Source organism: Enterococcus sp. AZ079, from assembly GCF_050547255.1.
Lineage (GTDB): Bacteria > Bacillota > Bacilli > Lactobacillales > Enterococcaceae > Enterococcus_D > Enterococcus_D casseliflavus.
The window spans coordinates 413187-470857 of the sequence record NZ_CP172955.1; the positions used below are offsets into that span (position 1 = coordinate 413187).

The window sequence follows — 57671 nt, forward strand, 5'->3', positions numbered from 1 at the left end:
ATTGTTTGATGTCGATTATTACCAAGATTTCATTGAGATCCAAAGTGAAACAGCGATTCGTCATATTGCGACGCAATACCCGTATGACACGTTCAATGACGATGATCTGACGTTGCGAGGCAATACCAATGAAGTTTCTGAAGAACTGGCAAAAGAATTGCAAGAACGATTGGCTGTTGCTGGGGTCGAAGTCATAGAGACCCGCTTAAATCACCTCGCGTATGCGACTGAGATCGCTAGTGCGATGTTGCAGCGCCAACAAGCTAAAGCAATTTTATCAGCACGGCAAATCATTGTTGAAGGGGCCGTCTCCATGACACAAATGGCGTTAGAACAAATCGAAGACGGACAGGACATCAATTTCACAGATGACCGCAAAGTCCAACTGATCAATAATTTATTGGTGTCGATCATTACCGATAAAGGCACGCAGCCGGTGATCAATACGGGCGATGTCAAAGAGAAAGGAGTGTAGCATTTGAAGAAACTTTACATCAAACAGAAGGTTTTCAGCATTGGCGAAAAATTTACCGTCACCGATGATTTACAAAACCCTCGCTATTATGTCGAAGGCAGTTTTTTTAAGATCCCGAAAAGTTTTACGATCTTCAATGAGCAGCAGCGACCGATCGCGGAGATCACCAAAAAAGTGTTCAGTTTATTACCGAAATTTTTTGTGGAAGTCCACGGCCAAGAAGCGATCGTTTTAGAAAAACATTTCACATTTTTTAAAGCCCGCTATTCCATCAGTGCAGAAGGCATCGATGTGGACGGCAATTGGTGGGATATGGATTTTGTGGTCAACCGCAACGGCAAACGGATCGCAGAGATCCACAAAAAATGGATCTCTTGGGGCGATACCTATGAAGTTGTGATCTATGAAGAAGATCTAGATGACCTGATCATTGCATTAGTGGTAGCCATCGATCGCGTCAAAGCAGATGATGCCGCAGCGTCAAGTTCAGCAAGTAGTTAGAAAAAAAGGAGCGATGTGCATGTTATACGGTTCGATTGAAGCAGGCGGCACAAAATTTGTGTGCGCCATTGGCGATGAAGAAATGACAATCAAGGAAAGAGTGAGCTTTCCGACAACGACACCTGAGGAAACAATGCCTTTAGTCATTGGTTTCTTCAAACAATACCAAGCAGATTTAGCAGGGATTGGGATTGGCTCATTTGGGCCCATCGATATCCATCGCGATTCTGCCACTTATGGGTACATTACCTCGACCCCGAAATTGGCATGGCAAAATTTTGATTTCATCGGTACCATGAAAAAAGAATTTCCGATCCCGATTTCTTGGACAACAGATGTCAATGCGGCCGCCTATGGTGAGTATGTCTTTGGCAGTGGCAAAGGATTGAGTAGTGTCGTTTATTACACGATCGGTACAGGTGTTGGCGGCGGTGCCTTACAAGAAGGGCGCTTTATCGAAGGCTTTAGTCATCCAGAAATGGGGCATATGCTGGTCGTCCCTCATCCAAAAGATGACTTTGCTGGCAGCTGTCCATTTCATGGCAACTGTTTAGAAGGGATGGCTGCTGGACCCGCCATCGAAAAACGCTTAGGGAAAAAAGGTCAAGAGGTTGCAGAAGATGATCCTTATTGGGAAATCGAAGCCTCCTATATTGCTCAATGTGCCTACAATACAACCTTGATGTTTTCTCCAGATGTGATCATTTTTGGTGGTGGTGTGATGAAACAACGCCATATGCTGCAAAACGTCCACGACGCATTTGCAAAATTGGTCAATGGGTATGTTGAAACACCTGAGTTAAGCAAATATATCGTGACCCCAGCATTAGAAGACAACGCTGGAACCCTCGGTTGTTTGGCATTGGCTCGAGAAGCGGTCTTACATTCATAAACGAAAAAGGGATCATACTCTTCGGGTATGATCTTTTTTACAGCGTATCAGTGGCGCTTTTGGCGACTTTTTGTATACTTAAGCTGAGGTGGAAAAGAATGAAATTAGCTGTTCGAAAAAGAAAAATCGGGAATATTCCGGTCTTAGAAGTCGTACCTGAAGAAATGATTTATGAGCCGCTGCCATTGATTATTTACTATCATGGCTGGCAGACGAGTAAAGAATTAGTGTTGACACAAGGCAGAAAGTTGGCTAGAGAAGGTTTTCGGGTGGTCTTGCCAGATGCAGCCAATCATGGGGAGCGCAAGACCCAGCTATCGGAGATTCCTTCTTTAACTTTTTGGCAAAGTATCCAAACCAATCTATTTGAGTTTTCTTACTTAGTCGATTTTTTTGAAAACCTTGGTTTGGTCAACGGTCAGATCGCAGTTGGTGGAGTCTCTATGGGAGGGATGACCACGTGCGGTTTATTGTGTCAGCATCCAGAAATCACAGCGGCAGCTTGTATCATGGGTTCTCCTTCCATGTTGAAATACCGTGACCGCATCCAAATGCACGCTGGCGCTGCTGGGTTCTTTGTACCCGAGGATTATGGTCAGCTTTTAAGCTGGATGGATGCTTACGACCTGTCTTCTCAACCAGAGAAATTGGGACAGCGTCCTCTTTTGTTTTGGCATGGTACCCAAGACGAGAAAATTCCTTATGGTGATGTGGAAGCCTTTGTGGCAGAAAATCCAGAAGCAAATTTGCAGTTTATCTCGCGAGAAGAACGCCATCTGGTACGTGGAGAAACGATGGATCAAGTCACAGCTTTTTTCGTGGCAGAGCTCAATCAAACCAATCCATGACACGGTTTGCGCAAGGAAAAAGATTGTGTGAAAAGGTACAAGCATAAAACTCGTTTTTTGTCACGTGATAACCTATACTGTAGGGTGCAAAAAAAGGAGGAATTGGTTTGACATACCGCGTTTTATTATTTTATAAATACACAACAATTGAAGATCCGGAAAGCTTCGCCAAGGAGCATTTAGCATTTGGAAAAGAAATTGGCATCAAGGGCCGTATTTTAGTAGCCAATGAAGGGATCAATGGCACACTTTCTGGAACGGTTGAAGCAACGGATCGCTATATGGAAAAAATGGAAGCTGATCCCCGTTTTAAAGGGATTTTTTATAAGATTGACGAAGTAGAAGAACATGCGTTTAAAAAGCTATTCGTTCGTCCGCGTAAAGAATTGGTTTCATTGAACCTTGAAGACGACATCGATCCATTAGAAATGACTGGAAAATATTTAGATCCTAAAGCGTTCAAAGAAGCGTTGTTAGATGAAGATACCGTGGTGATCGATGCCCGTAACGATTATGAATATGATTTAGGCCATTTCCGAGGAGCCGTTCGTCCCGATATCCGCAGCTTCCGTGAGTTGCCGCAATGGATCATCGATAATAAAGAAAAATTCATGGATAAAAAAGTCGTTACTTATTGTACTGGTGGTATCCGTTGTGAAAAATTCTCAGGCTGGCTGCTGCGAGAAGGCTTTGAAGATGTGGCCCAACTCCATGGCGGTATCTTTGCTTATGGGAATGACCCAGAAGTTCAAGGTGAGCTTTGGGATGGAAAAATGTACGTCTTTGATGAACGCATCAGTGTGGAAATCAATCATGTAGATAAAAAAGTCATCGGCCGCGACTGGTTTGATGGGACACCTTGCGAGCGCTATGTAAACTGTGCCAACCCAGAATGCAATCGCCAATTCTTAACTTCTGAGGAAAATCAGGCTGCCCATTTAGGTGCCTGCAGCTATGATTGTGCCATCCACGAACACAACCGTTACGTGGAGCAACATGGAATCACAGAAGCAGAAAAAGCTGAACGGTTAAAAAACTTTGCAACAAAAAATGAAACAGTCACTGCCTAAACCGACAACTGTTTCACAGGAAATGAAGGATTAAAAGAGTCGCACGTGAGTCCGAAAACTGGCTTAGCTCAGTCAGTTTTTCCACCTTCCGTGCGGCTTTTTGAATGGACAGAATTGGAAACGATTGTTTTTTAATTATCTGAAAAATCTAACTATTCCAATTGTTCTTTTTTCTTTCCTATCGAGAAAAAACGCAAGGCTCTCGCATATTTAACGATTTTAGAGTAAACTATACCTAATTGTGGAAGAGGAAAGAGGAATTCAGATGAAAATTGTTATTGCTGGTGCAGGTGCTATGGGCAGCCGTTTTGCTATTATGCTAAAAAGAGGCGGAAATGACGTCACGTTAATCGACGGCTGGCCTGCGCATATCGAAGCGATCCGTGAACACGGATTACGAGCGAACTTAAACGGTGAAGAGATCGCAGTCCCTTTTTCGATCTATTCGCAAAATGAGATCCCAATGACTGTACAAGCAGACTTGATCCTGGTCTTTACTAAAGCGATGCAACTGGATCAAATGATGCAAACGATCAAACCGATGATCGGAGAGCAAACGAAAGTCTTATGCTTATTAAACGGGATCGGTCATGAGGACACGATTGAAAAATATGTCAGCACGGATAAAATCTTTTTAGGAAATACCATTTGGACGGCGGACTTGATTGGTCCTGGTAATGTTCGCTTGTTTGGGGATGGTTCTGTAGAACTGCAAAACATCGAACCGGGGAAAGAAGAAGATGCCCGTCAATTGGCGGCAGTCTTGGCTGATGCTGGGTTGAATGCGTCTTATTCTGAGAACATCCGTTACTCCATCTATCGCAAAGCCTGTGTCAACGGCACCCTAAATGGCTTGTGTTCGATTTTAAATGTGAATATTGCCCAATTCGGACAAACCTCAACGGCGCGTGCGATGGTCCAAACGATCGTGGAAGAATTTGCGGCAGTTGCTGCCCATGAATCTGTTGAACTGGATGTATCCGAAGTAGTCCACCATATTGAAGAAACCTATGATCCAGAAGGCATCGGAATGCACTATCCATCCATGTATCAAGATTTGATCAATAATCATCGCAAAACCGAGATCGATTATATCAATGGCGCAATCTCGCGAAAAGGCCGCAAGTACCAAGTGCCAACGCCTTATTGTGACTTTTTGACTCAAATGATCCATGCTAAGGAAGATATTTTAGCAGCAGAATAACCTAAGTAAATCTATTCTAAAAATGCAAAAACGGCGTATCCTTTTAGGGTTCGCCGTTTTTTTGTCCATTTATTGAAAATGTGTTGCTGTAGAGTGCATTCAAAGTTGACGCTATTGAGCAGGCAGATCCGCCATAAACCGTTCGCTACCTTGAAATACCGCTAATTGATTGACACCAAAGGAACGCAATAGATCGCTCATCGCTGCAAAATCTAACCGATAGTCACTGGCTTTATGGGCATCAGAGCCGAGGGTGAACAATTTACCACCGACACTTTGATACAGCGGGATAGCATATTGATAAAGGTGGGCATTTTGATAGGGGCCAAAGCTCTTCGCGTTGATTTCCATCGCTAAGTCACGGGCAACGATTTTTTTGAAGATCGTCGTTAACTCTGTTTCAAAATGGGCGGCCAATTCCTCAGCTGTAAATTGGAAACGACGCAAGCCATAATCAAAGTGGGTCACGATGTGCCCGTCAGAAAACGAGTCCAACACGTGGGCCATTTGGTCAAAGTATTGTTTGGCGACTGCAAATTTGTCCTTGTTCAACACGGCATCGTCCATATAATCAAAGGTACCGTTTTGATGGATACTGATCAATTTCAAGTCATAGGGATGGCTTTCAAGATAGCGCAAGATTTCTTGTTCTTGACCAGGCACGACACCAATCTCGATGCCTTTTAAGAGTTTCGTCGCTGTGGTCTCTTGCAGCTTCTGGTGGGTATTTACTAGTAATTCATAGTCAGGAATATCATCACGGAATCCCGAATAGGGGTTCTTCAAATCGAAATGATCTGTCGCAACGAAGTAGGCAGGCTGGTAAGCAAGATAATTCTCAAACTGTTCATCTGAATCAAAAGACAAAAATGTATGCAGATGTTGATCATAATAATTCATAAACAAGACTCCTTTTCTTGAATACGATACCACAAAAAAGCAGAAGAAACTATGATTGGCTGAGAAAAGGTTTTCTCTTGGACAATTTTTCGCTTATAATAAATAAGAATAGAGCGAAGGAGTCGGTCAGCCATGAGTATGTACCTTGAAATTCCTGAATTTGAAAGTGAATTTCGTTTTCGAACGTTTCTAAATGATGGGTTGACCATCGTTTACCCCCATGTCCATAAAGAAATCGAGATCATTTACGCTAAGCGCGGCACGGTCAATATTGGTGTTGACGATATGATCATTGAGTTGGAGGAAGGGGATCTGTATCTTTTTTCCAGCGGGCAACCCCACTATTTTCTAGCATCGCCTGAGAGTGAACGCTATGTCTATCAATTTGATATGAAGCTTTTTGAAGAGCCGTTGCTTCGAGAAAATGAAGTATCCTTGATGACACTCTTTGAAGAAGGGGAGCCCCACAGCAAAAATTGGCCAACGAGTTTTACGGAAAAAATAACAGGTCTCTTGATCGAGTTGTATCAGTTGGAAGAGGAAAATGTCGTTGGGAAGCGTTATTTGACTCTCGGGCTGCTTTACCAGTTGATTGGGGAGTGCTATCAAAGTTTGCCAAAGCGCAAACAAGCCGTCAATCCGCTAAAACGAACGGCCGCACAATACAAAGAAACCTTGCAGCGTCTGAATGATGTCTTTGAGTACATCGAATCTCATTACCAAGAAGTCTTGACGATGGAGGACACCGCAAGACATGTAGGGTTTAGTCCCCATTATTTCACGCGTTTCTTTAAAACCAATACTGGCAAGACCTTCATGCAGTTTTTGACGGAATACCGCATCAATCAAGCCAAATTTATCTTGGCAAATGAAAAGATCCCCATGGCAGAAGTCGCTGAAAAAGCAGGTTTTGCCAGTGTTAAAACATTTCACCATGTCTTTAAGGAAGCCGTTGGTCAATCACCGTTGCAGTACCAGAAACAACTGAATCAAAATTGAGAGAAACAGCCGATGAGCCTTTGCTTGTCGACTGTTTTTTTGTCAATTTGGCACTATTTTTTTCTCGATAGTGTTTTTTTAAGCGCTTTGCATAAATTGTGGAGTGGTTCTTTTTGTTAAAGTTTCATAAGATAATTTTCGGGAATTTTTTCAATGGAAACTGGGAAGAACTGCTTTCGATGTTTCGCTATAATGAGGGGGTAGAAAATAATAAGCGTTTTCAGGAGGAAAGATATGACAGTTAAAGTTGGAATCATTGGGTGCGGTGGGATCGCAAACGGCAAGCACATGCCTGCCTTGTCTCAAGTAGAAGAAGTAGAAATGGTTGCCTTTTGTGATCTGCTGGTTGAACGTGCAGTTGAAGCGAAATCAGCGTTTGGGACCGAAGATGCCCAAGTATTCAGCGATTATCAAGAAATGTTGGCACAAGCTGATCTAGATGTGATCCATGTGTGTACACCAAACGCCTCACATGCTGAGTTGACGATTGCCGCACTAGAAGCGGATTGTCATGTCATGTGTGAAAAACCAATGGCAAAAACAGCGGCAGAAGCCAAAGCAATGATCGAAGCAGCTAACCGAACAGGGAAAAAACTCACGATCGGCTACCAAAACCGTTTTAGAAAAGATTCTCGTTATCTTCATGAAGTGTGCGCCGAAGGACAGTTAGGAAACATTTATTTTGGGAAAGCTCATGCGATTCGTCGTCGGGCTGTGCCAACTTGGGGTGTTTTCCTTGATGAAGAAGCGCAAGGCGGCGGTCCGTTGATCGATATTGGTACCCACGCATTGGATCTGACCTTATGGATGATGAACAATTACAAACCAAAATTTGTTGTCGGAAAAGCGTATCATGAGTTGTCGCAAACCAAAAATGCCGCAAATGCTTGGGGCCCTTGGGATCCAGAGAAATTCTCAGTAGAAGATTCGGCCTTTGGTTTTGTGGTCATGGAAGATGGCGCAACGATTTTCTTAGAAGCTAGCTGGGCGCTCAACAGCTTGGATGTGAAAGAAGCCAAAACGACACTGATGGGCAGCAAAGCGGGTGCGGATATGAACAACGGTTTGACCATCAACGGAGAAGACCACAGCTTGCTGTATGAAAAAAATATCGAACTTGAAACAGGCGGCGTTGATTTTTATGAAGGAAACGGCGAGACGCCAGAAATTTTAGAAGCACAATCGTGGATCCATGCGATCATCAACGATACCGAACCAGTGGTCAAACCTGAAGAAGCAATGGTCGTGACGGAAATTTTAGAAGCGATCTACAAATCATCGCAAACCGGTGAGCCAGTCTACCTATAAGAACTGCTGGAAGAAAAGGAGCGAGCATAAATGACAAAACCGAAAATCGCTTTACAGCTTTGGAGTATTCAAGAGGACTGCAAGACAGACCTTTTTGAAGCGTTGAAAACAGTAAAACAAAACGGCTATGACGGTGTTGAATTTGCCGGTTATCATGGACACAGTGCTGCTCAGATCAAAGAAATGCTTGAGCAGTTGGATTTGGCGGTCGCGGCTTCCCATATCCCGTTTGAAGCATTGCGAGATCGTTTTGAAGAAACCGTCGCTTTTGAAAAAACGATTGGCAATCAACGGATCGTCATTCCGTATGCCAGTTTTGATTCTTTGAAAAAATGGCAAGCCTTTGCTGCGGAGCTGACCCAGATCACCCAAAAGTTGCAAGCAGAAGGGCTGACTTGCTACTACCACAACCATGCCCATGAATTTACTGAAGTTGCTGGAGAATCTATGATCGATGAACTGATCAAAGACAATCCGCAACTGCGTTTGGAAGCCGACCTTTACTGGTTAGCCTTTGCAAACGTGGCTGTTTTACCTTGGCTAAAGGAACGCGAAACGAAGGTCGGTTTGGTTCATATCAAAGATATGCAAGAGCAGCCGCAGGAAAGCACCGAGATCGGCAATGGGATTTTACCAATCAAGTCGTATGTAGAAGCAGCTAAAGCATTAGAACTACCATGGCTGATCGTCGAGCAGGAAGCGTTTCAAAAATTCGCTCCTTTAGAAGCCAGCGGGATTGATTATCTGCAATTAAAAAACATCGTAGAGGAGGTCTACCAATGATCCATGTTACGGTATGGAACGAGTTTCGTCATGAAAAAACGAATGAGACCGTCCAAAAAATGTATCCAGAAGGAATCCATGGTCAAATTGCCAAGTTTTTAGAAGAGGATGATTTCCAAGTGCGAACGGCGACCCTTGATGAACCAGAACACGGGTTGACGGAGCAAGTATTGGCTGATACGGATGTGTTGGTTTGGTGGGGCCATATGGCGCACGAAGAAGTCGATGATGCTATCGTTGCTCGTGTGCAGCAGCGTGTATGGGAAGGAATGGGACTGATCGTCTTGCATTCTGGTCATTTTTCGAAAATCTTTAAAAACTTGATGGGAACGTCGTGCGATTTGAAATGGCGGGTAGACGATCAGCATGCACGGATCTGGAATGTCAATCCAAGCCACCCAATTGTTGAAGGAGTCGGCGAATGGATCGAACTAGAGCAAGAGGAAATGTATGGCGAGCACTTTGATATTCCAGCGCCGGATGAATTGATCTTTGTCAGCTGGTTCCCTGGTGGTGAAGTTTTCCGTAGCGGCTGTACATTCCGCCGTGGGAATGGCAAGATCTTCTATTTCCAGCCTGGTCATGAGACATTCCCAAGCTATTACAATCCCAAAGTGCAAAAAGTGATCCAAAATGCGGCTCGCTGGTGTGCACCAACAGAAAATCGTTACCCAACATATGGGCATTTTCAAGCAATTGAGGAGGAAAGAAAATGAAATTAGGTGTTTTTACCCCGTTATTCAATCAACTTAGCTTCGAAGAAATGATCGATGAAGTAGCGAAAAAAGGGCTGCAAACCGTCGAGATCGGTACCGGTGGTTCTCCAGGCAATGCCCACTTAGACATTGACCGTTTACTAGCAAGTGAAGCAGAGCGAAAAGAATACTTAGCGAAATTAGCTGATAAAGGATTGGAAATCTCAGCTTTGAGCTGTCACAACAACCCAATCTCTCCATTAAAAGCAGAAGCGCAAGAAGCCGATGAACTTTTGCGCAAAACCATCAAATTAGCCAGCTTAATGAATGTACCTGTTGTGAACGGATTTTCAGGCGTTTCAGGCGGAAATGCAACAGATACACAAGTCAACTGGCCAGTATTGCCATGGCCAACGGAATACGATGACAATTATAATTATCAATGGGAACAAAAACTGATTCCTTATTGGAAAGGCATCAACACGGAAGCAGAAGCGGCTGGTGTTAAAATTGGGATCGAACTTCATGGCGGCTTTTTGGCACATACCCCTTATACGATGTTGAAACTGCGGGATGCTGCGGGGAAAGCCATCGGCTGTAACTTGGATCCAAGTCATTTATGGTGGCAAGGGATCGACCCAGTGGCAGCGGTCAAAATCTTAGGGGAAGCCGATGCGATCCATCACTTCCATGCCAAAGATACGTATTTGGATCAAGACAATATCAACATGCATGGCTTGACGGACATGCAGCCATATAGCAATGTCAAAACCCGAGCTTGGACCTTCCGTTCAGTCGGTTGCGGCCACAGCTTACAAGTCTGGTCAGATATTATTTCTGCGCTTAGAATTTATGGGTATGATTATGTCTTGAGTATTGAACATGAAGATCCAATCATGTCCATTGATGAAGGACTGACTCGTGCCATCAGTAACTTGAAGACGATTATGATCCGTGAAGAAGCTTCATCCATGTGGTGGGCATAAGAAGAAAACCGAGGAGTGTCAGACATGAGTGCAATCAATTTTGCAGTAATCGGATATGGCGGCATGGGTGCGTACCATGTCCACAATATCTTACCAAATGAAAACGAACGAATCCACATCGTAGGAACTTACGATATCAATGAAGAACGTCAAGCGATCTCCCAAGAAAAAGGCCATAAGATCTTTAAAAGCTATGATGAAGTCTTAGCCGATGAGACGATCGAAGCAGTATTGATCGCCACACCTAATGACTTGCACAAAGAGTTATCGATCGCTGCGTTGAAAGCAGGCAAACATGTTGTTTGCGAGAAGCCTGTTGCGCTGAATACTGCGGAACTAGATGAGATCGTGGCGGTTGCCCAAGAAACTGGCAATACCTTTATGGTTCACCAAAACCGCCGTTGGGATCCTGATTTTCTACTTGTACGCGAACTGTACCGTAATGGACAGATCGGTGATTTGTTCCAATTAGAGTCACGGGTCCAAGGGGCAAACGGCATCCCAGGAGACTGGCGCCATGTGAAAAAACAAGGTGGGGGAATGCTTTTAGACTGGGGCGTTCACTTGCTGGATCAAATGCTATGGCTGATCGACAGTCCAGTGAAAGATGTTAAAGCGGATCTTAGCTTTGTGTTGGGGGAAGAAGTCGATGATGGGTTCTTCGCTTTGATTACCTTTGAAAATGGGGTCAAAGCAATCGTGGAAGTTGGAACTTCCAATTACACGCAATTGCCTCGCTGGTACATCAAAGGCACAGAAGGAACAGCCACCATCACCGATTGGGATTTAAATGGGGAAATGGTGCAAGCAACAGGTCGCGAAGATGTGGCAGCACCAAAACCAGTCCAAGCAGGCGTCGGCTTGACGAAAACGATGGCACCCCCATCGGAATTGGCAGCCAAAGAAATTCCTTTCCCGAAAGCCGAAGCGGATTTTGAACCTTTCTACAAGAATTTTTACAACGTTGTACGCAACGGTGCCGAACCTATCGTTAAAAACGAAGAAGTCCGAGCAGTGATGCAGTTGATCGAACGCATTTTTGCTACAGCGTAAGAGATAGAGGAAGCAGCTCTTTATCCATGTAACCGAACGAGTGCGAGAAGCAAAAACTGGGAGAGAATGATGTTCATTCTGTCCCAGTTTTTTTATTTCTTGACATCATAAGTGACCCATAATCATGTGAAGGGGAAACAATTTTCAAAAGAAGCTTTGGTTAAGGTACTTGATGTTCAGTTAAAGAATACTGTTTTGAATGGTTTGGGTTAGTAGGATCACTCGAGGTACCTCGATCTATACGCTTATTGGTTAGATAAGCGAGGCGATAGCTAGGCAAGTTGTCGCTAACCCACACGCTTGGAAGTTGCAACAAGCGCACAATAGTCACTCTTACCGCAAATAGGGGTGGCTATTGTGCTACATATGTTTGAACTTCTCACGTTTTGCGTGGTTTTTTATCCTTGAAAATTCCCAACTCCTACCGCCATAGCCTAAAATTCCATGTATAATAAAGAAAACGACCGTTTTATTTGGCGAAGGGAAAAGAAAAAGCAAAAGAGGTGCGAACTATGAGGATGAATCAAGAAAAGCTGACTTCATCAAATGGGAAGGATCAGCTTTTTGTCAAAACGTGGCTGCCAGAAGAACAGCCGAAAGCAGTCGTGCAAATCGTTCACGGAATGATCGAACACATTGAACGTTACCACGAGTTTGCGGAATGTTTGACTGCGCAAGGCTATGCGGTGGTCGGTCATGATCACTTAGGGCATGGGCAATCCGTGAAAGAAACACAGGCCTATGGGCATTTTGGTGAAAAAGAGGGCGCCAACTATTTAGTGGCAGATGTGGGAGTGGTCCATCAGTACGCAGCTGCTTGCTACCCAGACCGACCATGCTTTATCTTAGGGCACAGTATGGGGTCTCTGGTGTTGCGGAATTATTTGTTTAGTCAGCCACATCCATTGTCAGGAGCGATCATCATGGGCACCACGATGGAAAAAGCCGTGCTGATGCAAGGAGGCAAACTTGTCACGAACTTGTTGCGCCCGTTTGCCGCTCAGCAATGGCCTTATCACGTAATGGAACAGCTGGTTTTTGGCCAGCACAACCGGCGTTTTCGTCCCAATCGGACCGCCAAGGATTGGTTGACCAGTGATCCGCAACAAGTGGATCGCTACTTGAAGGACCCTTACACGCAATTTCATTTTTCCTTAGCGGCTTACAAGGATCTCTTTACATTGACGCAAACTGCCAGTGATCCGGATCAACTGCGCAGGATTGATCCAGAATTGCCGCTGCTCTTGATTTCAGGTGCAGATGATCCTGTGGGGCACTATGGCAAAAGCGTCCGCCAATTGGCTCAGCAGCTGAAGCAAAATGCTGACGTGACGATGTATTTGCTTGAGCAGGGCCGGCATGAGATTTTGAATGAGCGCAATCGCGAGATCGTTTACAATGAAATTTCTCGCTGGCTGTTTGAAAAAATGCCGAAATGACGAACGTTAAGAAATTGGTAGTCTTTTCTGAAAATTCAAAATTATTTTCTCTTTTAAGGCTTTTTTCATTTTCGGCTATCTGTTATAATGATTTTCACATCTAACATAAAGGAGAGATTTTTTGTATGACAGTTTATAACTTTTCAGCTGGTCCTGCCGTATTGCCCCGTCCCGTATTGGAGAAAGCACAATCCGAACTTTTGAATTACCGCGGAAGTGGGATGTCCGTTATGGAGCTGAGTCATCGGTCCTCCTTGTTTGAAGCGATCATTAAAGATGCAGAAGCACTTTTACGAAAATTAATGGGAATTCCTGAAAACTATCAGGTACTGTTTTTACAAGGCGGCGCGAGTCTCCAATTCAGTATGATCCCTTTAAATCTTGCACAAAACAAAAAAGCCTTATACGTAAATACCGGTTCTTGGTCGAAAAAAGCTATTGAAGCAGCAAAAGCGCTTGGAAACGTGACGGTGGAAGTTGTTGCCTCTAGTGAGGATCAAAACTTTACCTATATTCCAGAAATTTCAGAAGATGCGATCGATCAAGAAGCGGCTTATTTGCATATCACCACGAACAACACCATTGAAGGGACGGCCTTTCAAACGATTCCGCAGGCTGGCGACGTGCCGATCGTAGCGGATATGTCCTCAAATATTTTAGCCAATGACTATCGCGTAGAAGACTTTGGTGTGATTTATGCTGGGGCCCAAAAGAATATTGGTCCTGCAGGGTTGACGGTAGTGATCATCCGAGAAGATTTACTCAATGATGATGCTGTCTTCGCTCCAATGCTGGATTATCGTCTACAGGCTAAAAATGACTCATTGTACAATACACCACCAACGTATGCTATCTATATTGCTAAATTGGTGTTTGAATGGTTGGAAGAATTAGGCGGCATTCCTGCCATTTTAGAACAAGACCGCCAAAAAGCGGCGCTTTTATACGAAACGATCGAAGCCTCTGCTCTTTACAGTAGTCCTGTGGCTGTTGATAGCCGTTCACTAACGAATATTCCTTTTGTGACAGGGGATAAAGCATTAGATCAGCGCTTCAATGAAGAAGCTGTCAAAGCTGGCTTTGAGAACTTGAAAGGGCATCGTTCCGTTGGAGGAATGCGAGCAAGCTTGTACAATGCCTTTCCATTAGCTGGCGTTCAAGCGTTAGTCGACTTTATGAAATCATTTGAAGCGGAGGTCAAATAAATGTTCCAAATCAAAACATTCAATGCGATCGCACCAGAAGGATTACAGCGTTTAGAAAAAGAAAAGTATGCCATCAACGAAAGCGACCAACCGCAAGGGATTTTGCTGCGCAGCCAGAAATTGCACGATTACGCTTTTCCTGAAAGTGTCTTAGGTATTGCCCGTGCAGGGGCTGGGACCAACAACATTCCCGTCAAAGCATGTACTGAAAAAGGGATCGTCGTCTTTAATACGCCAGGCGCCAATGCCAATGCGGTCAAAGAATTAGTGATCGCTAGTCTGCTCTTAAGTGTCCGTCCGATTTTACGAGGTGCCCAATGGGTCCAAACCTTGAGCGGTGATAATGTGGAAGAACAAGCAGAAGCGCAAAAAAGTCAATTTGCTGGAACAGAGTTAGAAGGCAAAAAGTTAGGAATCATCGGCCTTGGTTCTATTGGAGCGATGGTCGCCAACGATGCTTATCGTCTAGGGATGGAAGTAGTCGGTTATGATCCTTACGTGTCAGTGGATACTGCTTGGACGATCTCTCGTCGGGTCAAGCGTGCCAATGATATTGCGGAAGTCTTTTCAACCTGTGATTTTATTACGGTTCATGTGCCGCTAATGGAAAACACGCATCATCTCGTCGGGGAAGCCGAACTTGCGAAAATGAAACCAACAACGAAGCTATTCAACTTTTCTCGTAAAGAAATCGTCGATACAGATGCCGTTTTACGTGCGTTAAAAGCTGACCGTCTAGCGGGCTATACGACTGATTTTGCGGATGAACAATTGCTGCACAATGAAAAAGTCCTCGTCTTGCCGCATTTAGGTGCATCAACAGAAGAAGCCGAAGTCAACTGTGCCAAAATGGCAGCCCGAACATTGAAAAAATTCTTGGAATTTGGAACCATCAAGCGCTCAGTGAATTTTCCAAATGTTGAGATGGCTTTTCATTCGCCTTATCGTCTGACGATCATCAATCGCAATGTACCGAATATGTTAGGTCAGATTTCATCGATCATTGCGGAATCTGGAATCAATATCGACAATATGCTGAATCGTGGACGGGAAGACTTTGCTTACACCCTAGCCGATGTCGCTTCTGAAGATGAAGCCTTATTGAATCAATTAGCCGATAAACTGCGGGAGAACGAAAATATCGTTCGTGTACGGGTCATCAAGAATCAGGAGGTTGGGTATTAATGGTTCAAGTATTTCCGTTTAAAGCCATTCGTCCAGAAGCCTCATTGGCAGAAAAAGTGGCCGAGCTACCGTATGACGTGGTCAATTCACAAGAAGCCGCAGCGTTTGCGCAAGGCAATCCTTACAGCTATTTCCACATCGACCGTTCGGAGATCGACTTGCCAGGAATCGATCCTTATGATCCACAGGTGTATCAAAAAGCGGCGGAAAATCTTGCATCTTTTCAAGAAGAAGGCTGGTTGATTCAAGAAACGGCGCCCGCATATTATTTGTATGAATTGACGATGGCTGGTAGAAGCCAAACGGGGCTTGTCGCCTGTACCTCGATCGATGATTACGTCGCTGGGAAAATCAAGAAACACGAGTTTACCCGTCCAGAAAAAGAAATCGATCGGATCAATCATATTCTGGCATGTGATGCCAATACAAGTCCGATTTTCTTGAGCTATCGCCAACCAGCAGCAGTCAAAGAAGCGATCGATGCGTGGCAAGCAGAGCATGCGCCAATCTATGATTTTGTCAGCTATCATGAGGTGCAACATCGTGTTTGGCTGATCGATGATCCAGCGCTAGTCGCCTCTTTTGCCCAGCAGTTTCAAGCTGTAGATGCCCTTTATATTGCGGATGGGCATCACCGCACAGAGTCAGCAGTCAAAGTCGGCTTGCAAAAGCGAGCCGATGGCCAAAGCAGTCAAGAAAGCGACCGCTTTTTAGCGATTTTATTCCCAGAAAATGAATTAGCGATTTGGGAATACAATCGGGTTTTGCGGGTACCAGTGCCAGAAAACTTTTTTGAGCAGGCAGCCCAGCATTTTACGATTCGAGAAACTACAAGGAAGAAACCAGCGCAACGTGGTTCGATTCATCTGTACCTAAACCATGCGTGGTGGGAGTTGACCATCAAGCCGGAAGCTGTGCCGCAAGATGCGGTAGGACAGCTGGATGTGTCGCTTTTACAACAATACGTGCTGGCTGATATTTTCGCGATCCAAGATGTGCGGACAGACAAACGCATTGATTTTGTCGGCGGAATTCGTGGTCCAGAAGAATTGGAACGTTTGGTAGATAGCGGAGAATGGACATTGGCCTTTTCCATGTATCCAACGCAAATGGCCGATCTTTTGGCAGTCGCCGATGCGGGAGAAATTATGCCGCCAAAATCAACTTGGTTTGAACCAAAACTGTTGAGCGGTCTGTTTTTACATGATTTAGAAACGAATTAACCAAAAAAAGCTTACGAGGCTAGCTCGTAAGCTTTTTTTCTATTAGAAGTTGCCGAGTGTTTCGATGATCAAGCGGACATTCAAGACCGTCAGTGCAAGGGCACAGATCCAGCCTAAGGTAGAGACCCATAGCGGATTCTTGAAGCGTTCCCCCATGATTTTTTTTGAGCTGGTAAAAAGAACCAACGGAATCATCGAAACGGGTAAGGCGATGCTTAAAAAGACTTGCGAATAGATCAGCAGATCGTCCAAGGCTTGTTCGTTACCGCCAAAGTAAATCGTACAAAGCAAAACGGGGATCACCGATAAGCCACGGGTGATCAGACGTCGCGCCCAAGTAGGGATCTTCATATGGATAAATCCTTCCATCACGACTTGCCCCGTCAGTGTCCCAGTGATCGTTGAATTTTGACCAGATGCCAAGAGCGCCACGGCAAACAGAACGCTCAAGACTGGACTGGCGACAGCACCAGCAATGGAGGAATCTTGCAAAGCATCAAACAGCGCGGAGAAGGTGCCGACTTCTTCACTATGACCAAAGAACAAGGCACTTCCTAAGATCAAAAGCAGGCAATTGACCAAAAAGGCAGCGGATAATTGGATATTGGAATCCCAAGTAGCGAACCGCACGGCCGTTGCCACTTCTTGGGTATCGCTGCGATCGATTTTTCGTGACTGGGAGATCGAAGAATGCAGATAGAGATTATGCGGCATCACAGTCGCACCAACGATCCCCAACGCCATTGTCAGCTGCCCATGGTTCAAGACTTGCTTTTGGGGAATAAAGCCTTGCAAGACAGCAGGCAAATTTGGTTGAGCAATAATGACTTCGTAACAAAAGACCAGCATAATGACCAAAATCAGTGTCATGACGATCGCTTCGATTTTTCGGAAACCCAATTTCATTAAAAAGAGCAGAAGCAGTACATCGAAAATCGTTAAGATGACCCCAACTAATAAAGGTAAGCCGAATAGTAGATTGAGAGCGATCGCTCCTCCGATCACTTCCGCGATATCCGTTGCCATGATAGCCAATTCGGTGACGATCCACAAGACAAAGCCTAAGCCTTTGCTGGTGTGTTTACGAGTTGCTTGCGCAAGGTCCATCTGGGTCACGATCCCTAGCTTGGCTGCCATGTATTGCAGCAGCATAGCGATCAAACTGGAAATCAAGATCACAGAAAGTAAGAGATAGCCATATTCAGCACCGCCACCGATCGAGGTGATCCAGTTTCCTGGGTCCATATAGCCCACGGCTACCAATGCCCCAGGACCAGAAAACGCTAAAAGATTGCGCCAAAAGCTACCGTTTTTTGGAATGGCAACTGTATTATTTATTTCTTCCAAGCTAGGACCGTTGGCCGCTTGGATCAATTTTTTTTCTTCATTCATCGTTTCACGTCCTATCTTTTTAGGTATACCTAAAAACAAATCTATTGTATTCCTCATTTATGAATTTTTCAAGAGAAACCTTTTGGACGTCAGAAGGAAGGACAAAAAAACAGCAGCCAAAGGAATGGCTGCTGTCTGTTAGGTTTTTTATAAAATTAGTCGGCGCGTAAAGCGATCGCTGCATCTTTTTTCGCTGCCATTCGAGCTGGTATGTGGCCGCCGATCATCGTTAGGACGGTGCTGACGGCAATCAAGATCAGGCCGTGGACTGGATTTAATTGAGCAACATTTTCGAGATCAGTCATACTATATAAGATCGCGTTGATCGGGAATGTGGCTAACCAAGCAATCAGGACACCTAAAGCTCCTGAAGCGATCCCTAAAATACAGGTTTCGGCATCAAAGACGCGGGTGATGTCTTTTTTACGAGCACCTAATGCTTTTAAGACCCCAATTTCTTTCGTACGTTCTAGCACAGAGGTGTAGGTGATGATACCGATCATGATCATGCTAGTTACCAAGGAGATTCCTGCAAAAGCGATCAAGACGTAGGTGATGGCATCCATCAAGCCACCAGTCAATTGAGTCATCGTACCCGCTAAATCGGAATAAACGATTTGGTCTTCTTTGTCTTTGCCTTTGTTGAAGTCATCCAAGTAATCAAGGATTTTTTCTTTGGCACTGAAATCATTCGGATAGATCATAATGCTGTTTGGTAAATCACTGCCGCCAAGATAAGCGATCAATGAATCTTTGGCACTTTCGTCAACGGGTTCATTCGTCATCACGTTGGTGTCGCTGTCTTTTTGGGCTTGGACGATCGCTGAGTCTTGGTTTTCTTTGATGACTTCTTGCGCGAGGGCATCACTGTAGGCAATGCCAGTTGACAGCAAGTTCATCGTAGAGTTTTGCTTGATACGTAAGATTCCGCTGATCGTTAGTTCTTTGTTGCCGCTGTTATCGAAAACTTCATTTAAATCTTGATTTGGAATGAAGTTTCCAGTTGGTAATTCGGTGTAAAAGGCATCATTAGACGCCAATGTGATTTTTGTTCCCACGATATCGTCGAAGGACACCTTGTCGCCATCTTCAATGTCAAAACCGAGATTGATCAATGCATTGACATTCGTTACGTTGTTTTCATCGACGATCAAAACGACATCTGTGCTAGCACTTGGGTAGCTGCCTTCTAAAAGGTCGTAGTTGTCTTTTAAGAAATTGCCGTTATCCTCTGATAACTGCTCGGGGAAAGTCGAAACCCCAATCCCGGTGGAGGCACTCATGGCAGACATCATGGCATTGGTCTGTTCATTGTCAGGTGATGCATTGGAGAAGCTGACTTGTTCCACAGTATCATCGATCTTACGGAAAAGGTTCAAGGAAGTGGAACGAGTGTAGCCGATATTGTTGCTTAATTCAGGATCAATGTCGTTGATGTAATCGAGAAACTCTTGATCGATTTTATTGATATGGGTTGCACGATCTGCATCACTTAATTTGGCAGTGACCTCTTTATCTGAAGGGAAATCTTCAGATTTCTCCCGCGTTCCCATGGCTGATGGATCTTGTTCAGTGGCTACTTGCGAGATCGTGATCGGAAAACGAGCTAATGTTTCTGACTGGGTATTGTCGATTTGTTTTTGGAATCCCGTTGACAGTGACAAAACAATGGCGATTCCGATGATCCCGATACTAGAAGCAAAGGCTGTCAAGAAGGTGCGCCCTTTTTTGGTGCGGATATTGTTAAACGACAAACGTAAGGCAGTCATGAAACTCATTTTTGTGTGTTTTAATTCGAATTGGTCTTTCTTTTGTCCTTCGACATGAGGGTTCGAATCTTTAATGATTCGTCCGTCTTTGAACTCAATGATCCGTCCAGCGTATTTGTGCGCCAATTCAGGATTATGAGTAACCATGATGACCAATTTTTCTTTTGATAGTTCTTGGATCAGTTCCATGATTTGGACACTGGTCTCTGAATCCAAGGCACCTGTTGGTTCATCACAAAGAAGGATATCAGGATCATTTGCTAAGGCACGAGCGATCGCTACCCGCTGCATTTGACCACCAGAAAGCTGATTTGGTTTTTTGTGCATATGCTCAGCTAAGCCTACACGCGTCAAAGCATCGGTTGCTTTGGCGCGTTTTTCTTCTTTTGACACACCGCTCAAGGTCATCCCAAGCTCGACGTTGTCGATGATGCCTAAATGACTGATCAAATTGTAGCTTTGGAAGACAAAGCCGATCGAATTGTTCCGATACGCATCCCAGTCACGATCTTTAAAGGATTTCGTTGATTTGCCGTTGATGATCATATCACCAGAATCGTAATTATCTAAGCCGCCGATCACGTTCAACATGGTTGTTTTCCCAGAGCCGCTTGGCCCTAAAATGGCAACAAACTCTTGTTTACGAAAGGCGACGGAGACACCATCGAGGGCTTTTGTAGTACTGGCGCCAACCGTATAATACTTCTTGATATCTTTTAATTCTAACATGCTGTCACTCTTTTCTTGCCGTTTTCACGATTATTTTCATTATGTAACCACGCTATCATAATGGTTAACAAAAATCAACGATTATCATTGTTTAAACAAATAATTTATACTAAACTAAAGACAGAAAAGAGGGAGAGTATGGAAAAAGCGTTAGGAACATTCAATATGGCGGTATTTGCGGAAATCTTTTCGCTGATGGGAAACATATTGTTTGAAGAAATCGGTCTGGAAGATTTAAAATTGACCAAAATGGAAATCTTGGAACTCGTGGTGATCTCTAGTAATGAAGGAATCACGATGTCCGAGTTGGCCCAGCAAATCGGTACGTCAAAAGTCCAAATCAGTCGTTCGATCTCGGGGTTAGAAAAGGCTGGCTTTGTGGTCCGCAAAACCAACGGCGTCAATCGCCGCAACGTCAATGTTTATTTGGAAGAAGCTGGGAAGCAGTTGTTTGTCCAAAAGAAAAAACAAGTGGAAGACCGCTTGAATGCCAAAACCGCTCAAATGGCTGCAGAAGATATCCAGCAGTTGAGTCAGTCGTTGACGGAGGCAGTGGGGATCTTGCGGAAATATGACATTTTACGGACTGGCAATCAATGTGAGAAAAATACGCCGTTTGATTAAAAAAGGGCGAAGCAATCGTTTGCTTTTCAATTGCTGAATTAATTTCATATTAACTTATATTATCGATTTTTTAGATAAAGCAACCGATTGCGTTTTTCTCTTGTTTTGACTTCTGATTTGTGCGACAATGAGTATATCAAACAAGTCAAAGGAGTCTGCTATGAATACTACTGCCATTTATCATCGTCCCGAAAGTGAATTTGCGTATTTGTACGAGAAGGATAAAATGCATATCCGTTTGCGTACCGCCCGTCAAGACGTCCGCCATGTCCAGCTGCTTTGCGGTGATCCTTACACACTGTATAAAGAAGCTTGGTACCAGCAAAGAATTGAAATGAAAAAAATTCTTTCCACGGACTTGCATGATTATTGGCAAGTATCGGTCGGAGCAGAATTCCGCCGTTTGTCTTACGGCTTTTCCATCGAAAGTTACGATGGGTTGCATGTCTTTTATGGAGACCACGGGGTCTATCCTTTTGAGCAGCAATATTTAGAAATGAACAACAATTATTTTCGGATGCCTTACTTCCAAGAAGCCGATCGTTTCAAAATTCCCGAGTGGGCAAAAGAAACCGTTTGGTATCAAATCTTCCCTGAACGCTTTGCAAATGGGGACCCATCAAATGATCCAGAAGGTGTATTGCCCTGGGGCTCAAAAAATCCCGATCGCCAAGACTTTTTCGGCGGGGATCTGCAAGGGGTCATCGATCATTTGGATTACCTCGTCGATCTAGGCATCAATGGAATCTACTTCTGTCCGATTTTTGAGGCCTATTCGAATCACAAGTATGATACCATCGATTATTTAGCCATTGATCCAGCGTTTGGAGATAACGATACCTTTAAACGCTTAGTGGAGGAATGCCACAAACGCGGCATTAAAGTCATGCTAGATGCTGTGTTCAATCATATGGGGGATACTTCGCATCAATGGCTAGATGTCATCAAAAACGGCAAAGATTCGCCCTTTGCTGATTGGTTCCACATCAATGAGTTTCCTGTCAACTACAAAGAAGGGGAAAACTTTGAAGATGCTTATGACATCACCTATGATGTGTTTGCCTTTACGCCGCATATGCCAAAACTCAATACAGAAAATCCCGACGTGCAAGATTATTTGTTGAAGATCGCTCGTTATTGGATCGAAGAGTTTGATATCGATGCTTGGCGCTTGGACGTTGCCAATGAAGTCAGTCACCACTTCTGGAAAAAATTCCGCCAAGTGTGTGATGATGCCAAAGATGATTTTTATATCCTTGGGGAAATTTGGCACTCTTCTCAACGGTGGTTACAAGGCGACGAGTTTCATGCAGTCATGAATTACGCCTTTACGGATGCAATCATTGAATATTTTGTCAAAGACGAGATCTCCATGACGAAAATGGTCTCGGAATTAAATAACCAGCTGATGTTGTATCGGGAGCAAACCAACCAGGTACAGTTCAATATCTTGGATTCTCATGATACCCCACGCTTGTTAACTTTGGCTCGAGGAGACAAAGACTTGATGCGCCAAGTGATGGCCTTTACGTATCTGCAACAAGGCGTTCCTTGCCTGTATTACGGTGATGAGATCGGTTTGACCGGCGATATGGACCCGGATTGCCGCAAATGTATGATTTGGGAAGAAGAAAAGCAAGATCGTGATCTCCTGCATTTCACTCGCTCATTGATCAGCATTCGCAAAGACAACCAGAAAGTCTTATCAGAAGGTTCCTTGAGTTGGAACTGGGTTTCGGAAGAGGATGGACTGATCATTTTCGAACGAGAGTTAGGGGCACAGCGGATCATCGGTATTTTCAATACGGGCGATGACCAAATCACCCTTTCTCGTCCTGATTCGATCCTGATGGAACAGTTTGTCCAACTGGAAGATGAAACGATGATTATTGATAACAAAGGCTTTGCTATCGTGAAAGTAAACAACGAAGAATCGAATGAAGCATAAAAATGAGGCAAGAATTGCATATGCAATTCTTGCCTCATTCAATGTTTTGGGTATTTTTAATTTCCCCATGCACGTTGGAAAGAATCTTCCCCAAAATTCCTTCTGTCGGTATTATATCCTATAACACCTGAATGTGACAAATGATAACCCTTAAATATAGGTAGATTTTTTCTGCAAAGGGTAAAAAGATTAAAAATTTAGACAGTATAGCCTTCTTTTTGCGCTTCTTTCCACGAAAGGTCTTTTCTTTTTTACAAGATATGATAAACTAGTAAAAATGTATTTTTATTCGAGGAGTGATTTGATGAGTACAGGGTATCACGTAGCAGTTGTCGGGGCTACCGGCGCAGTAGGAACAAAAATGATTGAGATGTTGGAGAAGACCACGTTGCCGATCAAAAAAATAACGTTGTTGGCATCCAAACGTTCTGCTGGGAAGACCCTTGTGTTCAAAAATGAACCGCTCGTTATTCAAGAGCTGACCACAGATTCCTTTGCAGGCGTCGATATTGCATTGTTCAGTGCCGGTGGCGGCATTTCAAAACAATTTGCTCCAGAAGCAGTCAAACACGGTGCAGTCGTGATCGACAATACCAGTCATTTTCGGATGGACCCGAATGTTCCTCTAGTCGTTCCTGAGGTGAATCCTCATGCATTAGCGCAACATAAAGGAATCATTGCCAATCCGAATTGTTCAACGATTCAAATGATGGTGGCGTTAGAACCAATTCGTCAAAAAGTCGGTTTATCGAGGGTCTTGGTTTCAACGTATCAAGCAGTTTCAGGTGCTGGCGCCCAAGCCTTGGCTGAATTGACTCGTGAATCTCAAGAATTATTAGCTGGCAAAGCCGCTGATGAACTAAACCCTGAGATTTTACCAGCAGGCAGCGACAAGAAGCACTACCCGATCGCGTTTAACGCCTTGCCGCAAATCGATGTTTTCGCCGAAGAGGATTATACTTACGAAGAGTGGAAAATGATCAATGAAACGAAGAAGATCATGGAAGATACGCAGATCAAAGTAGCAGCTACGTGTGTTCGGATCCCTGTGTTTAGCGGTCATTCAGAGTCGATTTATATCGAGACCAAAGACCATGCTAGTGTTGAGGAAGTCAGACAGTGGATCAGCGAAGCGCCAGGAGCCGTCTTGCAAGATGATCCAAGTCAACAAGTGTACCCGCAAGCTTTGACCAGTGTGGACAAAACAGAAACCTTTGTTGGTCGGATTCGCAAAGATTTGGATGTCGAAAACGGCTTGCATTTATGGGTCGTTTCTGATAATTTGCTGAAAGGTGCGGCATGGAACTCCGTTCAAATCGCCGAAAGCCTGCATCAGCAAGGATTAGTTCATGTGTAAACCATAAGTTTTTCAGAAAAGTGTGGTGAATGCCACGCTTTTCTTTTTTTTGTTGTATAATAATAGGGACGGCTTATGCTTGGGAAATAATACAGTAGAAAAAAATTAAGAGGTGAATAAAAGTGGAAACGATAAAAATCATTCCTCTTGGCGGTGTACGCGAAAACGGAAAGAACATGTACATTGCTGAAGTTGGCGAGGATATATTTGTGCTGGATTGCGGTGTCCGTTATCCAGAAAATGAATTATTAGGGATCGATACAGTGATTCCAGACTTCACATATTTAGAAGAAAATGCCGACCGTGTGGCGGGTGTCTTCTTGACCCATGGGCATGCAGATGCGATTGGTGCATTGCCTTATTTCTTGGAGAATATCCAAGTACCAGTCTTTGGGACCGAGTTAACGATCGAACTAGCAAAATTGACCGTGAATAAAAATGAAGCTACCAAGCGCTTCAAAGATTTTCATGTGATCGATGAACATTCGGAGATCGACTTTGGTCATGCGACCATCAGCTTTTTCCGTACGACCCATTCTATCCCTGATTCTGTTGGGATCAGCGTCAAAACAGAAGCTGGCAATATCGTTTATACAGGAGATTTCAAGTTTGACCAAACAGCGATCCCTATGTATCAAACCGATTTTGGCCGCTTAGCGGAAATTGGAAAAGAAGGCGTCTTAGCATTGCTAAGCACCTCTTCAAATGCCGAAAATCCAACGCCGATCGCTTCTGAATTGACGATCCAAGATGAAGTTTACGACAATATCCGTTATTGGGAAGGTCGAATCATCGTTGCTAGTGTTGCCAGCAATTTGCAACGGGTGCAACAAGTATTAGATGCGGCGTTTCGTTCTGATCGCAAAGTCGTTTTGACCGGGCAAGATTTTGGTCGGATCATCAAAACGGCCATGAAGTTAGGGAAATTAAAATTACCTGCCGAAGACTTGCTGATCACCCAAAAAGAAATGAAAAAATACTCAGACGAACAGTTGCTGATTTTAGAAACAGGTCGTATGGGTGAACCAATCAAAGCGTTGCAAAAAATGGCCAACGGCTCTCACCGGACGCTGCGCATCAAAGAAGGAGATCTTGTTTACATCACAACGACGCCGACAACGGCAATGGAAACTGTGGTTGCGAAAACGGAAGATATCATCTATCGCGCTGGCGGTACCGTAAAACAGATCTCGGATAATTTCCGTGTTTCTGGTCATGCCAACCCGAATGATCTGCAGCTGATGTTGAATATGATGAAACCGAAGTACTTTATCCCTATTCAAGGCGAGTACCGCCAATTAGCCGCCCATGTGGACTTGGCGCAAGAAGTCGGGATTCCGATGAAAAATATCTTCATTACTGCTCGTGGAGATGTGTTAGAGTACAAAAAAGGCGAAATGCTTGCCGCAGGTGCGGTCCCAGCTGAAAACGTCATGATCGATGGGATCGGTGTCGGTGACATTGGGAATATTGTCTTGCGAGACCGCAAAGTCTTATCTGAAGACGGAATCTTCGTTGCGGTAGTGACGATCAATCGTCGTGAAAAGAAAATTATTTCTGCACCACAAATCACTTCTCGTGGATTCGTCTACGTGAAAGCCAGTCGCGATCTGATTCGTGAAAGTGGCGAGATCGTGGAAGAAATCGTAGAAAAACACCTTCATGATGAAGAGTTTGAATGGAGCAAATTGAAACAAGATATCCGTGATCGTTTGAGTCGTTTCTTGTTTGAACAAACCAAACGCCGTCCCGTCATCTTGCCGGTCATCATGGAATCAAGCCAAAGAAATCGCAACCGTAAATAATTCGTTTTGACCTACTGACAAAAGCAGGTGAAAGAATAGCCGTTTGACGGCCGATTTCTTTTCACCGAAGCTTTTGTCTTTTTTTTATGTAAGAAAACAGGTGGCGTTTTTTTTACAAAATGACCCTTATTTTGGTCGTGATGAGCAGATAAGGATTGACGGCGAATGGATTTCGATCAATAATACAAAGTTGTCCCCCTAAGACTAGAGGAACAAAACAAGCAAAGAGAGGATGGTCGATTTGTGAATAGTTATCAAGAAAATCCCATAGTACAACAGAGAAAGTGGTGGATTCTCATTGCTGTTTCGATGTTTACCTTTATGTCAACACTGGATGGGAGTATCGTAAATATCGCTTTGCCGACGATCTCGGCAGATATGGGTGTCCCTATGAATCAAGCGGAGTGGGTCGTATCCGTCTACTTGATGATCGTTTGTGCCTGCCTTTTGTTATTCGGTAAGGTAGGGGATAGTTGGGGCAAGATCAAAGTATTCCGCTTGGGGATGCTGATCTTTATTATCGGTTCGCTGTTATGCGGGTTTAATCATTCCTTAGCATTTCTGCTATTTGCCCGAGTCGTGCAAGCGATCGGAGCCAGCATGACGATGGCGACAAATACCGGAATCATTACTGAAGTTTTTCCTATGAGTGAACGAGGACGTGCCTTAGGGATGATTGGTGCCTTTGTTTCGTTAGGATCCATCGCCGGTCCTGGATTAGGCGGAGTGATTTTGGCGCATTTTTCTTGGCCGTTTATTTTTTGGATCAATGTTCCAGTCGGTATTCTGACAATGATTGCTGGAGAAAAGGTGTTGCCAAAAGATATCACCATGAGTCATGATTCCATCGATAAAACCGGGTTTGTGCTGTTTTCAATTGCAATTATCAGCTTCTTCGGCGGCATTTTTCTTGGACAAGAGCGTGGCTTTCTAACGTGGCTGCCGCTGCTGTTGGTGGGGATCGCCTTAGTGGCATTCATCGTCTTTTTGCGAGTAGAAGCGCGTGTGAGCAAACCGCTGATTACCTTTGGGATCTTTCGTAATAAAATTTTCACCATGAGCCTGATCACGGCGTTGCTGATCTTTTCTGCAAACTTTTTTGTCAATGTCGTGATTCCCTTTTACTTGCAAAGTGCCCGAGGCTTAACGCCGAGCGTGGCAGGAATGCTGATGATGGTCTTTCCTTTGATGATGGTCATCGGTTCACCACTTAGCGGCTATTTGACCGACCGTGTAGGACCGGAGATCTTGGTCTTAGCTGGCTTAGCGTTGCTGTCCATCACTCAGCTGATGTATATGTTTATGAATCAGCATACGCCGATTTGGTACTATGTCGTCGCTACTGCCATCATGGGGTTAGGCAATTCGTTGTTCCAATCCCCCAACAATACGATGGTGATGAGCAGCGTCACCAAAGAAAATCTTGGGGTGGCAGGTAGTCTAAATTCCTTTGCCCGTAACTTGGGCATGGTCTTAGGGATATCCTTAGCAACGACGATTCTTTATGCCGCAATGAGTCAAGCCTATGGGAAGCATGTGACGACCTATATCGCAGGTCGGGCAGATATTTTTGCCTATGGCATGAAAATCACCTTCTTTGGGGCGTTCCTTCTTTGTATCACGGCGTTATTCTTAACAGTCTGGCGCATCTATAAACAAGGCGGACGTAAGAAAACGCTATGATCGCTTGAAGTCATCAGGTCGAACTGTTCTATTCCTTATTCAGAAAGGGTAGAACAGTTTTTTTGTTTTTCTTGACAAGAACCAGAAAAAGGACGGATGTAATAAAGCTGCCAGAATTTGTGCTTTTGGATTTCTGGCGTTATCTGTTATAATGAAAAATATTAGACTGTATTACTTAGATGGAAAGGGGAATGTTGTATGAAACTTACGTATCACGGACACTCGGTGCTTGCTATCCAATTAGCGGATGGCCAAAAATTGTTGTTTGACCCTTTTATTACTGGAAATGCTCTGACTGATTTGGATGCAGACACAGTGGAAACCGATTGGCTTTTGATCACGCATGGTCATAGCGATCATATTGGGGACATGGTGCCGATCGCCAAAAGAAATGAAGCACCAGTGATCAGTGTCGTTGAAATTTGCCGCTATGCAGCCCGCAAAGGCGTTGCTGAGACGCATGGCATGAATATGGGAGGCTCTTTTGAGTTTCCGTTTGGCAAAATCTCAATGGTGGAAGCGAAACACAGCTCTGGTCTTGAAGAAGACGGAACGATGATCTATATGGGCAATCCAGTGGGGATCATTTTAGAAGCAGAAGGCAAAACCATCTACCACGCTGGCGATACTGCCCTCTTTAGCGATATGGCGATGATCGGTGAACGTTTCGACATCGATGTGGCGTTTTTACCGATCGGGGATAATTTTACGATGGGCGTTCAAGATGCTGCAACAGCAGCGGCGCTTTTAAACGCGAGCAAAGTAGTACCGATCCATTACAATACGTTTCCAATGATCAAGCAAGATCCGCAAACCTTCGTGAATTTATTGCCGGCAGGTGTGGGCCAGATCCTTGCAGTCGGTGAGACATTAGAAGTTTAAGCAACAGGAAGATTCGTAGTAGGAATAGGGGATAATTATGGCGACAAAACACGACTTGATTTTAGCGCATATCGAGAATCTGCCTGTAGGCGATCGCATCTCGGTGCGGGGAATCGCAAAAGACTTGAATGTCAGTGAAGGAACAGCCTATCGGGCGATCAAAGATGCGGAAAATATCGGCTTGGTTTCAACGATCCAACGTGTGGGAACCATTCGGATTGAACGGAAACTAAAGAAACACATTGAAAAACTAACTTTTGGCGAAGTCGTCCAAATCATTGAAGGCGATGTTTTGGGCGGCGCAGCCGGATTAGACAAAGACTTGAACAAATTTGTTATCGGCGCCATGAAGGAATCGGCAATGGAACGCTACATCACGCCTGGTTCCTTAGTGATCGTCGGAAACCGTAACGAAGTCCACAAGTTGGCATTGGAAGATGGCGCAGCCGTCTTGATCACGGGGGGCTTTGAAACCTCAGAGGAAATCTGTCGCTTAGCAGACGAATTGGAGCTGCCGATTTTACAAACGACCTATGACACCTTTACCGTGGCAACGATGATCAACCGTGCCTTGAGCGACCAGCTGATCAAAAAGGACATCATGCTGGTGAGTGACATTTATATGCCATTGGAAAAAACCAAGTATCTGCACACCTTTGATACGGTCAAGGATTACAAACTGCTTTCGGAGTCTACCAACCACTCCCGCTATCCAGTCGTCAACAAGAATATGCGGGTCGTTGGGATCATCACAGCCAAAGATGTCCTAGAAAAGCCTGACACGCAGATCATCGAACGAATCATGACCCGGGAACCACGGGTCGTAAAAAAAGAGATGAGTGTGGCCTCTGCCAGCCATCAGATGATTTGGGATGGCTTAGAAGTGATGCCCGTCGTAGCAGATGACCTTTCTTTGATTGGGATCGTTACACGCCAAGACATCATGAAAGCGATGCAGATGGTCCAACGACAAACACAAATTTCAGATACGATTTCAGACCAAATCTCGGGACAGATGCAAGTCATCGAACAAGATTTTGAAGGGAACAAATTGCCGCAGCCGCATTTCAGCTTTGCGGTGACGCCTCAAATGGTCAATGAAGTCGGAACGATCTCTTTTGGTGTCTTGAGTGAAGTGATCGCGAATACGGCAAAACGTACCATGCAGTTGAATCAACGGCGCAATAGTTGGATCGAGCAAGTCAATCTGCATTACTTCCGTTTGATCCAATTAGAAAGCGAGATCATCATTCAACCGAAGATTCTAGAACTGGGGCGACGTTCGGCGAAAATCGATATCGAAGTATCGATCGAAAATTCCTTAGTAGCAAAAGCGATCGTGGTATGCCAAGTAATGGAACGTCCATAAATCATCGAAAACGGCACTTATGGAAAAATTTTAGAGAGAAAGTTGAGACCATTCATGAAGGTACAAGAAGAAATACTTGCAACAATCAAAGCATTCGACCGAATCATTATCCATCGGCACCAACGCCCTGATCCAGATGCATTAGGATCACAAGTGGGCTTGGCAGAAATTTTACGAGCTAGTTTTCCCGAAAAAGAAATCTATCAAGTCGGCGGACCCGTTGAAGGATTGGATTACTTGGCGCTGATGCAGACGATCCCTGATGATTTGTATAAAGGAGCGTTGGTGATCGTTACAGATACGGCCAATGCACCACGGGTCAGTGACCAACGCTATGATCAAGGGGCGAAATTGATCAAAATCGATCATCACCCTAATGATGAGCCTTACGGAGAGCTGGTCTGGGTCAATACGAAAGCCAGCAGCTGTAGTGAGATGATCGTTTCGTTTTGGCAAATGTTTCAAAACGAGCTGACGATGACACAAGAAGCGGCTCGTCTGCTGTATGCGGGCATCGTTGGTGATACTGGACGGTTTTTATATCCGGCAACGACAGCGACAACGCTGCGCTTAGCGGCTGAACTATTGGATTACGGTTTTGATGCACCGAAGATCAATCGGCAATTGGATCAAGTCTCTCGCAGTGTTGCTCGCCTTTCAGGGTATGTCTACGAAAACATCGAGATCGATGAGATTGGTGCTGGCAAAGTGATCCTATCACAAGATTTGCAGCAGCGTTTTGGCGTAGTGGATTCGGAAACCTCAGCAGTCGTTTCCTTACCAGGGAAAATCGACGAAGTGATGGCTTGGGCGATCTTTGTCGAACAACCAGAAGGCTATTATCGGGTGCGGATGCGTTCGAAAGGTCCAGTGATCAATGAGATCGCCAAACGCCATCATGGCGGCGGACATCCCCTTGCCAGTGGAGCAAACGCAAAAGACCTTGAAGAAGTTGCCCTAATCTATCAAGAGATCCAAGCAGCGATCAAAGAATTTCAAGCAGAATAAACACTTTTACAAGAACATTTGCCAATAGAAAAAGGGCGTGCCAAAAGCTTTCGGCACGCCCTTTTTTAGACAAAACGCAGCGCAGGCTCATCACTGAACCCGCACTGCGTTTTTATGTTTATATTTGAGAAAAGCGCGGTTTAGCCCCGTAGATCGTCTAAAAATTCGGTTTTGCTTTTCGTTTTCTCGTCTTTCATTTTGATGACTTTGGCTGGTGAGCCAGCAACGACTGCGCCAGCAGGGACATCTTCAGTCACCACAGAACCGGCAGCGACGACTGCACCTTCGCCGACACGGACGCCTTCAAGGACGACGGCATTTGCACCGATCAAAACATTGTCTTCAATGATGACTGGGCTTGCTGAAGGTGGCTCAAGAACGCCAGCCAAGACAGCACCAGCGCCAATATGGGCTTTTTTTCCAACGGTTGCTCGGGCGCCTAAAATCGCACCCATGTCGATCATGGTTTCTTCACCAACGACGGCACCAATGTTGATCACGGCCCCCATCATGATAACGGCATTTTTTTCAATGATGGCTTGGTCACGGATAAAGGCACCTGGTTCGATACGGGCATCGACTTTCGTCAAGTCCAGCAAAGGGATCGCTGAGTTGCGGCGATCATTTTCCAGATAGTGATCGGTGATTTTGTCTTGGTGCACGGTTAAAAACTCAGCCACTTTTTGACTGTCACCAACCACGAAATAGAAAGTGCCGTTACCAAACAATTGGATGCCATCTGCTTGGACGTTACTAAGATCTCCATTGATATAGACTTTTACAGGTGTTTGTTTATTTGCTTCTTTGATGTATTTTGCTAATTGATAAGGATCGGAAAATTGTAATTCTGTCATGAGAGACCACCTTTACTTGTCGATTAGATTTTGCATGGAATAAAAACCAGCTGGTTGGTCGGCTAAAAATTCCGCTGCTTTTAGCGCACCATTGGCGAAGATTTCGCGGGAGAGCGCTGTGTGTTTTAATTCAATGATTTCATCCTGCCCAGCGTAGATGACAATGTGTTCTCCAGGGATCGTTCCGCCGCGAACGGCATGGATGCCCATCTGCTTGCGGTCATTTACTAGATCACTGCCTTCACGCCCGTAGAGATACTCTTTTTTCGTTTCGCAGCTGTCATTGATACTATCTGCCAACAGCAAAGCTGTACCACTTGGTGCATCGAGTTTTTGATTATGATGCTTTTCGATGATCTCAATGTCAAAGTCAGCTTCTAATGCGGGGGTGATACTTTGTAGTGCTTTGATCAGTACATTGATCCCCAACGACATATTGGCAGAATAAAAAACTGGGATCACTTTAGCAGCCAACGGCAGCATCATCTGCGTGTCTTCCGTCAAACCAGTTGTAGCAACCACGATAGGCAGCTGCTGTTCGACACAATAGTTCAATAAGGCAGGGACATTGCTATAATGAGAAAAATCAATCACCAAATCGATCGGCTGCGTGATTTTTTCTGGACGATCATAGATTGGAAAGGGACCATCTAATTGCTCGGTACGATCCAATCCGGCGGCCACTTCTAACTGAGGGTGCTTTGCGATCAGGCTTTGCAACACTTTGCCCATACGACCGTTTGCACCGCTTAATAAAATCTGTTTCACCAAAAACTCCTCCTTACAGCAATCCGTAATTGGTCATTTCTTCTTCTAAATGAACGAGGGTCGCATCTTCTGGGACACCCAAAGGCAAACGATAATGCAATTCGCATTTGCCTAGCAAGGAGACCGCTGCTTTGATCGGCACAGGATTTACTTCACTGAAAATCGCATCGATCAACGGTTTTTGTCGCAATTGCTCTTTGATGGCGGCTTTTACATCACCATTTAAGAAATCAGCAACGAGTTGTGCCGTTTGTTTCGGAGCGATATTGCCGATCGTTGAAATCACGCCAGAGCCACCTAAAGCTAGAATTGGGGTTACTTGATCGTCATTTCCTGAATAGATCGCAAAGTCATCATCCGCAAGACGAGCGATTTCTGCGATTTGCGAAATGTCGCCGCTGGCTTCTTTGATGCCTTTGATATTAGGGATTTTTTTCAGTTCTGCCACAGCTTCAGGTGTTAAATTTAAGCCGGTTCTTGAGCTGACGGAGTATAAGATCACTGGCAGCTCAACGCTTTGACAGATTGCTTCATAGTGAGCGACTAAACTTTTCTTGGTCGCTTTGTTGTAATAGGGTGTTACAACCAATAATGCGTCAGCACCAACGCGCTGTGCTTCTTTTGAAAGATGGATCCCATGTTGGGTGTTGTTGGAGCCTGTTCCGCCGATGACGGGGATTCGACCAGCAACTTGTTTTACCACCGCTTCGATCACCGCGATATGTTCTTCATCGTCTAACGTGGATGCTTCACCGGTCGTACCGCATGCAATGATTGCATTCGTTCCTTGCTGCACATGCCACTCCGCTAACTCCTTCAGCTTATCGAAATCCACCGAACCATCTTGAAGCATAGGGGTGATCAACGCAACGCCAGAACCTTTGAATATTGTCAAACTACGACACATCCTTTCAACCAATTTATTTTTCGTAACTCTACGTATAAGTGTACCAAAACGAGGGGTAAATTTTTCAATAAAAATCGAAACATTTCGACAATTTATACTATAGATTATTCGAATTATATACTATAATATTAAACAATATCAATGAAAAACTGAATATTCGTTGGTTTTTATGGATATTTTTAAAAGGAATGAATAGAAAGGTGTTTTAACATGCAAGTATCGCAAGCAGTCAAAGAATTAACCGAAGACGTGGTTCGTTTTCGTCGTGAATTACATACAATCCCTGAATTAGGGTTAACTGAGTTCAAAACAAAGGAATACTTGCTGCGTCAGTTGCAATCCTTTGGGATCAAAGAAATCTATCCAGTGATTGAAACCGGCTTGATTGCGGTCTTTCGCAGCGATCGCCCAGGAAAGACGCTGGCCTTTCGAACGGATATCGATGCACTACCGATCAAAGAAGAGACAGGTGTTTCCTTTGTTTCCAAACATGAAGGGAAAATGCATGCCTGCGGTCATGACGGCCATATGGCAACGATGCTAGGGTTCGCTAAATATTTGGCAACACATCCTGAAGTGATTCGTGGAACGATCGTTTTGATTTTCCAACCAGCCGAGGAAAGCCCCGGTGGCGCTCAATTGATGATCGATGAAGGCATCTTACGAGATTTTGGCGTGGAAAAAATCGTGGGGCTGCATGTCTTCCCAGACTTTCCCGAAGGAGTCATTGCGAGCCGGAAAGGTCCGATGATGGCCCGTAACGGCGAGATCAATCTAACGATCAACGGCACGAGTGCCCATGGTGCCCAGCCTCATCAAGGACATGATGCAATTTTAGCCGCGGCTGCGATTATTCAAGGATTGCATTCGATCATTTCACGCAATATCAGCCCGCTTTCTGCTGGGGTCATCACTTTTGGGAAGATCCATGGGGGAGATGCGGAAAATATCATTCCCGGTAAGGTCGTTTTAAAAGGAACGATGCGGGCGTTTGAAGATGAAGTCTATGAAACGATGACGCGCAGAATCACCACCGTCGCACAAGAAATCGCCAAAGGATATGATTGCACGGCGGATGTCGAATTCGAACATCTTTATCGTGTCGTGGACAATGATCCTGAGATGGTGGAAGTGTTGGAAAAAGTGGTCGGGGAGAGCTACCGAGAAACACCACCATATATGTTGGCAGAGGATTTTTCGATGTACCAAAAGGAGATCCCAGGTGTCTTTTTCTTTGTGGGTACCCGAAATGAAGAAAAAGGCTATGTCCACCCTTTACACAGCAGCAAAATGAATTTTGACGAAAAAAATCTATTGCAAGGCATCGAATGCTACGTTCGTTTGATCGAGGCGTTGAACGAGCCAACAGACAAGGAGTAAAGCGATGGCAAAAGAAATCAAGAACAATCACTTATACATTGACGGTTGTGATACCGTTGAGCTGGCAAAAACCTTCGGAACCCCCCTTTACGTGTATTCCGTTTCGGAAATTCGCGAAGAATGCCAAAAGATTCAGGCGCAGTTTTTGACGCGCTACAGCAAGACACGGGCAGCCTATGCCGCTAAAGCTTTCTGCACCACAGCAATGCTGCAAGTGATCAAGTCAGAAGGACTCTCATTAGACGTGGTTAGCGGTGGAGAACTGTATACAGCGATCCAAGCTGATTTTCCAGCAGAACACATCGAGTTTAACGGCAATAATAAATCGATTGAAGAATTAGCAGCCGCCCTTGATTATGGCGTAGGACGGATCATCGTTGATGGCATTCAAGAAGTCGGCTTGATCCGCGCGTTATGTCAAGAAAAGCAAGTCGTTGCTAAAATTTTGTTGCGCATCACACCCGAGGTTTCGGTCAGCACCCATCAATTTATCTCGACCGGACAAAAAGATTCGAAATTCGGGATTCCTTTAGATGAAGAAATCTTATTTCCGTTAGTGGAAGAAGTGATTCAAGCACCTGAATTGGATTTCTATGGCCTGCATTTTCATGTCGGCAGTCAATTGTCGGACAATCGCTCACATCTAGCGGCAGTTGATGCGGCTTTGGCCCTTGTCCAAACCATTCATGAACGCTTTGATTATTGGATCAAAGAACTAAATGTTGGCGGCGGCTTTGGCGTTCGATACACAGATGCAGATATTCGCCAACCCTATAGCTACTTTTTAGATCCTGTGATGGAAAAAATCGACGCCTTTTATGCGCAGCACCAGAGCGAACGTCCGACCATCGTTATTGAACCTGGGCGCAGTATCGTCGCAGAAGCAGGTATCAGTTTGCACACCATCGGCAGTATCAAGACATTGCCGGGAATCAGAACATACGCCAGCATTGACGGTGGCATGACAGACAATATTCGTCCGGGTCTTTATCAGGCAACTTACACTGGGATCTTAGCCAACCGCGCTTCCGAAGCTGCGACACAAAAGATCACCATTTCTGGCAAAGCTTGTGAGAGCACGGACATCTTAGTAAAAGACCTTGCATTACCGCCCGTTGAAACTGGGGATCTGTTTGCTACGTTCGCAACAGGAGCTTATGGCTATTCGATGGCCAGCAGCTACAATAATTTACAGATTCCTGCAGTCGTCTTTGTGGAAAACGGCCAAGCGGAATTAGCCGTTAAACGCCAGTCCTACGAGCAAATGCTGCAAAATGAAGTGGTTCCTTCGTTTCTAAAAGAGGGAGCTTCCAGCAAGTAAAATTTTGAAAAGCAGGTGACAACATGACGATTCCTTATACAAAAATGCAAGGTGCAGGAAATGATTTTATCGTAATCGATAACCGCACATTGAAATTCTCCCATGAACAACTGTCGCAATTTGCTGCTCAGGTTTGCCATCGGAAATTTTCTGTTGGCGCGGATGCAGTCATGGCTGTGGATTTTCCCACAGGAACCGCTGATTTTCGGATGCGGTTTTACAATGCTGATGGGACCGAAGCAGAAATGTGCGGCAACGGCGCTCGCTGTATTGCCCGTTATGCCTTTGAGAAGGGAATTGCTGGCGAGCAGATGACCATCGAAACAGTTGCTGGCGATGTCCCCGCATGGCGCTTGTCGGCAAAACACTACAAAGTAACCTTGAATCCACCCACCGTGACTACATTTGATCAAGCGTACCCGAATCCAATGGTTTCATTCGTGGACTATGTGGAATTGGGTGATCCAGGAATCCCTCATGCGGTGGTTCACTATCCTGGTCTGGCAGAAACTGAGTTGGAACAGCTGGCTGAACTTGCCAAAGAGATACGCTATTGGGAGGTTTTTCCCAAAGGGGCGAATGTCAATTTCTATGAAGAAGATGACAAGGGTGATCTGATCGTTCGCACGTATGAACGAGGGGTGGAAGGTTTTACCTATGCGTGCGGCACAGGTTCTGGTGCCACTGCGTATGTCGTGACCAAACGTCACCAGCAATCGGCAGCGAATGTCTTGCTGCACGTGTTGGGTGGCGAGTTAACGGTAGAAGTTGATGTTGATCAGGGCGCATTAGAATTGATCGGCGATGCGGTTATGGTATCTGAAGGCTTGATTTTAGATGAGAATTTGGCTCTGTAAACACTGTGAAAATTATTGCAAAAAGATGATATTTTCGTGAAAAAAAGAATTGACATTCATTTGAGGCTATCGTATAGTTAAACACAACTTAAAAACACGCGATGATAAGAAGAGTAAGTCAGTTTCGATTGGATCAGAGAGCTCGGATTGGTGAGAAAGAGCACAGCCGTTTGACTGAAGATGGCCTTGGAGCGTTTGGACGTGAGCAAAAGCAAGCGTGCAGCGGGATTGCCCGTTACAGCAAAGCAGTTGATAAACTGATAAGGTTGGCAGCTTGTGCCAATGAATTAAAGGTGGTACCACGAACATGGTTGTTTCGTCCTTTCTCTATGATGGAGAAAGGACGTTTTTTTATTATAAAAAGGGGGAACTAAAAAATGAAACAGTTGAAAAAGGGAATCGTTGGGTTAGTTGCTGCTGCTGTCTTAATTACATTGGCAGCTTGTGGCAATACTAGCAGCACAGAGGATACACAGTCTGCTGAAAACAGTGTAGATGCAGTGGAAGAAAAAGTCGTTGGAGTGGCACCAGGACCATATGGCGATATGGTGACAGAGATGATCTCTCCATTACTGGAAGAAAAAGGGTATCAACTAACGACCAAAGTGTTTAATGATTATATTCAGCCGAACAATGCCTTGGCGAATGGCCAAATCGATGCCAATTTGTTTCAGCATACGGCCTATCTAGAAAAATTTTCGGCAGATAACCAGTTATCTCTTACGGCATTACAAAAAGTGCCAACATTGGGAATGGGCATCTATTCGAAGCAACTGTCCAGCTTGGATGAGTTAGCAGACGGGGCGACTGTTTCGATTGCCAATGATGCCTCAAATTTAGCTCGGACCTTGCAACTGTTAGCTGCCAATGAGTTGATCACCATCGCAGACAATATCGACGAAACGAAGGCAACGGTGAATGATATCGAAGAAAATCCGAAGAATCTGACATTTAAAGAATTAGACGCAGCCCAATTGGCTCGTTCGTTAGATACAGTCGATTTAGCTTTAGTACCAGGAAACTTCGCTTGGGCAGCTTCTCTTGATCCTGCAGATGCTTTGGCGTTGGAGTCGTTGAAAGAAGAATATAAAAATGTCTTTGTGGTGTCCACCGAAGAAGAAGACAGTGATTTTGCTAAGGCAGTTACGGAAGTATTAGAAAGTGATGCATTTAAAGAAGCGATTGCCGAATCACCGTTCAGCAACTTTGATCAACCGAAATTTTGGACTGAGTAAGAAGGGCATATCTTATGGCAAAAATAGAAGTAAAACAAGTATCAGTGACATTCACTCATAAAAAACAAATCAAAAAAGCAGTGGATTCCGTTGATTTTTCCGTTCAAGCTGGAGAAGTATACGGGATCGTCGGATTGAGCGGGGCTGGGAAAAGTACCTTGGTTCGTACGTTGAATCTACTGCAGGTGCCCTCTAGCGGTCAAATTCTGATTGATGGTCAAGACATCACGCAAGCCAAAGGCAAACACTTGCGTGAAGTACGACAAAAAATCGGGATGATCTTTCAGCATTTCAATCTGATCCATAATCGAACCATCAAGGAAAATTTAGCCTTTGCTTTGCGCGCTGGTGATTATCCGAAAGATCAGCAAGAAGCGAGGATCAAGGAACTGTTGGAAATGGTGGATCTGCCTCACAAAATTCACGAGTATCCGAATAATTTGTCTGGGGGAGAAAAGCAACGAATCGGCATTGCACGAGCGATTGCCAACGAACCTGAGATTTTGTTGTGTGACGAAGCTACCAGTGCGTTAGATGTTGAAACGACTGAAGAAATTTTGAAATTATTGATCCGAATCAAGGAACAGACAGGCATCACCATCGTCTTTATCACTCATGAATTGGATGTTGCCCGTAAGTTTTTTGATCGGGTGGCAGTGATGGAAAAGGGGCGCATCGTTGAAGAACAAACGACCTATGGCTTGTTCAGTCAGCCTAAACAGCCTATTACGAAAAAACTGGTAGGCCGCTACTTGGATCTGACGCTTCCTGAAGAGATTCTAGCATCTTTCACGCAAGGCGACTTGCTGGAATTGCGCTACCAAGGTGAGTATACGTTAGAACCGCTGATTTCGACTGTAGCGAAAGCCTACGATGTGTCGATCAATATCATCCATGGGAAAATTGAGTATATCAAAAAAGATGTGATCGGTATTTTGTATATCTATTTGACGGGACCTGCCGAAGAAGCAGCAAAAGCCCAAGAACACTTAGCTGCGAACGTCTTTTCTCTAAGAAAGATAGGTGAGAAAAATGGCTGAAACGATTGAGATTTTAAAAACAAACCTGCCTCAAGCACTATGGGAAACATTCTTTATGGTGGGGACCTCAGCAATTATAGGAGTAGTTTTCGGCTTATTAATTGGATTAGTCCTGTTTTTAGTCGGCAGTAACCTTTTTCATAAAAATATTTTCTTGCATCATCTGGCCGATTTTGTCGTCAATGCAATCCGTTCGCTGCCATTTTTGATCTTATTGATTACGCTGATTCCGTTATCAGCGATGCTGATCGGTGATCCTTATACCCCAGCGGGTGGTGCGATTGCTTTATCGATTGCCGCGATTCCTTTTTACGCCCGAATCGCTGAATCCGCATTTGCCGAAATCGACTATGGCGTCCTTGAAGCCAGCGTCGCTTCTGGAGCATCGACGGGACAGATCGTTCGCGAAGTGATTTTACCAGAAAGTCTGCCAGCTTTGATTCGTGGATTTGTGCTAACTTTGATCAGTCTTTTAGGCTACTCAGCGATGGTGGGAACAATTGGCGCAGGCGGCATTGGCGATTTAGCAATTCAGTATGGTTATTATCGCTATGAAACGGCGATTTTGATTGTGGTGATTCTCCTGCTGATTCTTCTGGTACAAATCATCCAGTGGGTCGGCGATGCTTGTGCGAATCATTTCTCAAAATAATATCCAACCTTTGTAGTTCCTTTTCGAATACACTTGAGTTATCGCTTCTGTTATTACTCTACAGAAGCGATTTTTTTTACTTACAGGTCACTGATTTTTGGTTGCACCTCTAATGGTTTTTCGGTATGCTGATGGTGAGTTGTTTTTTTACAGCGAAAATTATATTTTAAAGGAGCAACACTATGACTCAAATTCCTAACTGTCCAAATTGCCAATCTGAATACGCTTATGAAGACCGTGGGCTGTTTGTTTGTCCTGAATGCGGAAACGAATGGCAAGAGCAACAAGCGATGGAAGAAGCACCCGTATATAAAGATGCCAACGGCAATATTTTAGTCGATGGCGATACAGTAACGGTCATCAAAGACTTGAAAGTCAAAGGCGCATCTGGCGCCATCAAACAAGGAACGAAAGTGAAAAACATCAAATTAGTCGAAGGCGACCACAACATTGATTGCAAGATCGATGGCTTCGGCGCAATGAAACTAAAATCAGAATTTGTAAAAAAAGGTTAAAAACAAAATCTTCCAGTCATCTTCATAATTTTTTCACCACTTTAATGGTAAAATAAGGTCAAAGATTAAAAGGGGGAATTTTATCGTGTATGGTATGGGCGGATACGGGTTCGGCTTTTTTTATGACCCGACTTTCATTCTTGTAATTATCGGTATGGTGATTTCGCTAGCAGCGTCAGCGTACGTCAAAAGTACCTTTAACAAATATGACAAAGTCAGAAGTAAAAATAATATTACCGGCACAAAAGCGGCGCAGTACATCTTGCAAAGCCAAGGAATCAATAATGTGGGTGTGCAAGCGATCGCTGGTGATTTGACGGATAATTACAATTCTGGCAACAAAATGCTGAGTTTATCGCAATCCACTGCACAATCAACTTCGGTAGCAGCAATCGGTGTTGCGGCCCATGAGTGTGGACACGCAGTCCAAGATGCCAAAGGTTATTTTCCTTTGCGTTTGCGTCATGCGATCGTACCGATCGCTAATATCGGAACCAGCATCTCGATCCCATTGATTTTGATTGGGGTCCTATTACGAGGATCGTTTCTGATCAACTTAGGCTTGTTGGCTTTCTCATTGGCGTTTATTTTCCAATTAGTGACCTTGCCAGTCGAGTTCGATGCCTCAAAACGGGCGATCCGTATTTTGGCAGATGGTGGCTTGTTAACAGAAGATGAAGTACCACAAGCAAGAAGAGTGCTCTTTGCCGCAGCGTTGACGTATGTCGCAGCTGCCGTAGCAACCTTATTGCAGCTCTTACGTTTGATTATTTTATTCGGTAATAACAACCGTCGGAATTAGAAAATGGAAACAAATAATAACAAAGTGGCTCAATCAAGATTTCTTGGTTGAGCCGCTTTTTGTATGGAATATTATGATTTAACGAAAACTTTTGACAGGTGCTCTGTCCAAAAATCAGTAAAATCTTTGATGGTTCCATCTTTATTTAGCTGTGCCTGTTCAAATACTGATTTATTCTTACCGAATGGATCAATTGCGATAATTGTTCCAATCCCAGCACGCTTGGCAGCAAGCAAACCTGAATAAGCATCTTCGATAACAAGACAATCTGCAGGAGCTAAGCCCAATTTGCCAGCCGCTTTAAGAAAAATATCCGGTTGCGGTTTTCCAGGAAAAGAGCCATCGTCATAGACGATCTTATCCCAATCAAACCAGCGAGCTAAATCGAAAGTATCAAAATAAAAAGCAACATTCTCTTTAACAGTAGCGGTGGCGATCGTTAATGGAATCTGCTGGTCAGTCAGCTGATCAAGAGTCGCTTCAAGCCCCTTTGTCAATTGGAGATCGTTCTTATTTTGCAAGCAAAGCATACGATAATAGCTTTCTTTTTCTTCTGACAATACGGCGATCTCAGAGGCGGTCAAATGTTCTGAAATGAAATGTTTTAAAATCTCCGTATTCGTTCGACCATGGATATTTTTTAAAATATCCTCATCTGATAAACCATCTTTTGTATGATCATGAATCATGTGCAGCCAAGCAGCTTCATGTAGATGAGAGTCCAAAAACATTGTTCCGTTGAAATCAAAAATAATCCCTTTCATAGTTACGCTCCTATAGTGGTATTTTCGGTTGAATCAGCAATTTGCAGATCGACATATTGTGCATAGTGCTCTTGAACCTCTCGCGAGATCTGGCGATCCGTAATGAGTAAATCGAAATCATGTAAATTATAAAACACATAAAAATCATCGCGATTGAACTTTTTGTTATCAACGAGCAGATATTTCTTGCGAGAATTATTTAATGCGATCTGCTGCGCTTCTCCTTCTTCTGTACTGTAAGTAGAAATTGCTTCGTTGTGAACGCCATTTGAACTGATAAATGCTTTTGTAAACTTTAGTCTTCTTAAATTGTCGTTGGTGATTGGTCCAACAAATGCGCCGGTATTTTTACGGAAATCACCACCAATTAGTAAAATTTCTGGTCCATCTGCTTGCGCAAGAATATCAAAAACCGGGTAATTGTTTGTAATAATCCGAATTTTCTTGTTCAGTAAATGGGTCGCCAAAAGTTCGATTGTTGTACCTGGTCCTAAAAAAATTGTTTCGCCTTCTTGAATTGAGGAGGCTGCTGCGGCAGCAATTTCTTTTTTTTCTTGAATCTGCAGAGTGGCTTTTTCGGTGTGAGAAAGTTCTTGATCTAAAGTGTAGGAAAGACTTTGCGCCCCTCCATGGACACGTAGCAGCTTGCCCGATTTTTCTAATTCATCTAAATCTCTGCGAACGGTCATATCAGAAACATCTAATTGATTGATGATTTCATTAACGGTAAGGATTCCTTTTTTATTGACCATTTCTACGATAGTAAACAATCTTTCTTTTTTCAGCATCGTCTTCACCTCTAATTTAAGGATAATCTACCATATAATCGGATAACAGTCAATCTGTTTCAAACAAAAACAAACAATTATTTGCGTGATACATGTTTATTTCAATGGTTTTTATCATTTTTTTCGATTTTTGTGATTATTTATGTTTGTTTTTGTTGACAAATGTTTTGGATGCGATTACAATTCAATCAGTTAGAAAGTGTGGAAACTGATTATAGATTTGAGGAGAGATGTACATGCTTAAATTACCAGAAGATTTTATTTTTGGTGGAGCCACAGCAGCCTATCAGGTTGAAGGAGCCACTAAGGAAGGCGGCAAAGGCGCTGTTGCTTGGGATGATTTTTTAGAGGAACAGGGTAGATTCAGTCCCGATCCGGCAAGTGATTTTTATCATCAATATGCAAAGGATATTGAATTGTGTGAACGATTTGGTGTGAATGGGCTAAGATTATCCATTGCATGGAGTCGAATTTTTCCTGATGGTGATGGGGAACCGAACCCAGAAGGAATCGCTTTTTATCATCGTGTGTTCGAAGAATGTGCGAAAAGAAACGTAACGCCGTTTGTGACATTGCATCATTTTGATACCCCTAAACGTTTGTTTGACCAGGGAGATTTTTTGAATCGAGAAACAATAGAAGCATTCGTTTCCTATGCCATTTTTTGTTTTCATGAATTCAAAGAAGTGAAAGTGTGGAGTACCTTTAATGAAATCTATCCTGTTGCGACCAATCAATATTTGTTAGGCGTTTTCCCGCCAGGAATCAAATATGATTTTACAAAAATCATCGCCTGTCTTCATAATATGATGGTTGCCCATGCACGTGTAGTGAACTATTTCAAAGAAAACGAACTTCCAGGCGAAATCGGTGTCGTTCACTCATTGGAGACGAAATATGCGGCAACAGATGCTCCAGAAGATAAGCATGCAGCCTTTTTAGACGATGCATTGTCGATCCGCTTCTTATTAGATGCTACTTATTTAGGCTATTATTCAACTGAAACCTTGACTGCTCTTGATGAGATATGTGAAGCAAATCAGGCCAGCTATCATTTTCCTGAAGAAGATTTTGTCGAATTGAAAAAAGCCTCCACGCGTAATGACTATTTAGGGATCAATCACTACCAATGCCATTTTGTCAAAGCTTACGATGGAGAAAACGCGATCCATCATAATGGCACGGGTGAAAAAGGGACCTCTGTTTATAAAGTGAAGGGGATCGGAGAACGCATTTATAAAGAAGGAATTCCTCGAACAGATTGGGACTGGCTGATTTATCCAGAAGGGCTTTATGACTTGTTGTTGCGAATTAAAAGCGATTACCCGCATTACAACAAAATCTATATCACTGAAAACGGCATGGGGTATAAAGACCAGTTTGAAGATGGCATCATTATGGATCAGCCGAGAATCGACTATTTGAGAGTCTATTTGGAATCCTTAAGCAAGGCGATAACAGCTGGGGTAAATGTGAAGGGATATTTTTTGTGGTCGCTTATGGATCTTTTCTCATGGACAAATGGGTATAACAAAAGGTATGGCTTGTTTTATGTTGATTTTGAAACCCAGAAGCGTTACCCGAAAGAGTCAGCATACTGGTACAAATTAGTTAGTGAAACCAAAACGATTATTTAATAAGTAATAATGGAGGAAGAAAAGATGAATAAAGAGGAATTACAAATGCTTGGTTTTGAGATCGTTGCTTATTCAGGGGACGCTCGCAGTACATTATTGAAATTATTGAAAGAAGTAAGACAAGGGAACTTTGAGCATGTTGATTCAGCACTGAAAGAAGCCGACGAAAATTTAACCCTTGCACACAATTCGCAAACGAAAATTTTAGCGGAAGAAGCATCGGGAAAAGAGATGGAGATGGGATTCATTTTTATCCATGGACAGGATCATTTAATGACCACTTTGTTGCTGAGAGATCTGATTCAAGACTTTATTGCACTGTACAAGCAGAATCAAGGATAGGAGAAGAACGCTATGGATGGAATCATTAAACAAATCGAAAAAGGGAAACCGTTTTTTGAAAAAATCTCACGCAATAGTTATCTGGGAGCCGTTCGTGACGGATTTTTAACAGCGATGCCGGCTATTTTATTCTCAAGCATATTCATTTTGATTGCTGCGGTTCCTGAGATTTTTGGTTACCAATGGCCTGAAGCTGTCTCCACTTGGTTGTGGAAAGTCTATAATTATTCGATGGGGGTTGTAGGGTTACTTGTTTCAGCAACCACTGCTCGCTGCTTGGCTGATTCGATGAATCGCCGCTTACCGAAAAACAAAGTAATCAACACGACTTCTGTGATGCTGGCTTCTGTGGTAAGTTTCCTGTTGTTAAGCGTCTCTCCAATCGAAGGCGGATTTTCAACGGAATACATGGGGACAAAGGGGCTTTTGGCGTCCTTTGTCGCTGCATTTTTAACAGTTAATTTATATAAGTTTTGTGTGCTGAAAGATATTACCATTAAGATGCCTAAAGAAGTTCCTGGTACGATTTCGCAAACCTTCCGAGATATTTTTCCTTTCTCTTTTTCAGTATTTGCGGCCGTTTTAATTGATTTAGGTATTCGGCAAATTTTCCAAATCTCATTTGCAGAAGCAATCATTACTGTGCTGCAGCCATTATTCACAGCAGCCGACGGTTATTTAGGAATCGCTATTATCTGGGGAGCGATGGCGCTATTTTGGTTTGTCGGTGTTCATGGACCGTCGATCGTGGAACCAGCAATTGCAGCAATTATCTATGCCAATGTGGAAACCAATCTGCAATTGTTCAATTCCGGTGAGCAAGCTTCAAAAGTACTGACAGTCGGTTTAGGAAATTTTGTAGGAACTATGGGAGGAACTGGGGCCACATTGGTCGTTCCTTTTATCTTCTTACTCTTTGCTAAGTCTAAACAATTGAAGGCAGTCGGGAAAGCTTCCTTTATTCCAGTAAGTTTTGCTGTCAATGAACCATTGTTGTTTGCAGCACCCATGATTTTGAATCCTTATTTTTTCATTCCGTTTTTGTTAACACCAGTTGTAAACGTTTGCTTGTTTAAGTTTTTTGTCGATGTGCTAGGCATGAACAGTTTTATGTACGTTTTACCTTGGGCAACTCCGGCACCGATCGGTTTGGTTCTAGGAACAGGCATGGGGGTGTTAGCCTTTGTTTTAGCAGCGGTTCTAATCGTCGTTGACTTCCTGATCTATCTACCATTTTGTAAAGCATACGATGCTGTTTTAGTAGAGCAAGAAGCACAAAAAGCGGAAGTGATCGCAACCGAAGAAGGTGCTTCTGCTGCTATACGTGAGGAAGTACCTGTGGCAGCGAGACAAATTATCAGCGATACAAATAAAGAAATCAATGTGTTGGTGCTTTGTGCTGGAGCAGGGACAAGTGCGATGTTAGCTAATGCTTTAAAAGAAGGTGCATCTGAATCGAAAGCACCGATCAGTGCAATGGCGGGTGCTTATGGTTCTCATTACGAAATGCTGAAGGATTTTGATATGGTGGTCTTAGCACCGCAAGTCAATTCTTACTATGATGATATCAAAGAAGATACCGATCGCTTAGGAATCAAGCTGGTTGCGACAAAAGGAGCAGAATATATCGGATTAACGAGAGATCCTGAAAAAGCCGTTCAATTTATTCTGAGCCAATTTCAATAAAGGAGGAGCAAATGAATGAAAAAGGGAGCTTGGTTGCGTAAAGTCGCTTTATTTGCAGCTGTGATAGGGACTTTGGGGGCTGTTTCAAAAACAGTTGAAGCATCTGCCAGCGAGTTTATTCGCGGAGCAGATATTTCAATCTTGTCAGATATGGAAAAATCTGGTGCAAAATATTATGAAGATGGTATTTCAAAAGATGCCTTAGAGATTCTAAAAAATAATGGTGTCAACTATGTTCGACTGCGTTTGTGGCAGGATCCTTATAATAGTAACGGAGAAAGTTATGGGGCAGGGACAAATGATCTGGAAACGACGATTGCCCTTGCAAAACGAGCAAAAAGTCTTGGACTCAACGTGTTGCTAGATTTCCATTACAGTGATTTTTGGGTTGATCCTGGGAAACAGAATGTTCCTAAAGCGTGGCAAGATCTGACCTTTGAAGAAATGAATACGGCATTGTATGACTATACAAAGAACGTTCTGTCGGAAATGAAGCAGCTAGACGTTTATCCTGATATGGTTCAGATCGGCAATGAACTGAATAGTGGCATGCTCTGGCCTTATGGCAAGTCTTGGGGAGAAGACGGGGGAGAGTTTGATCGATTGGCTACTTTTTTGAAGTCTGGTGTCCAAGCTGTTCGAGACACTCAACCTAAAACAACTCCAGTAATGCTCCACTTAGCTGATGGTGGCGATACAGGAGCATTTACTTGGTGGTTTGATGAAATCACCAGTCGGGGTGTGTCATTTGATTTAATTGGAGTATCGTATTATCCGTATTGGCACGGTTCAATGAATGAACTTCAAACCAATATGAATACGATCAGTCAACGGTATGGCAAAGAAGTGATCGTAGTTGAAACAGCTTATGGGCATACAACAGCGAATGCAGATACTATGCCAAATGCCTTTGGCGAAGCCGAAGCAGCGGCGGGGGGATATGAACCAACGCCGTCAGGACAAGCAGAGTATTTGCTGGATCTAGCCGATCGTATTCAAGCGGTGCCGAATGATCGCGGGGCGGGCTTCTTTTACTGGGAACCTCTTTGGTACAACGGAAACGTGAGTTGGGCAACACAAGCAGGTATGAATTATCTCGGTGTTCAATCCACTATGGGAAACGAATGGGACAACCAGGCGATGTTTGATTTTGCTGGAAACGCCTTGCCAAGCTTGCGTGCGTTTAAACAAGCAGGGACGCAAACAAATCTGGTTAAAAATGCAAGTTTCGAGAGCGATGGACCAACGACCAGTCCTTCTGATTTGCAAACGTGGTTTCAACAAGGAACAGCTGAAGGTACGATCAAAACGGAAGCAGGGACTTTTTTTGGAGACTACAAATTAACTTTTTGGAAGGACCAAGCTTACGAGGCATCAGCTTATCAAAATATTAGTGGCATCAGCGATGGAACTTACACATTGAGTGCCTACGTAATGTCTGGGGGAGAGTTTGATACCAATCAGTTATATATCAAAAATTATGGTGGAGCGGAACTAAATACTGCGGTTGATAAAACCAGTGAATGGACAAAAATTACAATCAAAGACATTCCAATTACAACAGGTGTTTGTGAAATCGGGGTTTATAGCAAGGCTTCAGCAAATGCTTGGACGAACGTTGATTTTGTTTCGTTGGTGAAACAATAGTCTAAGGATTGCTGCGATTGATCCTCAGAGCTCCCTTTCAACCGCATCACTAGCGTAGAAGGCAGGAATCGAACCTGCACCTCGTCTTTGCCAAAAATAACCAGAAATACGTTCCGATCATTTTTACCAAAACGAGTAAAGCGCCAGACTTCATCTACACTTTGTATTATGCCAAAGAGAGTTCAACGATTTCGTAAGAAGCAATGAAAAATTTGCAAAAAGTTGTGCAGAAAACATGAAGGTTGTTTAAGAAAGAATAACCATAGAATTTAGTCGAGAAAAAGAAGGAACCAGCTGTATCAATAAGTAAAGCGGTTTGTCTGGAAACTTCGTTTTTTTCTGAAAAAATCAAATAAAGTTTTCTTGACATTTGCTAGGTGAGAATGTATCATTCTGTTTGGGCACTCTTTACAAGAGTCAGAAAGTGATTTAGAATTTTCGCTCCCTATTCATTTATGGATAGGGAGCTTTTATTATTTTCTAAATGCTTTTCCTGTAAAATAGATTAAAGGAGTTTTTCAGTTTATGACAAAATATATTTTTGTAACCGGCGGTGTGGTTTCTTCTATTGGTAAAGGGATCGTAGCAGCATCATTAGGACGTCTGTTGAAAAATCGCGGCTTGAAAGTAACGATTCAAAAATTCGATCCGTACATCAACGTCGATCCAGGAACGATGAGCCCATACCAACATGGTGAAGTATTCGTAACCGATGATGGAGCAGAGACCGACTTAGACTTAGGTCACTATGAACGCTTTATCGATATCAATTTGAACAAATACTCAAATGTAACAACTGGAAAAATCTATTCAGAAGTTTTGCGGAAAGAGCGTAAAGGAGAATACTTAGGCGCGACTGTTCAAGTGATCCCGCATATCACCAACGAGATCAAAGAAAAAATCATGCGGGCAGCCAAAATGACTGATTCAGATGTGATCATTACAGAAGTCGGCGGTACAGTAGGGGATATTGAATCATTACCATTTCTAGAAGCTTTGCGTCAAATGAAGGCAGACGTAGGTTCAGACAATGTGATGTACATCCATACGACGCTGATTCCTTATTTGAAAGCAGCAGGCGAAATGAAAACCAAACCGACACAACATAGTGTGAAGGAACTGCGCGGCTTAGGGATTCAACCAAATATCTTGGTCGTTCGGACAGAACAACCCGTAGGACAATCAACGAAAAACAAATTGGCACAATTCTGTGACGTGGCACCAGAAGCCGTGATCGAATCTCGTGACGTTGAGACCCTTTATTCGATCCCATTGGCACTGCAAGCGCAAGGCATGGATCAAATCGTGTGTGATCATTTGAAACTGACTGCACCAGCTGCTGACATGACCGAGTGGCAAGCATTGGAAGAAAAGGTACTGAATTTGAAGAAAAAAGTACGCATCGCATTAGTCGGAAAATACGTGGAATTGCCAGATGCTTATCTATCAGTTGTCGAAGCTTTGAAACATTCTGGTTTTGCCTTTGATGCTGACATCGAGATCGATTGGATCAAAGCCCAAGAAATCACACGAGAAAACGTGGATTCTTACTTAGGTGAAGTAGACGGTATTCTCGTTCCTGGTGGATTCGGTGATCGCGGGATTGAAGGAAAAATCGAAGCGATCCGATATGCTCGGGAAAACGATGTGCCATTCTTAGGGATTTGTCTAGGGATGCAAATGGCTTGTGTGGAATATGCCCGCAATGTCGTTGGCTTGGAAAATGCCAATTCCGCAGAAACCGATCCTGAAACAGCCAACAACATCATTGATTTGATGGCTGACCAAGAAAACATCGAAAACTTAGGTGGGACATTGCGCTTAGGCTTGTACCCATGTAAAGTGAAAAAAGGCACCAAAACAGCTGCAGCTTATGACGGAGAAGAAGTTGTTCAAGAACGTCACCGTCATCGTTATGAATTCAACAACAAATACCGTGAAATCTTTGAAGCAAACGGGATGGTTTTCTCAGGTGTATCACCAGACAATCGTTTGGTTGAGATCGTTGAGATCCCAGAAAACAAATTCTTCGTGGGTTGCCAATTCCACCCAGAATTGATTTCTCGTCCAACTCGCCCACAACGCTTGATCAAAGCCTTTGTTGGAGCTTCATTGGATAACCGCCAACCATAATAATCGCTAGCGGCAAACCAAGCAATGAATGTGCGAAACTCCTCATCTCAAGATGGGGAGTTTTTTTGAGTTGCGCCATCCCAGTAGTCCGTAAAAGGTTGAAACTTGCATGAGCGTTGGTAGAAGGTATCCATTTCTGCACACAAAAAACTTCCGTCAAAACGACCGGAAGTTTTTGGCTGATGCATTATTTTTTTCGCTAGCAGTTTGAATGAAATCCGCCAGCGGGAAACCCATGTTGATTTGCTGGTGCCTAGAGAGGATTATTCTTTTAGCTTATACCCTTGATCTAAGAGCATTTCCTCTGTACGTTCCATGCTGATCCCATTTTCGGTGTTTCCTTCGAAACTAACCCCAGGCAATTGTTTCGCTGAATCATAATCCAACTCATCATAATTGATGGTCAATGATTCAGTCGCTTCACTATCTGTATAGTCGAGGGAATAGTCCAACCCTTTGACTTGCTGATACTGTTCTGCAATCGGATCAAGCACGGTTTGTGCTTCTTCTTTAGTCGTTACCCCGATCGCTGAATAAGGCATGACATTGTTCGCAGTCTGAGTTTTTACTTTATCGCCTTCATAAGTGAAGACCAGTTCCATCGAAACCCCATTTTGATCCATTGTGAATGTTTTGGTTTCTTCCTTGGCCCCCGAGCTACAGCTTGCCAAGAAAAGAACTCCGATGACTGCCAAAAATCCAATAAGCGCTTTTTTCATTTTATCCCTCCTTTTTTACATAATAATATAGCCGCTTTCACAAGGCTATTCTTATGCTCAAAAGAGAAGAAGAAAGGATTTGCTGGAAGATTATGATAAAATAACGAAAAAATATGTGAAATTTTTCTCGAATTTTCACATGCCGATTTGTTATCTAACGACCACAGACAGAAGAGCAAAACCTTACAGAATCCTAGACTTTCAGAAAAGATGATGAAAATGCTGGATTTTTATATTTGTGCAATCTTTTTTTGAAAAGAGAAATTCCTCTTTTTAGTAGCAAATACCGCAAATCTTTGCTAAAATAGCATTGTCGGTTAAGCATTGCTTAACAAATAAAGTTTTTCAAAACTTAGGAGGAATTTTTTATGCCAGTAGTATCAGGAGCTGAATTCTTAAAAGCTGCTCGTCAAGGCGGATATGCAGTCGGCGGATTCAACACAAACAACTTAGAATGGACACAAGCGATTTTAAAAGCTGCTGAAGCGAAAAAAGCGCCAGTTCTAATCCAAACTTCAATGGGTGCTGCCAAATATATGGGCGGATACAAAGTTGCTAAAGACATCGTTACAAACTTGGTTGATTCAATGAACATCACTGTTCCAGTTGCAATCCACTTAGACCACGGTGATTATGATGCAGCAATGGAATGTATCGAAGTTGGTTACACTTCTGTTATGTTTGATGGCTCTCACTTACCATTTGAAGAAAACTTGAAATTGGCTAAAGAAGTTGTCGAAAAAGCACACGCAAAAGGCGTTTCTGTTGAGTGTGAAGTTGGTTCAATCGGCGGAGAAGAAGATGGAATCATCGGTTCTGGCGAATTAGCTGACATCGAAGAATGTAAACAAATGGTTGCAACTGGTATTGATTACCTAGCTTGCGGAATTGGTAACATTCACGGTCAATACCCTGAAAACTGGAAAGGCCTTGCTTTTGACCACTTACAAGCAATCGCTGATGCAGTAGGTTCTGATGTACCATTAGTATTACACGGTGGTTCTGGTATTCCTCAAGACCAAATCGAAAAAGCAATCTCAATGGGTGTTTCTAAAGTAAACGTAAATACTGAATTCCAATTATCATTTGCTAAAGCAACTCGTGAATACATCGAAGCTGGCAAAGATAAAGAAGGTAAAGGATTCGACCCTCGTAAATTATTAGCACCAGGTGTTGCTGCAATCGTTAAAGATGCAGAAGAACACATCGACTGGTTCGGTTCAGCTGGTAAAGCTTAATCTTAATCAAAGATCAAAACTCTTAGAATCACCGATTCTAAGAGTTTTTTTGCTTTCCAAGAAAATATTCTTGATGCGGGGATCAAAAATATCCTGCATCTTTTTTCTTTGAGTGATCTGTGCTAAAATTGGAATGATACACATAAATTAAAAAAGAGTATAGGTGGAATTCCATGAAAAAAATTGTCATCAACGGCAATCGTCCCTTAAAAGGTGAAGTCACCATTAGCGGCGCAAAAAACAGTGCTGTCGCATTGATCCCGGCAGCGATCTTAGCTGATTCACCGGTCATTTTAGAAGGAGTGCCTGACATTCAAGATGTGCACTCATTAATTGAGATTATCGAAATCATGGGTGTGAAGACCCATTTTGAAAACAATACGCTAGAGATCGATCCGACAAACATCGTTTCGATCCCGATGCCTAACGGAAAAATCAATAGTCTACGAGCTTCTTACTATTTCATGGGGGCATTGTTGGCGAAGTTTGGTGAAGGCGTCGTTGGATTGCCTGGCGGCTGCTTCTTAGGTCCGCGACCAATCGATTTGCATATCAAAGGCTTCGAAGCACTTGGCGCAAAAGTCACCAACGAACATGGTGCTATGTATTTGCGTACCGAAGAAGAAGGCTTGACTGGCGAACGGATCTTCCTAGATATGGTCTCCATCGGAGCAACCATCAATGTGATGCTGGCAGCAGTAAAAGCCAAAGGCAAAACGATCATTGAAAATGCCGCACGAGAACCTGAGATCATTGATGTTGCGACCCTTTTAAATAATATGGGGGCGAAAATCAGAGGTGCAGGTACCAATGAAATTCGTATCGAAGGCGTGGAAGAATTGCACGGTTGTCGCCATTCCATCATTCCAGACCGGATCGAAGCAGGAACCTACCTTTCTTTAGCCGCAGCAGCGGGGGAAGGCATTACTGTCAAAAATGTGATTTATGAGCATTTAGAAAGCTACATTGCGAAATTGGAAGAAATTGGCGTACGAATGGATATCAGCGAAGATGAAATCTATGTGCATCCCTCAAAAGACTTGAAACCAGCGACTGTGAAAACCTATCCTTATCCAGGATTTGCCACAGACCTGCAACAGCCGATCACACCATTATTGCTAAAAGCAAACGGAACATCGGAGATCATGGACACGATTTACGCCAAACGGGTCAACCATATTCCTGAATTAGCACGAATGGGCGCACAAGCAACGACAGAAGGCAACATGATTTTTGTTAGCGGACCGAGCCAATTGCACGGAGCAGAAGTTGTCGCTTCTGATTTACGAGCAGGAGCTTGCCTTGTCATTGCCGGATTGATGGCGACTGGCACGACCAGCGTCTTTAATGTCGAGTATATTTTGCGCGGCTATGATCATATCATCGAAAAACTAACGGCTCTTGGAGCTGATATTCAAATGATAGAGGAGTAATTATGAGCGATTATCTTACGATGGCAGAGTTGGAAAACAAAACCTTAAAAGAGATCTACACCTTTGCCAAAGAGTTTCGAATTCCTTATTACAGCCAGATGAATAAAAAAGAATTGTCATTGGCTGTGATACGGGCGCAGGCGGAAAAACAAGGCTTCTTTTATATGGAAGGAATCTTGGATATCGTAGGCCAAGAAGGCTACGGTTTTTTACGCCCAATCAACTACGGACCGAGTGCAGAAGATATCTATATTTCTTCATCACAGATTCGTCGGTTTAGTTTGCGTAATGGTGATAAAGTCGCCGGTAAGGCGCGCCCGCCCAAGGAATCTGAGCGCTATTATGGATTGATGCACGTTGAGTCTGTTAATGGCAAAGATCCAGAAGATGCCAAAGAGCGTCCGCATTTTCCAGCGCTGACGCCGCTTTATCCGAATCGTCATTTAAAATTAGAAACAACGTCAGGACGCCTTTCTACGCGGATGATCGACATGCTGTCGCCAGTGGGTTTTGGACAACGGGGACTGATCGTTGCTCCGCCTAAAGCTGGGAAAACCAGTATCTTGAAAGAAATTGCCAATGGGATCACTGACAACTATCCTGAGGTGGAATTGATCGTTCTTTTGATCGACGAGCGCCCAGAAGAAGTGACTGATCTGGAACGCAGTGTCAAAGGAGATGTTGTTTCTTCAACCTTTGACCTGCAGCCTAGCAACCATACCCGTGTTTCTGAATTGGTACTAGAACGGGCGATGCGTTTGGTAGAAGACAAGCGTGATGTCGTGATTCTGATGGATAGTATCACTCGTTTGGCAAGAGCCTACAACTTAGTGGTACCTCCAAGCGGACGTACACTAAGCGGCGGGATCGATCCAGCTGCTTTGTACAAACCAAAGAAATTTTTTGGTGCTGCCCGTAATATTGAAGAAGGCGGCAGTTTGACGATTCTTGCCACCGCACTGGTGGATACCGGCAGCCGCATGGATGATGTCATCTATGAAGAGTTTAAAGGAACCGGCAATATGGAGCTGCAGCTTTCTCGCAGCTTAGCAGAACGTCGGATCTTCCCAGCGATCGACATCAAGAAATCTGGTACCCGTAAAGAGGAATTGCTGATGAGCAGCGAGCAATTGGAAGAAACCTGGCGCTTACGCAACAACATGTTGGGGGATTCCTTGGAGTTCACAGAACAATTCATTCAATTCTTGCGTAAAACAAAGAACAATGAAGAGTTTTTAGCGGCTTTTCATGATGTCCATTTCGGAGACAAACGGCAAAAAAGAAATATAAAAAGATAATTGCATCTAAAAACCAAACATGGTAAGATAGTCATGTTGTAAAATCGACAAATCAACTCTGGTGAAGCAAATGAGCCAGGGCAAAGGAGAGAAGAAGAAATGAAACAAGATATCCATCCAGATTATCATCCAGTTGTATTCATGGACTCAACTACTGGTTTCAAATTCTTATCAGGTTCTACAAAGAATTCTCAAGAAACTGTTGAGTGGGAAGACGGCAACACGTATCCATTGATCCGTGTCGAAGTAACTTCTGATTCACATCCATTCTACACTGGACGTCAAAAATTCACACAAGCAGACGGACGTGTGGACCGTTTCAACAAAAAATACGGTCTCAAAGACACAAACGCTGCAGAATAAGACAAACGCTGATATATCAACGTTTAGCAGACTATCTTATGGGGATAGTCTGCTTTTTTCGCTTTTGACCATACTTTTGACCTTCTGCAAATTTTCTCGTTTTTCCTCTGTGGAACGCATGAAATCCGCAAAACGATTTGCTGTTTCTTCTGTTTGCCTTTTTGTGACATGGGTGTAGATATCCATAGTCGTTTTAATATCTGTATGTCCTAACCGAACTTGAACTTCTTTGATTGAAGCACCGGATTCAAAAAGCAGACTACAATGCGTATGACGAAAACCATGGGGTGTAATATATTTTAAGTTGTTTTCCTTAATAATGGTTTTCAAGTTGTGATTTACATAATCCAAATAGAGCGGTTTATTTTCTTCTGATACAAATAGAAGTTGTTCACCGTCTTTGGCAGATTTAATTCCCATTTTTAGAAAATATTCTTTTTGCTTCAATTGCCATCGTTTAATTACTTGCAATGTTTCCGAGTCTATCGAGATTGTTCGAAGACTCTTTTCTGTTTTTGGGACTTGAAATTTGATTTCCCATTTATCACACGTAGCTAACGTTTGTTTAACAGAGAGTGTACCTTTATCAAAATCAATATCTTTCCAACGTAACGCTAACAATTCGCCTTTTCGTAATCCTGTAAAAGCTAAAATCCGAAAAATTGGATAAATTGGATCAGGATAGTTTTTGGCAATTTCAAGAAACACCAATAATTCTTCCTTTTCATAGTAAGGTGCAGAATATCTTTCTTCGTCAATCTGTTTCTTGCGTTTGGGACGAATCACAGCATCCATTGGGTTATTTCGAATGAGACGTAAACTTAAAGCATACTTGAAAACGGATGATGTCAATCCAATTAAGTTGGAATATTTTTTGTAATAGCTGTACCAATAGTTGACCTGTTTTTGACAGTAAGGAATTGAGATTTTTGAGATTTTCAAATTCCCAAAAAGAGGGGAAATATGTTTTTTGTATGCTAACTTTTGGGCAACATAGGTACTTTCACGAACCGTATTTTTGTATTGTTCAAACCATTCATCCGCCAATTCTGAAAAAAGGCGTTGTGAATTCGTCACCACATCATTTTCCTCTACTTGAACCATCAAGCGATTATAGGCTTTTTTTGCTTCTCGTTGTGATTTAAACCCACGCTTGGTAGTGTATTTCTTTTTCCCTGTAACAGGATCAATGCCAAGGTAAGCTTTGAACATGTAGGCGATTGTGCCATTTTTCTTTTGATATTTTTTGATCATAATTATCTCCTTTGATTCACTCGCCAGTATATCAAAGGGAAGGAACCTCCTTTCCTATCGGTATAATAGACAGCAACAATAGGTAAGTCAAGTTTAGATTTTTAGATTATCTAAGAATAACTTTACATCTTCACGATCAAATCGAGTTTCTTTACCAAAAGGAATGATTTTTAATCCATTGTTAATCCAACTATTGAGGCGAGCATCTCCAATCTTTAGCTGTTTTTTTAATTGTTTCTTTGTTGGATACGGGGGTAACTCGTTTAAATTTGGTTGTTGTATCTGTCCTTCCTCAATTTTCTGCATAGTTAATTGAACAATTTCTTCAATTATTTCTTGATTAAACTCAATTGGTACATTAACAGTCATAATTTTTCCTACTTTCATAATTTATTTTTTTATTTTGGTATAGCATACGATGCTTTCTTGAAAATCCATCATTTGTTCAGGATTTCCACTTTCATTTATATTCCTGTAAAATATCGGGCGTCTTACCAGATACTCATGGGTATAAAGCACATCTTGATTGGTGGGATCATAGGGTTGATCCACGAGTTTTTTTGTAACAATAGGTACTTTGAGATTGCGCGATCTGAAGAACGCTTTTTTCTTATGTTCTTTCATATCCAAGTCCTTATCGAAATATTTACTGATATAGCTTCCGCGATTTTCGATGCGATCCACATCGATCCTATTGATTTTGACA

The 57671-nt window shown here is 43.4% G+C and carries 53 protein-coding genes and 1 other annotated feature (2 of these 54 cut by a window edge); of the genes, 41 read left to right on the plus strand and 12 right to left on the minus strand.

The window, feature by feature from the left end; genetic code table 11:
- The 6 genes from IGJ15_RS02050 to IGJ15_RS02075 all read left to right on the plus strand — a co-directional run.
- On the plus strand, window positions 1-475 hold the 3' portion of the coding sequence (locus IGJ15_RS02050; RefSeq protein WP_010750000.1) for an SPFH domain-containing protein. Its footprint begins 401 nt before the window's first position; only the last 475 of its 876 coding nucleotides appear in the window; its start codon lies beyond the left edge, outside the window; the stop codon is at window positions 473-475.
- A gap of 3 nt (window positions 476-478) precedes the next feature.
- Window positions 479-976, plus strand: coding sequence for an LURP-one-related/scramblase family protein (locus IGJ15_RS02055; protein WP_005233908.1), 498 nt, complete (start codon window positions 479-481; stop codon window positions 974-976).
- A 19-nt stretch (window positions 977-995) separates the two neighbouring features.
- Complete coding sequence (gene scrK, locus IGJ15_RS02060) at window positions 996-1868, plus strand: fructokinase ScrK (RefSeq protein WP_010749999.1); 873 nt, start codon at window positions 996-998, stop codon at window positions 1866-1868.
- A gap of 98 nt (window positions 1869-1966) precedes the next feature.
- Entirely contained in the window at window positions 1967-2716 is a 750-nt protein-coding gene (locus IGJ15_RS02065; RefSeq protein ID WP_010749998.1) for an alpha/beta fold hydrolase, read from the plus strand.
- A 107-nt stretch (window positions 2717-2823) separates the two neighbouring features.
- Window positions 2824-3786, plus strand: coding sequence for a rhodanese-related sulfurtransferase (locus tag IGJ15_RS02070; protein WP_010749997.1), 963 nt, complete (start codon window positions 2824-2826; stop codon window positions 3784-3786).
- Between the two features lie 265 nt (window positions 3787-4051).
- Complete coding sequence (locus tag IGJ15_RS02075; RefSeq protein ID WP_010749996.1) at window positions 4052-4990, plus strand: 2-dehydropantoate 2-reductase; 939 nt, start codon at window positions 4052-4054, stop codon at window positions 4988-4990.
- A gap of 111 nt (window positions 4991-5101) precedes the next feature.
- Here the strand turns inward: IGJ15_RS02075 and IGJ15_RS02080 are convergent, their stop codons facing one another.
- A complete protein-coding gene (locus IGJ15_RS02080; protein ID WP_060791485.1) occupies window positions 5102-5890 on the minus strand; it encodes a PHP domain-containing protein in 789 nt (262 codons plus the stop codon).
- Window positions 5891-6022: 132 nt separating this feature from the next.
- Here IGJ15_RS02080 and IGJ15_RS02085 point away from each other — a divergent pair, with 132 nt between their 5' ends.
- From IGJ15_RS02085 to IGJ15_RS02130, 10 genes are all read left to right on the plus strand, one after another.
- Entirely contained in the window at window positions 6023-6889 is an 867-nt protein-coding gene (locus IGJ15_RS02085; protein ID WP_010749994.1) for an AraC family transcriptional regulator, read from the plus strand.
- Between the two features lie 234 nt (window positions 6890-7123).
- A complete protein-coding gene (locus IGJ15_RS02090) occupies window positions 7124-8197 on the plus strand; it encodes a Gfo/Idh/MocA family protein (RefSeq protein WP_005228203.1) in 1074 nt (357 codons plus the stop codon).
- Window positions 8198-8227: 30 nt separating this feature from the next.
- The gene (locus IGJ15_RS02095) at window positions 8228-8980 is read left to right on the plus strand and encodes a sugar phosphate isomerase/epimerase family protein (protein WP_010749993.1); all 753 of its coding nucleotides are present in this window, start codon (window positions 8228-8230) and stop codon (window positions 8978-8980) included.
- Complete coding sequence (locus IGJ15_RS02100) at window positions 8977-9696, plus strand: ThuA domain-containing protein (protein ID WP_010749992.1); 720 nt, start codon at window positions 8977-8979, stop codon at window positions 9694-9696. The genes IGJ15_RS02095 and IGJ15_RS02100 overlap by 4 nt, the downstream gene beginning before the upstream one ends.
- Window positions 9693-10661 carry a sugar phosphate isomerase/epimerase family protein gene (locus IGJ15_RS02105; protein WP_005228209.1) on the plus strand — a complete coding sequence of 323 codons (969 nt, stop codon included), beginning with the start codon at window positions 9693-9695 and terminating at the stop codon, window positions 10659-10661. Before IGJ15_RS02100 ends, IGJ15_RS02105 begins: the two co-directional genes overlap by 4 nt.
- Window positions 10662-10685: 24 nt before the next feature.
- Window positions 10686-11714 carry a Gfo/Idh/MocA family protein gene (locus IGJ15_RS02110; RefSeq protein WP_010749991.1) on the plus strand — a complete coding sequence of 343 codons (1029 nt, stop codon included), beginning with the start codon at window positions 10686-10688 and terminating at the stop codon, window positions 11712-11714.
- A 512-nt stretch (window positions 11715-12226) separates the two neighbouring features.
- Complete coding sequence (locus IGJ15_RS02115) at window positions 12227-13153, plus strand: alpha/beta fold hydrolase (RefSeq protein ID WP_010749990.1); 927 nt, start codon at window positions 12227-12229, stop codon at window positions 13151-13153.
- Between the two features lie 125 nt (window positions 13154-13278).
- A complete protein-coding gene (gene serC, locus IGJ15_RS02120; protein ID WP_010749989.1) occupies window positions 13279-14358 on the plus strand; it encodes a 3-phosphoserine/phosphohydroxythreonine transaminase in 1080 nt (359 codons plus the stop codon).
- The gene (locus IGJ15_RS02125; protein ID WP_010749988.1) at window positions 14359-15543 is read left to right on the plus strand and encodes a phosphoglycerate dehydrogenase; all 1185 of its coding nucleotides are present in this window, start codon (window positions 14359-14361) and stop codon (window positions 15541-15543) included.
- The gene (locus tag IGJ15_RS02130; RefSeq protein ID WP_010749987.1) at window positions 15543-16766 is read left to right on the plus strand and encodes a DUF1015 domain-containing protein; all 1224 of its coding nucleotides are present in this window, start codon (window positions 15543-15545) and stop codon (window positions 16764-16766) included. The genes IGJ15_RS02125 and IGJ15_RS02130 overlap by 1 nt, the downstream gene beginning before the upstream one ends.
- Before the next feature lie 42 nt (window positions 16767-16808).
- Here IGJ15_RS02130 and IGJ15_RS02135 read toward each other — a convergent pair whose 3' ends face one another.
- Both IGJ15_RS02135 and IGJ15_RS02140 read right to left on the minus strand, forming a co-directional pair.
- On the minus strand, window positions 16809-18158 hold the full coding sequence (locus tag IGJ15_RS02135) for an Nramp family divalent metal transporter (RefSeq protein ID WP_010749986.1): 1350 nt from the start codon (window positions 18156-18158) through the stop codon (window positions 16809-16811).
- Window positions 18159-18313: 155 nt separating this feature from the next.
- A complete protein-coding gene (locus IGJ15_RS02140) occupies window positions 18314-20656 on the minus strand; it encodes an ABC transporter ATP-binding protein/permease (protein WP_010749985.1) in 2343 nt (780 codons plus the stop codon).
- A 138-nt stretch (window positions 20657-20794) separates the two neighbouring features.
- On the opposite strand from IGJ15_RS02140, the gene IGJ15_RS02145 reads away from it, so the two are divergent.
- The 8 genes from IGJ15_RS02145 (at window position 20795) to IGJ15_RS02180 (ending at window position 31332) form a co-directional block, all read left to right on the plus strand.
- Window positions 20795-21280: a MarR family winged helix-turn-helix transcriptional regulator gene (locus tag IGJ15_RS02145; RefSeq protein WP_010749984.1), complete on the plus strand. Its 486-nt coding sequence runs from the start codon at window positions 20795-20797 to the stop codon at window positions 21278-21280.
- Between the two features lie 160 nt (window positions 21281-21440).
- On the plus strand, window positions 21441-23228 hold the full coding sequence (locus tag IGJ15_RS02150; RefSeq protein WP_005228237.1) for a glycoside hydrolase family 13 protein: 1788 nt from the start codon (window positions 21441-21443) through the stop codon (window positions 23226-23228).
- 304 nt (window positions 23229-23532) lie between these two features.
- A complete protein-coding gene (locus IGJ15_RS02155; protein ID WP_010749982.1) occupies window positions 23533-24585 on the plus strand; it encodes an aspartate-semialdehyde dehydrogenase in 1053 nt (350 codons plus the stop codon).
- A 122-nt stretch (window positions 24586-24707) separates the two neighbouring features.
- Window positions 24708-26390 (plus strand): ribonuclease J, encoded by a 1683-nt coding sequence (locus IGJ15_RS02160; protein WP_010749981.1) that lies wholly within the window; start codon window positions 24708-24710, stop codon window positions 26388-26390.
- Window positions 26391-26633: 243 nt separating this feature from the next.
- A complete protein-coding gene (locus tag IGJ15_RS02165) occupies window positions 26634-28073 on the plus strand; it encodes an MFS transporter (RefSeq protein WP_010749980.1) in 1440 nt (479 codons plus the stop codon).
- A 198-nt stretch (window positions 28074-28271) separates the two neighbouring features.
- Entirely contained in the window at window positions 28272-28955 is a 684-nt protein-coding gene (locus IGJ15_RS02170) for a metal-dependent hydrolase (protein ID WP_005228247.1), read from the plus strand.
- Between the two features lie 37 nt (window positions 28956-28992).
- Complete coding sequence (locus tag IGJ15_RS02175; RefSeq protein WP_005228249.1) at window positions 28993-30324, plus strand: DRTGG domain-containing protein; 1332 nt, start codon at window positions 28993-28995, stop codon at window positions 30322-30324.
- Window positions 30325-30378: 54 nt separating this feature from the next.
- On the plus strand, window positions 30379-31332 hold the full coding sequence (locus tag IGJ15_RS02180) for a DHH family phosphoesterase (protein ID WP_010749979.1): 954 nt from the start codon (window positions 30379-30381) through the stop codon (window positions 31330-31332).
- 140 nt (window positions 31333-31472) lie between these two features.
- On the opposite strand, the gene dapD is transcribed toward IGJ15_RS02180, so the two are convergent.
- Genes dapD through dapA form a run of 3 tightly spaced genes read right to left on the minus strand, consistent with a single transcriptional unit; the run spans window position 31473 to window position 33849 of the window.
- Window positions 31473-32186 (minus strand): 2,3,4,5-tetrahydropyridine-2,6-dicarboxylate N-acetyltransferase, encoded by a 714-nt coding sequence (dapD, locus tag IGJ15_RS02185; protein WP_010749978.1) that lies wholly within the window; start codon window positions 32184-32186, stop codon window positions 31473-31475.
- A 12-nt stretch (window positions 32187-32198) separates the two neighbouring features.
- Complete coding sequence (gene dapB / locus IGJ15_RS02190; protein WP_005233953.1) at window positions 32199-32954, minus strand: 4-hydroxy-tetrahydrodipicolinate reductase; 756 nt, start codon at window positions 32952-32954, stop codon at window positions 32199-32201.
- 13 nt (window positions 32955-32967) lie between these two features.
- A complete protein-coding gene (dapA, locus tag IGJ15_RS02195; protein ID WP_008380503.1) occupies window positions 32968-33849 on the minus strand; it encodes a 4-hydroxy-tetrahydrodipicolinate synthase in 882 nt (293 codons plus the stop codon).
- Window positions 33850-34071: 222 nt separating this feature from the next.
- Here dapA and IGJ15_RS02200 point away from each other — a divergent pair, with 222 nt between their 5' ends.
- The 8 genes from IGJ15_RS02200 to IGJ15_RS02235 all read left to right on the plus strand — a co-directional run bounded on the left by IGJ15_RS02200 (window position 34072) and on the right by IGJ15_RS02235 (window position 41663).
- Window positions 34072-35241 (plus strand): M20 metallopeptidase family protein, encoded by a 1170-nt coding sequence (locus IGJ15_RS02200; RefSeq protein WP_005228259.1) that lies wholly within the window; start codon window positions 34072-34074, stop codon window positions 35239-35241.
- A gap of 4 nt (window positions 35242-35245) precedes the next feature.
- Complete coding sequence (lysA, locus tag IGJ15_RS02205; protein WP_010749977.1) at window positions 35246-36562, plus strand: diaminopimelate decarboxylase; 1317 nt, start codon at window positions 35246-35248, stop codon at window positions 36560-36562.
- 23 nt (window positions 36563-36585) lie between these two features.
- Entirely contained in the window at window positions 36586-37419 is an 834-nt protein-coding gene (gene dapF, locus IGJ15_RS02210; RefSeq protein WP_010749976.1) for a diaminopimelate epimerase, read from the plus strand.
- Between the two features lie 92 nt (window positions 37420-37511).
- Window positions 37512-37746, plus strand: a binding site (T-box leader).
- Window positions 37747-37796: 50 nt separating this feature from the next.
- The gene (locus IGJ15_RS02215) at window positions 37797-38654 is read left to right on the plus strand and encodes a MetQ/NlpA family ABC transporter substrate-binding protein (protein ID WP_010749975.1); all 858 of its coding nucleotides are present in this window, start codon (window positions 37797-37799) and stop codon (window positions 38652-38654) included.
- A gap of 14 nt (window positions 38655-38668) precedes the next feature.
- The gene (locus IGJ15_RS02220; RefSeq protein WP_010749974.1) at window positions 38669-39694 is read left to right on the plus strand and encodes a methionine ABC transporter ATP-binding protein; all 1026 of its coding nucleotides are present in this window, start codon (window positions 38669-38671) and stop codon (window positions 39692-39694) included.
- Complete coding sequence (locus IGJ15_RS02225; protein ID WP_010749973.1) at window positions 39687-40346, plus strand: methionine ABC transporter permease; 660 nt, start codon at window positions 39687-39689, stop codon at window positions 40344-40346. The genes IGJ15_RS02220 and IGJ15_RS02225 overlap by 8 nt, the downstream gene beginning before the upstream one ends.
- 182 nt (window positions 40347-40528) lie before the next feature.
- Window positions 40529-40861 (plus strand): zinc ribbon domain-containing protein YjdM, encoded by a 333-nt coding sequence (locus IGJ15_RS02230; RefSeq protein ID WP_010749972.1) that lies wholly within the window; start codon window positions 40529-40531, stop codon window positions 40859-40861.
- Between the two features lie 94 nt (window positions 40862-40955).
- Window positions 40956-41663 carry a zinc metallopeptidase gene (locus tag IGJ15_RS02235; protein ID WP_005228270.1) on the plus strand — a complete coding sequence of 236 codons (708 nt, stop codon included), beginning with the start codon at window positions 40956-40958 and terminating at the stop codon, window positions 41661-41663.
- Window positions 41664-41734: 71 nt separating this feature from the next.
- Here the strand turns inward: IGJ15_RS02235 and IGJ15_RS02240 are convergent, their stop codons facing one another.
- Together IGJ15_RS02240 and IGJ15_RS02245 are read right to left on the minus strand one after the other, a co-directional pair.
- Window positions 41735-42427 carry an HAD family hydrolase gene (locus IGJ15_RS02240; protein WP_010749970.1) on the minus strand — a complete coding sequence of 231 codons (693 nt, stop codon included), beginning with the start codon at window positions 42425-42427 and terminating at the stop codon, window positions 41735-41737.
- A gap of 2 nt (window positions 42428-42429) precedes the next feature.
- Complete coding sequence (locus IGJ15_RS02245) at window positions 42430-43215, minus strand: DeoR/GlpR family DNA-binding transcription regulator (protein WP_010749969.1); 786 nt, start codon at window positions 43213-43215, stop codon at window positions 42430-42432.
- 236 nt (window positions 43216-43451) lie between these two features.
- Between IGJ15_RS02245 and lacG the strand changes: the two genes are divergently transcribed.
- The 5 genes from lacG to IGJ15_RS02270 all read left to right on the plus strand — a co-directional run bounded on the left by lacG (window position 43452) and on the right by IGJ15_RS02270 (window position 50660).
- Window positions 43452-44852, plus strand: coding sequence for a 6-phospho-beta-galactosidase (lacG, locus tag IGJ15_RS02250; RefSeq protein WP_010749968.1), 1401 nt, complete (start codon window positions 43452-43454; stop codon window positions 44850-44852).
- A 24-nt stretch (window positions 44853-44876) separates the two neighbouring features.
- The gene (locus IGJ15_RS02255; protein ID WP_010749967.1) at window positions 44877-45194 is read left to right on the plus strand and encodes a PTS lactose/cellobiose transporter subunit IIA; all 318 of its coding nucleotides are present in this window, start codon (window positions 44877-44879) and stop codon (window positions 45192-45194) included.
- A 12-nt stretch (window positions 45195-45206) separates the two neighbouring features.
- Entirely contained in the window at window positions 45207-46880 is a 1674-nt protein-coding gene (locus IGJ15_RS02260) for a PTS lactose transporter subunit IIBC (RefSeq protein WP_010749966.1), read from the plus strand.
- Window positions 46881-46895: 15 nt separating this feature from the next.
- Window positions 46896-48527 carry a glycoside hydrolase family 53 protein gene (locus tag IGJ15_RS02265; protein WP_010749965.1) on the plus strand — a complete coding sequence of 544 codons (1632 nt, stop codon included), beginning with the start codon at window positions 46896-46898 and terminating at the stop codon, window positions 48525-48527.
- Between the two features lie 525 nt (window positions 48528-49052).
- Window positions 49053-50660 carry a CTP synthase gene (locus IGJ15_RS02270; RefSeq protein WP_060791466.1) on the plus strand — a complete coding sequence of 536 codons (1608 nt, stop codon included), beginning with the start codon at window positions 49053-49055 and terminating at the stop codon, window positions 50658-50660.
- A 263-nt stretch (window positions 50661-50923) separates the two neighbouring features.
- On the opposite strand, the gene IGJ15_RS02275 is transcribed toward IGJ15_RS02270, so the two are convergent.
- A complete protein-coding gene (locus IGJ15_RS02275; RefSeq protein WP_005233973.1) occupies window positions 50924-51379 on the minus strand; it encodes a YehR family lipoprotein in 456 nt (151 codons plus the stop codon).
- Window positions 51380-51747: 368 nt separating this feature from the next.
- On the opposite strand from IGJ15_RS02275, the gene IGJ15_RS02280 reads away from it, so the two are divergent.
- The 4 genes from IGJ15_RS02280 (at window position 51748) to IGJ15_RS02295 (ending at window position 55711) form a co-directional block, all read left to right on the plus strand.
- Window positions 51748-52617 (plus strand): class II fructose-bisphosphate aldolase, encoded by an 870-nt coding sequence (locus tag IGJ15_RS02280; protein ID WP_005228297.1) that lies wholly within the window; start codon window positions 51748-51750, stop codon window positions 52615-52617.
- A gap of 173 nt (window positions 52618-52790) precedes the next feature.
- Complete coding sequence (locus tag IGJ15_RS02285; protein ID WP_005228299.1) at window positions 52791-54050, plus strand: UDP-N-acetylglucosamine 1-carboxyvinyltransferase; 1260 nt, start codon at window positions 52791-52793, stop codon at window positions 54048-54050.
- 2 nt (window positions 54051-54052) lie between these two features.
- Window positions 54053-55348, plus strand: a complete 1296-nt coding sequence (rho, locus tag IGJ15_RS02290) for a transcription termination factor Rho (protein WP_005228301.1) — start codon at window positions 54053-54055, stop codon at window positions 55346-55348.
- Window positions 55349-55447: 99 nt separating this feature from the next.
- The gene (locus IGJ15_RS02295; protein ID WP_005233979.1) at window positions 55448-55711 is read left to right on the plus strand and encodes a type B 50S ribosomal protein L31; all 264 of its coding nucleotides are present in this window, start codon (window positions 55448-55450) and stop codon (window positions 55709-55711) included.
- 36 nt (window positions 55712-55747) lie between these two features.
- Here IGJ15_RS02295 and IGJ15_RS02300 read toward each other — a convergent pair whose 3' ends face one another.
- The 3 genes from IGJ15_RS02300 to IGJ15_RS02310 form a co-directional block, all read right to left on the minus strand.
- The gene (locus IGJ15_RS02300; protein WP_430599245.1) at window positions 55748-56965 is read right to left on the minus strand and encodes a tyrosine-type recombinase/integrase; all 1218 of its coding nucleotides are present in this window, start codon (window positions 56963-56965) and stop codon (window positions 55748-55750) included.
- Window positions 56966-57058: 93 nt separating this feature from the next.
- Window positions 57059-57334, minus strand: coding sequence for a DNA-binding protein (locus IGJ15_RS02305; RefSeq protein ID WP_430599246.1), 276 nt, complete (start codon window positions 57332-57334; stop codon window positions 57059-57061).
- A 21-nt stretch (window positions 57335-57355) separates the two neighbouring features.
- On the minus strand, window positions 57356-57671 hold the final stretch of the coding sequence (locus tag IGJ15_RS02310; RefSeq protein ID WP_430599247.1) for a rolling circle replication-associated protein. It continues 527 nt past the right edge of the window; the window shows 316 of its 843 coding nt (coding positions 528-843); its start codon lies beyond the right edge, outside the window; its stop codon occupies window positions 57356-57358.

Bases quoted from the DNA above. Each gene is read 5' to 3' on its own strand.
- scrK (WP_010749999.1), top strand. From the start codon at position 996: ATGTTATACGGTTCGATTGAAGCAGGCGGCACAAAATTTGTGTGCGCC.
- IGJ15_RS02065 (WP_010749998.1), top strand. From the start codon at position 1,967: ATGAAATTAGCTGTTCGAAAAAGAAAAATCGGGAATATTCCGGTCTTA.
- IGJ15_RS02075 (WP_010749996.1), top strand. From the start codon at position 4,052: ATGAAAATTGTTATTGCTGGTGCAGGTGCTATGGGCAGCCGTTTTGCT.
- IGJ15_RS02080 (WP_060791485.1), bottom strand. From the start codon at position 5,890: ATGAATTATTATGATCAACATCTGCATACATTTTTGTCTTTTGATTCA.
- IGJ15_RS02085 (WP_010749994.1), top strand. From the start codon at position 6,023: ATGAGTATGTACCTTGAAATTCCTGAATTTGAAAGTGAATTTCGTTTT.
- IGJ15_RS02090 (WP_005228203.1), top strand. From the start codon at position 7,124: ATGACAGTTAAAGTTGGAATCATTGGGTGCGGTGGGATCGCAAACGGC.
- IGJ15_RS02095 (WP_010749993.1), top strand. From the start codon at position 8,228: ATGACAAAACCGAAAATCGCTTTACAGCTTTGGAGTATTCAAGAGGAC.
- IGJ15_RS02100 (WP_010749992.1), top strand. From the start codon at position 8,977: ATGATCCATGTTACGGTATGGAACGAGTTTCGTCATGAAAAAACGAAT.
- IGJ15_RS02105 (WP_005228209.1), top strand. From the start codon at position 9,693: ATGAAATTAGGTGTTTTTACCCCGTTATTCAATCAACTTAGCTTCGAA.
- IGJ15_RS02110 (WP_010749991.1), top strand. From the start codon at position 10,686: ATGAGTGCAATCAATTTTGCAGTAATCGGATATGGCGGCATGGGTGCG.
- IGJ15_RS02115 (WP_010749990.1), top strand. From the start codon at position 12,227: ATGAGGATGAATCAAGAAAAGCTGACTTCATCAAATGGGAAGGATCAG.
- serC (WP_010749989.1), top strand. From the start codon at position 13,279: ATGACAGTTTATAACTTTTCAGCTGGTCCTGCCGTATTGCCCCGTCCC.
- IGJ15_RS02125 (WP_010749988.1), top strand. From the start codon at position 14,359: ATGTTCCAAATCAAAACATTCAATGCGATCGCACCAGAAGGATTACAG.
- IGJ15_RS02130 (WP_010749987.1), top strand. From the start codon at position 15,543: ATGGTTCAAGTATTTCCGTTTAAAGCCATTCGTCCAGAAGCCTCATTG.
- IGJ15_RS02135 (WP_010749986.1), bottom strand. From the start codon at position 18,158: ATGAATGAAGAAAAAAAATTGATCCAAGCGGCCAACGGTCCTAGCTTG.
- IGJ15_RS02140 (WP_010749985.1), bottom strand. From the start codon at position 20,656: ATGTTAGAATTAAAAGATATCAAGAAGTATTATACGGTTGGCGCCAGT.
- IGJ15_RS02145 (WP_010749984.1), top strand. From the start codon at position 20,795: ATGGAAAAAGCGTTAGGAACATTCAATATGGCGGTATTTGCGGAAATC.
- IGJ15_RS02150 (WP_005228237.1), top strand. From the start codon at position 21,441: ATGAATACTACTGCCATTTATCATCGTCCCGAAAGTGAATTTGCGTAT.
- IGJ15_RS02155 (WP_010749982.1), top strand. From the start codon at position 23,533: ATGAGTACAGGGTATCACGTAGCAGTTGTCGGGGCTACCGGCGCAGTA.
- IGJ15_RS02170 (WP_005228247.1), top strand. From the start codon at position 28,272: ATGAAACTTACGTATCACGGACACTCGGTGCTTGCTATCCAATTAGCG.
- IGJ15_RS02175 (WP_005228249.1), top strand. From the start codon at position 28,993: ATGGCGACAAAACACGACTTGATTTTAGCGCATATCGAGAATCTGCCT.
- IGJ15_RS02180 (WP_010749979.1), top strand. From the start codon at position 30,379: ATGAAGGTACAAGAAGAAATACTTGCAACAATCAAAGCATTCGACCGA.
- dapD (WP_010749978.1), bottom strand. From the start codon at position 32,186: ATGACAGAATTACAATTTTCCGATCCTTATCAATTAGCAAAATACATC.
- IGJ15_RS02200 (WP_005228259.1), top strand. From the start codon at position 34,072: ATGCAAGTATCGCAAGCAGTCAAAGAATTAACCGAAGACGTGGTTCGT.
- lysA (WP_010749977.1), top strand. From the start codon at position 35,246: ATGGCAAAAGAAATCAAGAACAATCACTTATACATTGACGGTTGTGAT.
- dapF (WP_010749976.1), top strand. From the start codon at position 36,586: ATGACGATTCCTTATACAAAAATGCAAGGTGCAGGAAATGATTTTATC.
- IGJ15_RS02215 (WP_010749975.1), top strand. From the start codon at position 37,797: ATGAAACAGTTGAAAAAGGGAATCGTTGGGTTAGTTGCTGCTGCTGTC.
- IGJ15_RS02220 (WP_010749974.1), top strand. From the start codon at position 38,669: ATGGCAAAAATAGAAGTAAAACAAGTATCAGTGACATTCACTCATAAA.
- IGJ15_RS02225 (WP_010749973.1), top strand. From the start codon at position 39,687: ATGGCTGAAACGATTGAGATTTTAAAAACAAACCTGCCTCAAGCACTA.
- IGJ15_RS02230 (WP_010749972.1), top strand. From the start codon at position 40,529: ATGACTCAAATTCCTAACTGTCCAAATTGCCAATCTGAATACGCTTAT.
- IGJ15_RS02235 (WP_005228270.1), top strand. From the start codon at position 40,956: ATGGGCGGATACGGGTTCGGCTTTTTTTATGACCCGACTTTCATTCTT.
- IGJ15_RS02240 (WP_010749970.1), bottom strand. From the start codon at position 42,427: ATGAAAGGGATTATTTTTGATTTCAACGGAACAATGTTTTTGGACTCT.
- IGJ15_RS02245 (WP_010749969.1), bottom strand. From the start codon at position 43,215: ATGCTGAAAAAAGAAAGATTGTTTACTATCGTAGAAATGGTCAATAAA.
- lacG (WP_010749968.1), top strand. From the start codon at position 43,452: ATGCTTAAATTACCAGAAGATTTTATTTTTGGTGGAGCCACAGCAGCC.
- IGJ15_RS02255 (WP_010749967.1), top strand. From the start codon at position 44,877: ATGAATAAAGAGGAATTACAAATGCTTGGTTTTGAGATCGTTGCTTAT.
- IGJ15_RS02260 (WP_010749966.1), top strand. From the start codon at position 45,207: ATGGATGGAATCATTAAACAAATCGAAAAAGGGAAACCGTTTTTTGAA.
- IGJ15_RS02265 (WP_010749965.1), top strand. From the start codon at position 46,896: ATGAAAAAGGGAGCTTGGTTGCGTAAAGTCGCTTTATTTGCAGCTGTG.
- IGJ15_RS02270 (WP_060791466.1), top strand. From the start codon at position 49,053: ATGACAAAATATATTTTTGTAACCGGCGGTGTGGTTTCTTCTATTGGT.
- IGJ15_RS02275 (WP_005233973.1), bottom strand. From the start codon at position 51,379: ATGAAAAAAGCGCTTATTGGATTTTTGGCAGTCATCGGAGTTCTTTTC.
- IGJ15_RS02280 (WP_005228297.1), top strand. From the start codon at position 51,748: ATGCCAGTAGTATCAGGAGCTGAATTCTTAAAAGCTGCTCGTCAAGGC.
- IGJ15_RS02285 (WP_005228299.1), top strand. From the start codon at position 52,791: ATGAAAAAAATTGTCATCAACGGCAATCGTCCCTTAAAAGGTGAAGTC.
- rho (WP_005228301.1), top strand. From the start codon at position 54,053: ATGAGCGATTATCTTACGATGGCAGAGTTGGAAAACAAAACCTTAAAA.
- IGJ15_RS02295 (WP_005233979.1), top strand. From the start codon at position 55,448: ATGAAACAAGATATCCATCCAGATTATCATCCAGTTGTATTCATGGAC.
- IGJ15_RS02300 (WP_430599245.1), bottom strand. From the start codon at position 56,965: ATGATCAAAAAATATCAAAAGAAAAATGGCACAATCGCCTACATGTTC.
- IGJ15_RS02305 (WP_430599246.1), bottom strand. From the start codon at position 57,334: ATGACTGTTAATGTACCAATTGAGTTTAATCAAGAAATAATTGAAGAA.